This is a genomic window from Streptomyces sp. NPDC047028, assembly GCF_040644095.1.
Lineage (GTDB): Bacteria > Actinomycetota > Actinomycetes > Streptomycetales > Streptomycetaceae > Streptomyces.
The window spans coordinates 55,399-111,008 of record NZ_JBEYVS010000014.1 but is presented as its reverse complement, the minus strand read 5'-3'; the positions used below and the strand labels follow the sequence as shown (position 1 = coordinate 111,008).

The 55,610-nt window shown below is 73.5% G+C and carries 53 protein-coding genes (2 of these 53 only partly in view); 30 read left to right on the top strand and 23 right to left on the bottom strand.

Going from position 1 to position 55,610, the window contains the following annotated elements:
• The 7 genes from ABZ854_RS15255 to ABZ854_RS15225 form a co-directional block, all read left to right on the top strand.
• Positions 1–145, top strand: partial view of an aromatic ring-hydroxylating dioxygenase subunit alpha gene (locus ABZ854_RS15255; RefSeq protein WP_361209896.1) — the 3' end only. The gene continues 1,076 nt to the left of window position 1, outside the view; only the last 145 of its 1,221 coding nucleotides appear in the window; the start codon falls outside the window, past its left edge; it ends in the stop codon at positions 143–145.
• Positions 146–366: 221 nt separating this feature from the next.
• On the top strand, positions 367–1,491 hold the full coding sequence (locus tag ABZ854_RS15250; RefSeq protein WP_361209893.1) for a spermidine/putrescine ABC transporter substrate-binding protein: 1,125 nt from the start codon (positions 367–369) through the stop codon (positions 1,489–1,491).
• A 3-nt stretch (positions 1,492–1,494) separates the two neighbouring features.
• Complete coding sequence (locus tag ABZ854_RS15245; protein ID WP_361209891.1) at positions 1,495–2,394, top strand: ABC transporter permease; 900 nt, start codon at positions 1,495–1,497, stop codon at positions 2,392–2,394.
• Positions 2,391–3,278 carry an ABC transporter permease gene (locus tag ABZ854_RS15240; protein ID WP_361209888.1) on the top strand — a complete coding sequence of 296 codons (888 nt, stop codon included), beginning with the start codon at positions 2,391–2,393 and terminating at the stop codon, positions 3,276–3,278. Before ABZ854_RS15245 ends, ABZ854_RS15240 begins: the two co-directional genes overlap by 4 nt.
• Before the next feature lie 5 nt (positions 3,279–3,283).
• Entirely contained in the window at positions 3,284–4,354 is a 1,071-nt protein-coding gene (locus tag ABZ854_RS15235; RefSeq protein ID WP_361209885.1) for an ABC transporter ATP-binding protein, read from the top strand.
• Positions 4,355–4,381: 27 nt separating this feature from the next.
• On the top strand, positions 4,382–5,701 hold the full coding sequence (locus tag ABZ854_RS15230) for an NAD(P)/FAD-dependent oxidoreductase (protein ID WP_361209882.1): 1,320 nt from the start codon (positions 4,382–4,384) through the stop codon (positions 5,699–5,701).
• A complete protein-coding gene (locus ABZ854_RS15225) occupies positions 5,694–7,151 on the top strand; it encodes an aminobutyraldehyde dehydrogenase (RefSeq protein WP_361209881.1) in 1,458 nt (485 codons plus the stop codon). The genes ABZ854_RS15230 and ABZ854_RS15225 overlap by 8 nt, the downstream gene beginning before the upstream one ends.
• 50 nt (positions 7,152–7,201) lie before the next feature.
• Here the strand turns inward: ABZ854_RS15225 and ABZ854_RS15220 are convergent, their stop codons facing one another.
• Complete coding sequence (locus tag ABZ854_RS15220) at positions 7,202–8,875, bottom strand: sigma-70 family RNA polymerase sigma factor (RefSeq protein ID WP_361209878.1); 1,674 nt, start codon at positions 8,873–8,875, stop codon at positions 7,202–7,204.
• Positions 8,876–9,144: 269 nt separating this feature from the next.
• On the opposite strand from ABZ854_RS15220, the gene ABZ854_RS15215 reads away from it, so the two are divergent.
• Entirely contained in the window at positions 9,145–9,945 is an 801-nt protein-coding gene (locus tag ABZ854_RS15215) for a DeoR/GlpR family DNA-binding transcription regulator (RefSeq protein ID WP_361209875.1), read from the top strand.
• A gap of 66 nt (positions 9,946–10,011) precedes the next feature.
• Here ABZ854_RS15215 and ABZ854_RS15210 read toward each other — a convergent pair whose 3' ends face one another.
• Both ABZ854_RS15210 and lnt read right to left on the bottom strand, forming a co-directional pair.
• Positions 10,012–10,497, bottom strand: a complete 486-nt coding sequence (locus tag ABZ854_RS15210; protein ID WP_361209872.1) for an NUDIX domain-containing protein — start codon at positions 10,495–10,497, stop codon at positions 10,012–10,014.
• Between the two features lie 81 nt (positions 10,498–10,578).
• Positions 10,579–12,189 carry an apolipoprotein N-acyltransferase gene (gene lnt / locus ABZ854_RS15205; RefSeq protein ID WP_361209870.1) on the bottom strand — a complete coding sequence of 537 codons (1,611 nt, stop codon included), beginning with the start codon at positions 12,187–12,189 and terminating at the stop codon, positions 10,579–10,581.
• A gap of 338 nt (positions 12,190–12,527) precedes the next feature.
• Here lnt and ABZ854_RS15200 point away from each other — a divergent pair, with 338 nt between their 5' ends.
• Positions 12,528–13,499, top strand: a complete 972-nt coding sequence (locus ABZ854_RS15200; RefSeq protein WP_361209868.1) for an O-antigen polymerase — start codon at positions 12,528–12,530, stop codon at positions 13,497–13,499.
• A gap of 202 nt (positions 13,500–13,701) precedes the next feature.
• Here ABZ854_RS15200 and ABZ854_RS15195 read toward each other — a convergent pair whose 3' ends face one another.
• Together ABZ854_RS15195 and ABZ854_RS15190 are read right to left on the bottom strand one after the other, a co-directional pair.
• Positions 13,702–14,247, bottom strand: a complete 546-nt coding sequence (locus ABZ854_RS15195; protein WP_361209865.1) for a hypothetical protein — start codon at positions 14,245–14,247, stop codon at positions 13,702–13,704.
• Between the two features lie 83 nt (positions 14,248–14,330).
• On the bottom strand, positions 14,331–15,125 hold the full coding sequence (locus ABZ854_RS15190; protein ID WP_361209862.1) for an aspartate/glutamate racemase family protein: 795 nt from the start codon (positions 15,123–15,125) through the stop codon (positions 14,331–14,333).
• A gap of 57 nt (positions 15,126–15,182) precedes the next feature.
• Between ABZ854_RS15190 and ABZ854_RS15185 the strand changes: the two genes are divergently transcribed.
• Positions 15,183–16,358, top strand: a complete 1,176-nt coding sequence (locus tag ABZ854_RS15185) for a glycosyltransferase (protein ID WP_361209859.1) — start codon at positions 15,183–15,185, stop codon at positions 16,356–16,358.
• Positions 16,359–16,405: 47 nt separating this feature from the next.
• On the opposite strand, the gene ABZ854_RS15180 is transcribed toward ABZ854_RS15185, so the two are convergent.
• Entirely contained in the window at positions 16,406–17,782 is a 1,377-nt protein-coding gene (locus ABZ854_RS15180; protein WP_361209856.1) for a TerD family protein, read from the bottom strand.
• Between the two features lie 285 nt (positions 17,783–18,067).
• Between ABZ854_RS15180 and ABZ854_RS15175 the strand changes: the two genes are divergently transcribed.
• The 5 genes from ABZ854_RS15175 (at position 18,068) to ABZ854_RS15155 (ending at position 23,198) form a co-directional block, all read left to right on the top strand.
• A complete protein-coding gene (locus ABZ854_RS15175; RefSeq protein ID WP_361209853.1) occupies positions 18,068–18,493 on the top strand; it encodes a DUF6643 family protein in 426 nt (141 codons plus the stop codon).
• 44 nt (positions 18,494–18,537) lie between these two features.
• A complete protein-coding gene (locus ABZ854_RS15170; protein ID WP_361209850.1) occupies positions 18,538–19,362 on the top strand; it encodes an MOSC N-terminal beta barrel domain-containing protein in 825 nt (274 codons plus the stop codon).
• 225 nt (positions 19,363–19,587) lie between these two features.
• Positions 19,588–20,193, top strand: a complete 606-nt coding sequence (locus ABZ854_RS15165; RefSeq protein WP_361209847.1) for a hypothetical protein — start codon at positions 19,588–19,590, stop codon at positions 20,191–20,193.
• Between the two features lie 166 nt (positions 20,194–20,359).
• Entirely contained in the window at positions 20,360–22,795 is a 2,436-nt protein-coding gene (locus ABZ854_RS15160; protein WP_361210056.1) for a right-handed parallel beta-helix repeat-containing protein, read from the top strand.
• Between the two features lie 52 nt (positions 22,796–22,847).
• A complete protein-coding gene (locus ABZ854_RS15155; protein WP_361209844.1) occupies positions 22,848–23,198 on the top strand; it encodes a hypothetical protein in 351 nt (116 codons plus the stop codon).
• A gap of 6 nt (positions 23,199–23,204) precedes the next feature.
• On the opposite strand, the gene ABZ854_RS15150 is transcribed toward ABZ854_RS15155, so the two are convergent.
• Positions 23,205–25,490: a hypothetical protein gene (locus ABZ854_RS15150; RefSeq protein ID WP_361210053.1), complete on the bottom strand. Its 2,286-nt coding sequence runs from the start codon at positions 25,488–25,490 to the stop codon at positions 23,205–23,207.
• A 368-nt stretch (positions 25,491–25,858) separates the two neighbouring features.
• Between ABZ854_RS15150 and ABZ854_RS15145 the strand changes: the two genes are divergently transcribed.
• Both ABZ854_RS15145 and ABZ854_RS15140 read left to right on the top strand, forming a co-directional pair.
• Positions 25,859–26,683: a DeoR/GlpR family DNA-binding transcription regulator gene (locus ABZ854_RS15145; RefSeq protein WP_361209841.1), complete on the top strand. Its 825-nt coding sequence runs from the start codon at positions 25,859–25,861 to the stop codon at positions 26,681–26,683.
• Between the two features lie 91 nt (positions 26,684–26,774).
• A complete protein-coding gene (locus tag ABZ854_RS15140; RefSeq protein ID WP_361209838.1) occupies positions 26,775–27,239 on the top strand; it encodes an SRPBCC family protein in 465 nt (154 codons plus the stop codon).
• Between the two features lie 14 nt (positions 27,240–27,253).
• Here ABZ854_RS15140 and ABZ854_RS15135 read toward each other — a convergent pair whose 3' ends face one another.
• A complete protein-coding gene (locus ABZ854_RS15135; RefSeq protein WP_361209835.1) occupies positions 27,254–28,378 on the bottom strand; it encodes a PLP-dependent cysteine synthase family protein in 1,125 nt (374 codons plus the stop codon).
• A 306-nt stretch (positions 28,379–28,684) separates the two neighbouring features.
• On the opposite strand from ABZ854_RS15135, the gene ABZ854_RS15130 reads away from it, so the two are divergent.
• Both ABZ854_RS15130 and ABZ854_RS15125 read left to right on the top strand, forming a co-directional pair.
• Positions 28,685–29,008, top strand: coding sequence for a hypothetical protein (locus tag ABZ854_RS15130; RefSeq protein ID WP_129311036.1), 324 nt, complete (start codon positions 28,685–28,687; stop codon positions 29,006–29,008).
• A gap of 205 nt (positions 29,009–29,213) precedes the next feature.
• On the top strand, positions 29,214–29,798 hold the full coding sequence (locus ABZ854_RS15125; protein ID WP_361209832.1) for an ATP-binding protein: 585 nt from the start codon (positions 29,214–29,216) through the stop codon (positions 29,796–29,798).
• Between the two features lie 126 nt (positions 29,799–29,924).
• On the opposite strand, the gene ABZ854_RS15120 is transcribed toward ABZ854_RS15125, so the two are convergent.
• Genes ABZ854_RS15120 through ABZ854_RS15110 form a run of 3 tightly spaced genes read right to left on the bottom strand, consistent with a single transcriptional unit; the run spans position 29,925 to position 33,519 of the window.
• Complete coding sequence (locus ABZ854_RS15120; RefSeq protein WP_361209829.1) at positions 29,925–32,486, bottom strand: FtsX-like permease family protein; 2,562 nt, start codon at positions 32,484–32,486, stop codon at positions 29,925–29,927.
• Positions 32,483–33,232 carry an ABC transporter ATP-binding protein gene (locus tag ABZ854_RS15115; protein ID WP_361209826.1) on the bottom strand — a complete coding sequence of 250 codons (750 nt, stop codon included), beginning with the start codon at positions 33,230–33,232 and terminating at the stop codon, positions 32,483–32,485. Before ABZ854_RS15115 ends, ABZ854_RS15120 begins: the two co-directional genes overlap by 4 nt.
• The gene (locus tag ABZ854_RS15110; RefSeq protein ID WP_361209823.1) at positions 33,229–33,519 is read right to left on the bottom strand and encodes an SHOCT domain-containing protein; all 291 of its coding nucleotides are present in this window, start codon (positions 33,517–33,519) and stop codon (positions 33,229–33,231) included. Before ABZ854_RS15110 ends, ABZ854_RS15115 begins: the two co-directional genes overlap by 4 nt.
• Before the next feature lie 180 nt (positions 33,520–33,699).
• Between ABZ854_RS15110 and ABZ854_RS15105 the strand changes: the two genes are divergently transcribed.
• The 3 genes from ABZ854_RS15105 to ABZ854_RS15095 are packed head-to-tail and all read left to right on the top strand — an operon-like array spanning position 33,700 to position 35,797.
• Positions 33,700–34,275 (top strand): TetR/AcrR family transcriptional regulator, encoded by a 576-nt coding sequence (locus ABZ854_RS15105; protein WP_361209820.1) that lies wholly within the window; start codon positions 33,700–33,702, stop codon positions 34,273–34,275.
• A 32-nt stretch (positions 34,276–34,307) separates the two neighbouring features.
• Complete coding sequence (locus tag ABZ854_RS15100) at positions 34,308–34,892, top strand: DUF4865 family protein (RefSeq protein ID WP_361209818.1); 585 nt, start codon at positions 34,308–34,310, stop codon at positions 34,890–34,892.
• Complete coding sequence (locus ABZ854_RS15095; protein WP_361209815.1) at positions 34,889–35,797, top strand: phosphotriesterase; 909 nt, start codon at positions 34,889–34,891, stop codon at positions 35,795–35,797. Before ABZ854_RS15100 ends, ABZ854_RS15095 begins: the two co-directional genes overlap by 4 nt.
• Positions 35,798–35,945: 148 nt before the next feature.
• Here ABZ854_RS15095 and ABZ854_RS15090 read toward each other — a convergent pair whose 3' ends face one another.
• Together ABZ854_RS15090 and ABZ854_RS15085 are read right to left on the bottom strand one after the other, a co-directional pair.
• Positions 35,946–37,184: an ROK family protein gene (locus tag ABZ854_RS15090; RefSeq protein ID WP_361209812.1), complete on the bottom strand. Its 1,239-nt coding sequence runs from the start codon at positions 37,182–37,184 to the stop codon at positions 35,946–35,948.
• A gap of 46 nt (positions 37,185–37,230) precedes the next feature.
• Complete coding sequence (locus tag ABZ854_RS15085; RefSeq protein WP_361209809.1) at positions 37,231–37,884, bottom strand: alpha-ketoglutarate-dependent dioxygenase AlkB; 654 nt, start codon at positions 37,882–37,884, stop codon at positions 37,231–37,233.
• 82 nt (positions 37,885–37,966) lie between these two features.
• On the opposite strand from ABZ854_RS15085, the gene ABZ854_RS15080 reads away from it, so the two are divergent.
• Entirely contained in the window at positions 37,967–39,103 is a 1,137-nt protein-coding gene (locus ABZ854_RS15080) for a methyltransferase (protein ID WP_361210050.1), read from the top strand.
• On the opposite strand, the gene ABZ854_RS15075 is transcribed toward ABZ854_RS15080, so the two are convergent.
• Both ABZ854_RS15075 and ABZ854_RS15070 read right to left on the bottom strand, forming a co-directional pair.
• Entirely contained in the window at positions 39,090–39,947 is an 858-nt protein-coding gene (locus ABZ854_RS15075) for a class II fructose-bisphosphate aldolase (RefSeq protein WP_361209806.1), read from the bottom strand. The two genes, ABZ854_RS15080 and ABZ854_RS15075, sit on opposite strands and share 14 nt — an antisense overlap.
• A gap of 22 nt (positions 39,948–39,969) precedes the next feature.
• Positions 39,970–40,851, bottom strand: coding sequence for a sugar isomerase (locus tag ABZ854_RS15070; RefSeq protein WP_361209803.1), 882 nt, complete (start codon positions 40,849–40,851; stop codon positions 39,970–39,972).
• A 119-nt stretch (positions 40,852–40,970) separates the two neighbouring features.
• On the opposite strand from ABZ854_RS15070, the gene ABZ854_RS15065 reads away from it, so the two are divergent.
• Entirely contained in the window at positions 40,971–41,777 is an 807-nt protein-coding gene (locus tag ABZ854_RS15065) for a DeoR/GlpR family DNA-binding transcription regulator (RefSeq protein WP_361209800.1), read from the top strand.
• A gap of 39 nt (positions 41,778–41,816) precedes the next feature.
• Here the strand turns inward: ABZ854_RS15065 and ABZ854_RS15060 are convergent, their stop codons facing one another.
• Complete coding sequence (locus ABZ854_RS15060; protein WP_164992450.1) at positions 41,817–42,212, bottom strand: luciferase family protein; 396 nt, start codon at positions 42,210–42,212, stop codon at positions 41,817–41,819.
• Positions 42,213–42,436: 224 nt separating this feature from the next.
• On the opposite strand from ABZ854_RS15060, the gene ABZ854_RS15055 reads away from it, so the two are divergent.
• Together ABZ854_RS15055 and ABZ854_RS15050 are read left to right on the top strand one after the other, a co-directional pair.
• A complete protein-coding gene (locus ABZ854_RS15055) occupies positions 42,437–43,627 on the top strand; it encodes an MFS transporter (protein ID WP_361210048.1) in 1,191 nt (396 codons plus the stop codon).
• Between the two features lie 455 nt (positions 43,628–44,082).
• Positions 44,083–44,823 (top strand): maleylpyruvate isomerase family mycothiol-dependent enzyme, encoded by a 741-nt coding sequence (locus ABZ854_RS15050; protein ID WP_361209796.1) that lies wholly within the window; start codon positions 44,083–44,085, stop codon positions 44,821–44,823.
• Between the two features lie 19 nt (positions 44,824–44,842).
• On the opposite strand, the gene ABZ854_RS15045 is transcribed toward ABZ854_RS15050, so the two are convergent.
• From ABZ854_RS15045 to ABZ854_RS15030, 4 genes are read right to left on the bottom strand one after another with little or no spacing between them, the layout of a single operon-like run.
• Positions 44,843–45,844, bottom strand: a complete 1,002-nt coding sequence (locus tag ABZ854_RS15045; protein WP_361209793.1) for a GNAT family N-acetyltransferase — start codon at positions 45,842–45,844, stop codon at positions 44,843–44,845.
• Entirely contained in the window at positions 45,841–47,220 is a 1,380-nt protein-coding gene (locus tag ABZ854_RS15040) for an MFS transporter (protein ID WP_361209790.1), read from the bottom strand. Before ABZ854_RS15040 ends, ABZ854_RS15045 begins: the two co-directional genes overlap by 4 nt.
• Entirely contained in the window at positions 47,217–48,473 is a 1,257-nt protein-coding gene (locus ABZ854_RS15035; RefSeq protein ID WP_361209787.1) for an ATP-grasp domain-containing protein, read from the bottom strand. Before ABZ854_RS15035 ends, ABZ854_RS15040 begins: the two co-directional genes overlap by 4 nt.
• Position 48,474: 1 nt before the next feature.
• Positions 48,475–49,707 (bottom strand): ATP-grasp domain-containing protein, encoded by a 1,233-nt coding sequence (locus ABZ854_RS15030; RefSeq protein ID WP_361209784.1) that lies wholly within the window; start codon positions 49,705–49,707, stop codon positions 48,475–48,477.
• A 292-nt stretch (positions 49,708–49,999) separates the two neighbouring features.
• Here ABZ854_RS15030 and ABZ854_RS15025 point away from each other — a divergent pair, with 292 nt between their 5' ends.
• The gene (locus tag ABZ854_RS15025) at positions 50,000–51,433 is read left to right on the top strand and encodes a radical SAM protein (RefSeq protein ID WP_361209782.1); all 1,434 of its coding nucleotides are present in this window, start codon (positions 50,000–50,002) and stop codon (positions 51,431–51,433) included.
• On the top strand, positions 51,430–52,566 hold the full coding sequence (locus ABZ854_RS15020) for a DUF1152 domain-containing protein (protein ID WP_361209779.1): 1,137 nt from the start codon (positions 51,430–51,432) through the stop codon (positions 52,564–52,566). Before ABZ854_RS15025 ends, ABZ854_RS15020 begins: the two co-directional genes overlap by 4 nt.
• Here ABZ854_RS15020 and ABZ854_RS15015 read toward each other — a convergent pair.
• Positions 52,563–52,961, bottom strand: a complete 399-nt coding sequence (locus ABZ854_RS15015; RefSeq protein WP_361209776.1) for a MarR family transcriptional regulator — start codon at positions 52,959–52,961, stop codon at positions 52,563–52,565. The genes ABZ854_RS15020 and ABZ854_RS15015 overlap by 4 nt on opposite strands.
• Before the next feature lie 85 nt (positions 52,962–53,046).
• Here ABZ854_RS15015 and ABZ854_RS15010 point away from each other — a divergent pair, with 85 nt between their 5' ends.
• Together ABZ854_RS15010 and ABZ854_RS15005 are read left to right on the top strand one after the other, a co-directional pair.
• A complete protein-coding gene (locus tag ABZ854_RS15010; RefSeq protein WP_361209773.1) occupies positions 53,047–54,537 on the top strand; it encodes an MFS transporter in 1,491 nt (496 codons plus the stop codon).
• A 73-nt stretch (positions 54,538–54,610) separates the two neighbouring features.
• Positions 54,611–54,880, top strand: coding sequence for a DUF6332 family protein (locus ABZ854_RS15005; protein WP_361209770.1), 270 nt, complete (start codon positions 54,611–54,613; stop codon positions 54,878–54,880).
• A 46-nt stretch (positions 54,881–54,926) separates the two neighbouring features.
• Here the strand turns inward: ABZ854_RS15005 and ABZ854_RS15000 are convergent, their stop codons facing one another.
• Together ABZ854_RS15000 and ABZ854_RS14995 are read right to left on the bottom strand one after the other, a co-directional pair.
• On the bottom strand, positions 54,927–55,592 hold the full coding sequence (locus tag ABZ854_RS15000) for a response regulator transcription factor (RefSeq protein ID WP_129310991.1): 666 nt from the start codon (positions 55,590–55,592) through the stop codon (positions 54,927–54,929).
• Positions 55,589–55,610: the end of a sensor histidine kinase gene (locus ABZ854_RS14995; protein WP_361209767.1), read on the bottom strand. 1,199 nt of this gene lie beyond the right edge of the window; the window shows 22 of its 1,221 coding nt (coding positions 1,200–1,221); its start codon lies beyond the right edge, outside the window; it ends in the stop codon at positions 55,589–55,591. The genes ABZ854_RS15000 and ABZ854_RS14995 overlap by 4 nt, the downstream gene beginning before the upstream one ends.

The window sequence follows — 55,610 nt, the reverse complement described above, 5'->3', positions numbered from 1 at the left end:
CACGCCCGGGTTCGAACCGGGCCCGCTGTCCCGGCGCGAGGCCGCCGTCGGCTGGTTCGCCCGCCGGATCCGGGCCGACCTGGACGGGGCCGGTCTGGACAGGGCCGGACCCGACCGGGACCGCCTGGGCGGGGACCGCCGGTGACGCCGCACCGCCTGGTGGCCCGGCCGCACCGGCACGTGGCGGCCCCGCCGCACCAGCCCGCCGCGTCCCTGAGCTGCCCCCCGTCGGGCTTATCCCTCCCCCGCTGACGCACACCCCGCGCCTCCCCAGACCGGTCTCCACCACGCACTCAGGGCCTGTGGTGATCCGACCAGCCGGTACCGCCCTGGAGTTGTGCCGTTCCTCGACGAAAGAGGACGTTCATGTCCCCCGAGGTACCTCCACCGACCCGACGCGCGCTGCTGCGGGCAGGCGCCTGCGGCCTGCTGGGCGCCGCGGCCGGCGGCTGCGGGTTCATGCCCGCGAAAACCCCCGACGCCAAGGACCTCGCCCCGGTCCGGCCCCGCGTCGACGGCGATCTCGTCTATTTCAACTGGGCCGACTACGTCGACCCGTCCGTCTTCAAGGGCTTCGAGAAGGAGTACGGCGTCAAGGTCGTCCAGTCGAACTTCGACTCGATGGAAGGCATGGTCGCCAAGCTCAACGCGGGCAACCGCTACGACATCATCTTCCCCACCGCCAAATGGGCCCAGCGTCTGGCCCGCGGCGGCCGGCTCCGCCGTATCGACCACTCCGCGCTCACCAACACCCACGCGATCTTCGGCACGTACACCTACTTCGCCGACCCCTGGTACGACCCCGGATCCGCGCACACCGTGCCCTTCACCATGTACAAGACAGGCATCGGCTGGCGCCGCGACCGGATCGGCGACCTGAGCGGCTCCTGGCGGGACCTCTGGAACGATTCCGTCCGGGGCAAGGTGTTCCTGCTCGACGACCGGGACGAGGTGCTCGGCATGGGCGCCCTCGAACTCGGCCTGGACGTCAGCACGGGCGACACCCACGACCTCGACCGCATCACCGGCCTGCTCGCCACCCTGCGCCCGAGGCTGCGCGGCTTCTCCAGCGACAGCTACAACAACCTCCTCAACGGCAACGCGCTGATGACCCAGGCCTGGAGCGGCGACATGGCCGCCATGCTCAACCAGGCCAAGGACCCCTCGGTCTTCGGCTTCGAGGCGCCCGGGGAAGGCACCCCGATCAACTCGGACTGCTACGCCATCCCCTGGAACGCCGCCCACCCCGGCACCGCGATGCTCTTCCTCGACTACATGCTCCGGCCGGAGAACGTGAAGAAGAACATCGAGTACATCGGCTACCCGATGCCCGTCGCCGGCACCGAGAAGACCTACGCCGACCTTGTCAAGCCGTTCCCGCAGTGCCTGGTCCGCGCCGACGACCTCAAGGCGGACCTGTACTTCCGCAACGGCGGCCGGGCGGCGGAGGACGCCCGCGACACCGCCTGGACCCATGTGAAGGCGGGCTGACCCATGGCACTGCTCCCCCGCTCCGCCCGCCCCCGCCGGCGCGGCCGCGACACCACCGGCGCCCGGCTGTGGACCTGGCTGATGCTGCCCGGCACCCTGTGGATGACCGCATTCCTGATCGCCTCGCTGCTGCTGGTCGCCGTCCTCGCCGTCGGCACCACCGACGCGCTCGGCAACCCCCGGTTCGGCTTCGACCTCGGCAGCGTCCGCGCCCTCGCCGACCCCGCCTACACCGAGGTGCTGGCCCGCTCCCTCGGCTACGCCGTGCTGACCTGCGTCATCTGCCTGCTGATCGCCTACCCGGTGGCGTACACCATCGCGCTGCACGGCGGACGCTACAAACACGCGCTGATCGCCGCGATCGTGGTGCCGTTCTTCGCCAACTACCTGGTCCGCATGTACGGCTGGTCGGTGGTCCTCTCCGACGACGGGCCGCTGCTGCGCGCCCTGCGCGCGGTGGGGCTGGCCGACGACCACACGAAGATCCTCAACACCGGCGTCGGCGTGGTCGCCGGCCTGGTCTACGGCTTCGTCGTCTTCATGATCATCCCCTTGTACGCGGCCCTGGAACGCCTCGACGTCTCCCTCATCGAGGCGGGCCGCGACCTGTACGGCGGCCCCGTCCGCACCTTCTTCTTCGTCACCCTGCCCGCCACCCGGCAGGGCGCGGCGGCCGGGCTCGTCCTGGTCTTCCTGCCCGCCATGGGCGACTTCGTCAGCGCACAGCTCATGGGAGGCCCGGACCAGATCATGATCGGCAACCTCATCCAGGACAAGTTCTTCCAGGGCCAGAACTGGCCGCTGGGCTCCGCGCTCACCATGCTGCTGATGCTCGTCCTGCTGGTCGGGATGTTCGGCTACCTGCGGCGCACCCGCAAGGACGAGGCGGAGGCGGCCCGATGACCCTGCTCCGCCCCACCTCCGCCGCCGCCCCCGCCCGTCCGGCCGTCCGCGGCCGCTCCCGGTCCCGTCGTGGCCGCGCCGAGCGCAGGCCGCGTCTGCTGATCGCCGTCACGGCGGTGTTCTTCGCGCTGCTCTACCTGCCGATCGCCGTGGTGACGCTGTTCTCCTTCAACTCCAAGAAGTCCCTGACCGTGTTCGGCGGATTCAGCCTGCGCTGGTACCGGGCGTTCGTGCACGACGACGTGCTCCTGTCGTCCCTCGGCACCAGCCTGCGCATCTCCCTGGTGGCGATGGCCGGTTCCGTCCTCCTCGGCGTGGCCCTCGCCCTCGGCCTGGTGCGCTCGCGCACCAGGCTCGGCTCCCTGGCCGGCCTGGTCATGCTGGTGCCGCTGATCACCCCGGAGATCGTCACCGGGGTCGCCTCGATGCTGTTGTTCAAGGGTCTCGGCATCACGCTGTCCACCGGCACGGTGATGCTCGCGGAGATCACCTTCTCCATCTCCTACGTCACCGTGATCCTGCGCTCCCGGGTCGCCGCGCTCAATCCCGAGGTGGAGGAGGCCGCGATGGACCTCGGCGCCACCCGGTGGCAGGCGGTCCGCCTGGTCACGCTGCCGGCGCTGCTGCCCGCCGTGCTGGCCAGTGCCGTGCTGATCTTCGCGCTCGTCTTCGACGACTTCGTCCTCGCCTACTTCACCACCGGCGTCGACCCCCAGCCGCTCTCGGTCCGGATCTACTCGGCGATCCGCTTCGGGGTGCAGCCCACCATCAACGCCGTCGGCACGCTGATGCTCGCCGGATCCATCGGCCTGATCGCCCTCGCCCTGTTCATCCCGCGCCTCTTCGGCCGCCGCGGCGGCCTCGACATCCTCTCCGGGGAGTGACTTCCATGGACGCGACCCCCGCCGTCCGCCTCGACGGCGTCTCCAAGCGGTTCGGCGACTCCTACGCCGTGCGCGACCTCGACCTCGACATCGAGGCCGGGCACTTCTACTCCCTGCTGGGCCCCTCGGGGTGCGGCAAGACCACCTCGCTGCGCATGATCGGCGGGTTCAGCGACCCCACCGAGGGCTCGGTGCTGCTCGCCGGCGAGGACGTGACCGCGCTGCCGCCCAACCGGCGCAACGTCAACACCGTCTTCCAGAGCTACGCCCTCTTCGACCACCTCGGCGTCGCCGACAACGTGGCCTTCGGACTCAAGCGCCACGGGGTCGCCAAGGCGGAGATCCGGCAGCGCGTCGGCGAGATGCTGGAGCTGGTGCAGCTCGACGGTCTGGCCGGCCGCAAGCCCCGTACTCTCTCCGGCGGCCAGCGCCAGCGCGTCGCCCTGGCCCGCGCCCTGGTCAACCGGCCCGCCGTGCTGCTCCTCGACGAGCCGCTGGCCGCGCTCGACCTGAAGCTGCGCCGGCAGATGCAGGTGGAGCTGAAGCAGATCCAGCGCGAGGTCGGCATCACCTTCGTGTTCGTCACCCACGACCAGGACGAGGCGCTGACCATGTCCGACCGGATCGCCGTGATGAACGACGGCCGCATCGAGCAGTGCGGCACCCCCGAGGACGTCTACGAGCATCCTGCCACCCGCTTCGTCGCCTCCTTCATGGGCACCTCCAACCTGATGACCGGCACCTACCGGGGCGGCAAGGTCGCCCTGGAGCAGGGCCCGGCGCTGCCGGTCGGCGCCCGCGCCGGCATCACGGACGGCGCCCCGGTGAGCGTGTCCGTGCGCCCGGAGAAGATCTGGCTGTCCGACTTCGAGCCGGGCATGTCGGTGCTGTCCGGGGTGCTCCGCGAGACGGTCTACAGCGGCCCCACCACCACCTACCTCATCGAACTCACCCCCGGCGTCACGCTGTCGGTACTGGAGCAGAACACGGCCCGGGCCCGCATGGAGGACCGCTGGAGCGGCGGCGAGACGGTGGAGTTCGGCTGGCGGCCCGAACACTGCCTGGTCCTGGCCTGACCCCGCCCCACGACGAAAGCGAAGCTGATGCATCACGACGTGATCGTGCTCGGCGCCGGGCTCGCCGGGCTCGCCGCCGCCCGGGACCTGGCCACCGCCGGCACCGACGTGCTCGTCCTGGAAGCCCGGGACCGGGTCGGCGGCCGGGTCGAGCAGACCCGCACGCCCGACGGCCGTACCGTCCAGCTGGGCGGCGAGGTGGTCGGGCACGGCCACACCGCCTATCTGCGGCTCGCGAAGGAGCTGGGCCTCGACCTGGTCCCCAGCTATGTCGACGAGCCGGGGCGGATCACCCGGCTGACCCCCGAGGGACGGTCGGCCGGTGAGCCCCCGCACTGGTTCGGTCCCGGCGACGCCGGCGGGCACGAGCGGCTCGGCGCCGAGTTCAGCGCGCTGGCCGCCACCGTCGACCCCGACGACCCCTGGTCCCACCCCGACGCGGAAGCCCTGGACCGGCTGTCCGTGGCCGGCTGGCTGCGCTCCCGGCACGCCTCACTCGCCGTGGTCCGGCTGTGGGACATCGGCCAACTGGCCCTGGCGGGAGGGTCGTACGAGCGGATCTCGCTGCTGGCCGCCCTGCGCAAGAGCGCGGCCGTCCCCGCGTCCGGGCCGGGTGACTACGACTACGACGACTGGGAAGGACTGCGGCTCGCCGCCGGCTCGGCCACGCTCGCCGAGGTGATGGGCCGGGACCTCGGGCCGCGCGTCCGGCTCGGCTCGCCGGTCGCCGCCCTCGACGTCCGGCCGGGCCACTGCACGGTGCACCTGGTCACCGGCGAGGTCCTCACCGCGGAAGCCGTGGTGAGCGCCCTGCCGGTGGGACCGCTGCGCTCCGTCCGGATCAGCGGCGTGAGCGACGCCCGGCTCGGCTCCCTGCACCGCCAGCGGCAGGCCTGCGCGGCCAAGTTCGCCGCCGTGTACGAGCGGCCGTTCTGGCGCGAGGCCGGCCTCAGCGGACTGTCCGAGTCCGAGGGGGTGCTCGGCAGCACCTGGCCGCAGAACGAGGGCGTCCTGTCCGCCCTGGTCCCGCCCGAGCGCTACGGCGTCCTTCTGGGCACACCGCCCCAGCTCCGCACTCCCGAGCTGCTGGCCGAGGCGGCCGCCATGTTCGGCGACGAGGCACTCCGGCCGGCCGCCTGCCACCTGCGGCTGTGGGGCAGCGACCCGTGGACGCAGGGCTACGTCACCCAGTGGCCGCCGGGCGAGGTCATGGCCGTGGGACCGCTGCACGGCACCCATGAACCGCCGTTCTACGTGTGCGGATCGGACCAGTGGGTCGCCGGGTACATGGAGGGCGCCGTCCGCACCGGCCGCGCCGCCGCCGAGGAGGCGTTGCGCCGTGGCTGACCAGGCATCCCTCACGACCGTCCGGCCGGCACCGCCCACCACCGTCCTCAACCACATCGGGGGCGAGGACGCGCCGGCCGCCTCCGGAGCCACCTTGCCCCTGGTCGACCCGGCCACCGGACAGGTGCACGGCACGGCGCCCCTCTCCGGCGCCGAGGACGTCGAAGCCGCGTGCCGGGCGGCGCACAACGCGTTCCCCGGCTGGGCGGCCACCACCCCGGCGCAGCGGCAGACCGCACTGCTGCACCTCGCCGACGCGCTGGAGCGGCAGGCCGACACGGTCGCGCGGGCCGAGGTCACCGACACCGGCAAGCCGCGTGCGCTGTTCCTGGCGGACGAACTGCCCGCGATCGTGGACGTGTTGCGGTACTTCGCCGGGGCGGCCCGGAACCTGCCGGGTGCCGCCGCGGCCGAGTACACGCCGGGCCGCACCTCCGTGCTGCGCCGGGAGCCGGTCGGGGTCTGCGCGCAGATCACTCCGTGGAACTACCCGCTGATGATGGCCGTGTGGAAGGTCGCCCCGGCGCTCGCCGCCGGCAACACCGTCGTCCTGAAGCCGTCGGAGACCACGCCGACGTCGGCCGCGCTGCTGGCCCGGCTGGCCGCCGCACACGTGCCGCCCGGTGTGCTGAACGTGGTGTGCGGCGACCGGGACACCGGGCGCCGGCTGGTCGCCCACCCGGACGTCCGGATGGTCGCCGTCACCGGCAGTGTGCGGGCCGGGCAGGAGATCGCCGCGGCGGCGGCGGCGGACCTCAAGCGGACCCACCTGGAACTGGGCGGCAACGCACCGGTGGTGATCCACGAGGACGCCGATCTCGAGGACGCAGTCGCGCAGTTGGCGCCCCTTGCCTTCTACAACGCGGGCCAGGACTGCACGGCCGCCACCCGAATCCTCGTCCACCACCGGGTCCACGACGCGTTCCTGCGGGCCTTCGCCGACCGGGCGGGCGCGCTGCGGCCGGGCGGCCCCGACGACCCGGACACCGACTTCGGGCCGCTCGCGAGCGCGGCCCACCTCGCCTCGGTGCGGGGCGTGCTGGAGCGCCTGCCGGGCCACGCGGAGGTGGTCACCGGCGGCACCGCCGTGGACGGCCCCGGCTACTTCCACCGGGCGACGGTGGTCGCCGGGGTCCGGCAGGACGACGAGGTCGTGCGCGGGGAGGTGTTCGGCCCGGTCGTCACCGTGCAGCCGTTCCGCGACGAGGCCGAGGCCCTCCGCCTGGCGAACGCCGTCCCGCAGGGCCTCGCGGCGAGCGTGTGGACCCGCGACCACGACCGGGCGATGCGGGCGAGCCGCGCCCTGGCGACGGGCATCGTCTGGGTCAACACGCACGGCACGACGGTCTCGGAGATGCCGCACGGGGGCGTACGGCACTCCGGTTACGGCAGCGACCTCTCGCTCACCGGGCTGCTGGACTACACGCAGGTCAAGCACGTCATGCTGTGATCCGCCCGCGGGCCGGCAGGCACGTCATGCTGGGACGGACCCGCGGCCGGTCACAGCTTGGCGCCGAAGTCCTGGGTCCACCAGGGGCCGCCCGAGCCCCGGTGCACGCCCACGCCGATGTCCTTGAACGAGCAGTTGAGGATGTTGGCGCGATGGCCGGGGCTGTTCATCCAGGCGTCCATCACCGCCTGCGGGGTCTGCTGGCCCATGGCAATGTTCTCGCCGTACGTGGACCAGCGGTACCCGGCGGCGGTGATGCGCTGCCCGGGGTCGGCGCCGTCCGGGTTGGTGTGGTCGAAGAAGTTGCGGGCGGCCATGTCGTCGGAGTGGCCCTGGGCCGCCTTCTCCAGCTGCGCGTTCTCCGTGACCGGCCCGCAGCCGGCGGTCGCACGCTCCTTGTTCACCAGGGCGACGACCTGCGAAACGGTGTCGGAGGGGGCCGACTGGGCCGGCGGCGGGGCGACCGGTGTCCGGGTCCGCCGGGGGGTCGGGGTGGGAGTGGCGGTGTGCTTCTTCTTGACCGGGCGGGGGCTCTTGGACGGTGTCGCCTTCTTGGACTTCGACGCGGACGGCGACGGAGAGGCGGAGGCCGAGGCCGAGGCCGACGCCGAGGGTGAGATCGCGTCGGCGCTCGGTGCCGAGAGGTCGACGACGGGGTCGCCCGCGGTGCGGTCCGCGGCATCGCGCCCGGTCCCGGAGTACGTGCCGGCGTACCAGAGGCCGCCGCCCGCCAGGCAGGCCGCCACGAAGGCGGCGCCCGCGACGCGGCGACGGTTGCGCCGCCGTCGGCGGGCCTCGCCACGGGCGCCGGTCCGGCCGCCTCCGCCCGCACGGTGCCCGGCGCCCGGACCGGCGTCTGCATCCAGTGCGGTGTGCTCGGCGGTCGCGTCGAACGGGGACGTGGAGCCGGCCAGGGCCATCCCACCGCCCGCGACGGCGGATCGTATCTTCGCGAGCAGCACGGCCGACACCGGGACCAGCGCCAGGCCCGCCAGCAGCCCCTCCGCGGGCATCAGCCCGCTCCACAGCCCGGAGCAGCGCACGCAGCCGCGGGCGTGCCGGGCTATTCGCTTGCGCCACAGCGCGGAGGGCCGGCCGTCCCAGGCGGCGAGCACGCCCCGCAGTTCCCCGCACGGCGGCTGCGCGTCGAGCGCCCGCACCACCACACGGGCCGCCTCCAGCTGCGCCTTCATCCGCTGCACCCGGACCGCCGTGTGCTCCGGGGTCAGTTCCAGGGCCGTGGCGACCTCGGCCCGGGTCAGCTCACCGGCGCACTCCAGCCACCACAGGGACAGCAGCCCCCGGTCGTCGGGCTCCAGCCAGCGGGTCGCCCGCGCGGTCTCCTGACGCTGGCCGGTGAGCTGCAGCCGCACCATGGTCAGGTCCACGAAATCGGCGCCCGGGTCCACGACGTCCCCGGCTTCCTCCACGGCGCCCGGGGCGACCTGCCGGTCCTGCCAGTGGGCCCGGACCTGGTTCATGGCGATGGCCACCAGCCAGGACCGGAAACTCTCGGGAGTACGCAGCCCGCCCAGCGCGTCCAGGGCACGCAGCATCGTCTCCTGGACGACGTCGTCCACATCGACCGAGCCGTCCAGAGCCCGCCCCACGATGTTGTAGACCAGCGGAAGGTACGCGCTGACCAGGGCGTCCTGGGCCGCCGGGTCTCCCGACCGGGCCGCGCTCACCAGTGCCGCCGACGCCACCGGGTGCTGTGTACTCATCAAAAAGCTTCCCTGTCCTCGATGCCGAACGATGCTGTCCGATATCTGGGAGACCGCTCGGTGAGCCCGGCATAACAGTTCTTCCGGAACTCGTTCACGAGAGGTTCACCGCACCCGCCGGGGACCGCAATGGGAGAGGTCACATCCGGGGAAACTGATGCCGCGAACGGAGCAAGGGGTCGCGGGGCGGAGCAAGAGGGTGCCCGCGCACCGTACGCGCTTACTACTGAGCGGTACACTCTCTGCTCACGCGGAAGGGAGCCCGGGGGATGTCCAAACACGAGCGGTGGAACGCGCTTCTCGAACTCCTCGCCGCCGACGGCAGGCTGGACGTCGAGGAGGCCGCGTCGACGGTGGGTGTCTCCGCCGCGACGATCCGCCGCGACCTCGACGAACTCGCCGAACAGCAGATGCTCGTCCGGACCCGGGGCGGGGCCGTCGCGCACGGCGTCTCCTTCGAGCTGCCGCTGCGCTACAAGTCCTCCCGGAACGCCTCCGAGAAGCAGCGGATCGCCGCCGCGGTCGCCGATCTGATCGACGAGGGGGCCGTGGTCGGGCTCAACGGCGGGACGACGACCACCGAGGTCGGGCGGGCCCTGGCGCTGCGCGTGGCCGGCGGCCGGCAGCCGGAGCGCTCGTCGGGCGACGCGCCCCGGCTGACCGTGGTCACCAACGCGCTCAACATCGCCGGCGAGCTGACGGTGCGGCAGCAGATCAAGATCGTGCTGACCGGGGGCGTGGCCCGTCCGCAGACGTACGAGCTGGTCGGGCCGCTGACGGCCGGGGTGCTCCACCAGATCGCGCTGGACGTGGCCGTGCTCGGAGTCGACGGGATCGACCCCCGGCTGGGCGTCATGACGCACCAGGAGGACGAGGCGAGCATCAGCCGGCTGTTCGCCGAGCGTGCCCAGCGGGTGGTGGTCGCCGCCGACTCCTCGAAGATCGGCAGGCGGGCCTTCGCCCGGATCTGCGACCTCTCTGCCCTCGATGTGCTAGTGACGGACAAGGGGATTCCCGCCGACACGGTCGACCGTCTCACGGACGCCGGCGTCAAGGTGATCACCGTCTGAGGGGAGCGACGTGCGGCCTGCCGGCGCACGCGCGCGGGCAGGCCGTAGGACGTGGGTCCGGCCTTCTCAGACGGGGGTGGCCGGGTCGAACCAGGTGGGGGCCTCGGCCGGGGACAGGGCCTGCTTGATCCGGAAGCGGCCGAACTCGTTCAGGTCGGGCAGCGCGTCGACGGCGAACCAGCCGACCTCCAGCGACTCGTCGTCGTTGACCCGGGCCTCGCCGCCGACGGCCCGGCAGCGCAGGGTGATGTCCATGTACTGGCAGACGTCGCCGTTGGTGTAGGTGACCGGCTTCAGGGCCTGGACCAGGACGACCCGTTCGGCGACGCAGTGCACGGCCGTCTCCTCGAAGACCTCCCGCACGGCGCAGGCCGCCGGCTGCTCCCCCGGCTCCGGGATGCCGCCGATCACCGACCACCTGCGGGTGTCCGTCCGGCGGCCGAGGAGCACTCTGCCGTCGTCGTCGAAGACGATCGCGGTGACCCCGGGAAGCCACAGCAACTGCCGGCCGGCCGTCGACCGCAGCGTGCGGATGAAGTCAGGAGTAGCCATGGACCGACCCTAACGGGCGGGTCCACGGCCTCCGCATGAGATCAGGGGCGCACGCGCGGCAGCGGGCCCGGTGCCGTACGGCTACTTCGCGGCCGTGCGCCGCCCGCGCAGTCCCGCGCCGATCGCCCAGCCGAGTCCGCCCGCGGCGATCAGCACGAGGGCCATCTCGGGCAGGATGCCGAGCTGGGTGGCGGGCGTCTTCGAGGTCCGCAGTGGCACGTCCTGCACCAGGTAAGCGGGGACGAACATGCCGGTCTTCTTGGTGATCCTCCCGTCCGGCATGATGACCGCGCTGACGCCGCTGGTCACCGGCACGGTCACGGTGCGACTGTGCTCGACGGCCCGGACGCGGGACATGGCGAGCTGCTGGTAGGTCATCTCGCTGCGGTCGAAGGTGGCGTTGTTGCTGGGTACGGAGATCATCTCCGCCCCGTGGGTGACGGTGTCCCGGACGGCCCAGTCGAACGCGGCCTCATAGCAGGTGGCGAGGCCGACCTTGGCGCCGTCGATGTCGAACACGCCGGGCTTGCTGCCCCGGCTGAAGTCCTGGCGGACCATGCTGGTCCAGTTCTTGTTGACGGCGCCGATCAGCGGGCGCAGCGGAAGGTACTCGCCGAAGGGCTGCACCTGCCGCTTGTCGTAGGTCTGGGTCGGGCCCTTGACCGGGTCCCAGAGGATCTGCTCGTTGAGCAGCTTGCCGTCCTTCTCGACCACGGCGCCGACGGAGATGGGCGCGCCGATCGCCTTGGCCGTGTTGTCGATCACGGCGGCCGCGTCGGGATTGGCGAAGGGGTCGATGTCGGAGGAGTTCTCGGGCCACAGCACGAAGTCGGGCCTGGCGACCTTCCCGGCCTTGACGTCGGCGGCGAGCTTGAGCGTCTCGCGCGCGTGGTAGTCGAGCACGGCGCGGCGCTGGGCGTTGAACTCCAGTCCGGAGCGGGGCACGTTGCCCTGGATGACGGCGACCCTGGCGGTGCCGTCCTCGGCCTTGTCGCTCACCAGGGAACGGGCGGCGACGGCGCCCGCGACGGGCACCGCGACGCTCAGTACGGCGGCGGCCGCGGCCCCGCGCCGCACGGCCCGGGTCCGCCGGCCCTCGACGAGCACGCGCCCGGCCTCGTACAGCCCGAACCCGCACAGGACGACCGCGAAGCCGAGCACGGGAGTGCCTCCCACCGCGGCGAGCGGCAGGAACACACCGTCCGCCTGACCGAACGCGATCTTGCCCCAGGGGAAGCCCCGGAACGGCACGCGCGCGCGTACGGCCTCGCCGGCGATCCAGACGGCCGCCGCCCACAGTGGCCAGGCCGGCAGCTTGGACACCGCGGCGACGCCGACCGCGACGAGGGCGATGAACAGCGCCTCGACGGCGACCAGCGCCAGCCAGGGACCTGGGCCGACCTCGACGCCGGTCCACACCAGCAGGGGGAGCAGGAACCCGAGCCCGAAGACGTAGCCGAGACCGAAGGCCGCCTTCCAGGTCCGGCCGCGCAGCACCCAGGCGAAGCCGGCGAAGGCGGGCAGCGCCAGCCACCACAGGTGGCGCGGCGGGAAGCTGACGTAGAGCAGCACTCCGCACAGGGCGGAGGCGGCGGCCGGGGCCAGACGCAGCAGCAGGCGCCGGCCGCGCCCGGCGGGCGAGGGCGGCGGCTCGAGTCGGTCCTGGTCCACGGGAGGGGCGGTGACGGTCACCCCGGGAGTGTACGGCGGGTGGCCTTGCCGCCGACAGCGCGGACCGTGCGGCGGCACCCGGCCCGGGATCCGTGCGGGAACCGTCATCTTCCTGCTCAACTCGTCCACAAACCGGTCATCAGCCGCTACGGTGTGGCCCAGCCTCAGCGGTGCGGCCGGGTCCCGGTGTGCACAGCGGGGGCCGCGACGGGTCGGGGGACCCGGCGGTGGACCGAGCGGTCGGGGCAAACGGTCGGGGGACCGGGTACGAGAGGCGACGGGTGGGGTCGACGGGGATGACGTCCGCGGCCGGTGCGGACGCGGACAGCGCCAGACGAAACGTTTCCGACGGGGCGGGGATGATCCTGCTGGGGATCTGCGCCGCCTGGTCCCTGATCACGGCGGCGGTCCACGACGGGCGGCCCGAGGGCATGCTCCTCGCGGTGCTCGCCGTGGCCGCCGGATACGCGGCGGGCCGGATCTCCGGCGCGCTGCTTCCGGTGGCCGCGCCCTGTGCCGGATCGCTCGCCGGATTCGCGCTCGCCGTCACGGTGCCCGACCTCTCTCCCGGCCCCCGGTTCGCCGCGCCGCTCGGGCACGCCGGTGCCACGGCGGCGCTGCTGGCGCTGGCCACCGGCGCCGCCTGCTGCGCCGCCTGGGCCGCGCGGTCGCCTGCCCTGCGACTGGGCCTGCGCCTGCTCGCCGCCGGGATCGCGCTGTCCGGTGCCGCCCTGGGTTCGGCCGGCGGCTGCGCGGCCGGGGCCGCCGTGCTGCTCTGCTCCCTCGCCGCGGGGTCGATGCGGCACCGGGGCCCCGGGATCGCGGGCCTGGGGCTGGCGTCGGCCCTGGTGGCGGCGGTGACCTGGGCCGTCGCCGGCGGCATCCTGCCCGAGGGCCTCGGCTCGGCCCTCGAAGGACGGCTCACCCCGCAGCGGGTCCAGCTGTGGCAGGACGCCCTCCGGCTGGCCCACCGCAACGCCGGCCTCGGCGTCGGTCCGGGCCGCTTCGGCGAGCTGAGCCCCGGCGTGCCGCAGTTCCTCCAGCCCGACGGCAAGCCGCACTCGGCCCCGCTCCAGCAGGCGGCGGAGCAGGGCGTGCCGGGGGTCCTCCTGCTCGCCGCCGCGTTCGCCTGGATCCTCTACGCCCTGTGGCGCACCCCGCGCTCCACCCCGATCGCCCTCACCGCGGGCGCGGCCCTCACGGCCGTCGCCGCCCTCGCCATGCTGGGCGACGCCCTGAGCTTCACAGCGGTCACCGCCGGCGCGGGCCTCCTGGCAGGCTGGTCAACATCCCGCCCGTGGACCGCACCGGACACCCCGGAAACGCCCTAGGTGCGGGCATACGTGGCTAGCCCCCCAGCTGCGGGCATGCGTGGCTCCCCCAGTGCCTTAAGGGCCTGGGGGCCCCAGGGCGGCACGGGTGGGCGCAGCGGCACCCTGGCAACGCCGGCAAGTGACACCCCTTACCCCCGCGACATCGAGCGGCCCCTCCCAGCGCCGCTACGGAAACCCCACCCCCGGCCCGCGCGAAACCTCAGCGCGCCGTGCCCGGTGTGATCGTGCGCAGTCGGGCCCTGATCACCCGCACCGCGGACTCCGCGTTGTCCACGGTGATCGTGAACGTGTGTCCGTCCCACAGGCTCAGCACGATGCCCTCGCCGCGCCGGACGACGACCGCCGTGCCCTTCTCGGGACGCCAGCGGTACCCCCAGCCGCCCCAGTGCCGCGGCGTGACGTGGGCGGTGAAGTCCGCGCCGACCACCTGGGACAGCGGAATGCGGCGGCGCGGCAGCCCGATGTGGCCGCAGCGCACTTCGAGGGACTCCCGGTCGAGCCGGAGGTCGACGTGTACGAAGGCGAGGGTGCCGAAGAGGACCAGCAGTCCGGCCGCGATGCAGCCCACCACGGACATCACCAGCGGGGCGACCCCCGAGGTCCACGCCGAGTCGACGGCCAGCTCGACGCCGAGCGCCATGCAGGCCGCGCCGACCAGCGCGAGCAGCCACTGGACCCGGTTGGTGGCGCGTCCGGTCCAGACGTCGGGGTGCGGGGCGTCCTCGGTACGCGAGTGGTCCCTCATGTCTACGAGGTTACTCAGCTTTCACCGCGCGGGAGCCGTTCCGCAGCGTGACTGCTCCGGGCGGCCCAGCGGCCGTACGTCTCTCAGCGCCGGTCGGCGAGGGGGCCGACGGCGGCCAGCAGCCGCCCCTCCGCGTAGCTCAGCGCGGTGTCGGGCAGCTCCGCCTCACGTCCGCTGAGCAGCACGGTGAGCGCGGTCTCCGCGGGGGCGTCCGGTGCCGGCTCCGCTCCGATACGGCGCAGCGCCTGGGCAGCGACGGCACCGGCGGACCCGTGCAGGATGAGCGGCGGGCGGCCGGGCCGCTGGACGGCGGCGCGGATGCGGTCGGCGACCAGTTCGTAGTTGGTGCAGCCCATGACGACGGTGGTCACGTCGTCGGGGGTGCGGGCGGCCGCGGCGGCGACGGCGGCGGCGACGGCCGCCTCGTCGGCGTGGTGCACGGCGTCCGCGAGCCCGGGGCAGGGCACCTCGGTGACGGCCACGCGGTCGGCGAACCGGTCGATCAGGTCACGCTGGTAGGCGCTCCCGGTGGTGGCGGGGGTCGCCCAGATGGCCACGGGCCCGCCGCCCGCCGCGGCCGGCTTGATCGCCGGGACGGTGCCGATGATGGGCAGCTGTGGTTCGAACCGCGCGCGCATCTGCGGCAAAGAGTGTACGGAGGCGGTGTTGCAGGCGACGATCAGCACGTCGGGCCGGTGCGCGGCTGCGGCCTCGGCCACGGCGATGGCGCGCTCGGTGATGTCCTCGGGGGTGCGCGGGCCCCACGGCATGCCGTCCGGGTCCCAGGACAGCACCAGCTCCGCGTCGGGCCGCAGCCGGCGTACCGCGGCGGCGGCGGGGAGGAGGCCGAGTCCGGAGTCCATGAGCGCGATCTTCACCCGGCCACGATAGTCGATGAGCCGGTTCGGGCCGGTGGCGTGGGGCAGACTGCGCCCGTGAGCGCCATCGTGTGGATCGCCGTCGTGTCCCTCCTCTCCTGGTTGTGGCTGTCGCTCTGTCAGGGCTTCTTCTGGCGGACCGATGTGCGGCTGCCGCCCCAGGGCGATCCGGGGGTGTGGCCGTCGGTGGCCGTCGTGGTCCCGGCGCGGGACGAGGCCGAGGTGCTGCCGCTGAGCCTGCCCTCGCTGCTGGTACAGGACTATCCGGGGCGGGCCGAAGTCTTCCTCGTCGACGACGGCAGCACGGACGGCACCGGTGAACTGGCCCGCGAGCTGGCCGCGCGCACCGGGGGGCTGCCGCTCACGGTGGGCTCCCCCGGTGAGCCGCCGGCGGGCTGGACCGGCAAGCTGTGGGCGGTGCGGTACGGCATCGGTCTGGCACGCGCGCGTGGACCCGAGTTCCTGCTGCTGACGGACGCGGACATCGCGCACGCGCCGGACAGCCTGCGCACCCTGGTGGCGGCAGCCCGCACCGGAGGCTTCGACCTGGTGTCGCAGATGGCCCGGCTGCGGGTGGAGAGCCTGTGGGAGCGGCTCGTGGTGCCGGCGTTCGTCTACTTCTTCGCGCAGCTGTATCCGTTCCGGTGGATCGGCCGGCGGGGGTCGCGGACGGCGGCCGCGGCGGGCGGCTGTGTGCTGCTGCGCGCCGACACGGCCGAGCGGGCGCGCATCCCGGACGCCATCCGGCACGCCGTCATCGACGACGTGGCGCTCGCGCGCGCGGTGAAGGGCGGCGGCGGGCACATCTGGCTGGGGCTGGCCGAGCGGGTGGACAGCGTGCGGCCCTACCCGCGGCTGCACGACCTGTGGCGGATGGTCTCACGCAGCGCGTACGCGCAGCTGCGGCACAACCCGCTGCTGCTCCTCGGCACGGTCGCCGGACTGGCGCTGGTGTACCTGGTGCCGCCGGCGGCGGTCGTGGCGGGCGCGGTCGCGGGCAGTACGGCGACGGCGACGGCCGGTGCGCTGGCGTGGGCGGTGATGACGGCGACGTACGTGCCGATGCTCCGCTACTACGGGCAGCCGCTGTGGCTCGCCCCACTGCTGCCGTTCACCGCGTTCCTCTATCTCCTCATGACGGTCGATTCGGCCGTGCAGCACTACCGGGGGCGCGGGGCGGCCTGGAAGGGCCGGACGTACGCGCGTCCGGGTGCGGTGCCGGACGAGGGCTGACCCGGCGCCCGCACACCGCAGGGCACCGGGCCGCCGTCGCCCGGCGGCTACTTGCGGCCGGGGGTCCAGTTCATGCCCCACCCGTAGGAGCGGTCTATGGTCCGCTGCGGGCTCACCCCGCGCTCCGGCACCAGGTACCGCGCCTCCCGCTGGACGACGAGGTCGCCGCCGGTGTTGGTGAGGAGGGCGAGCGCGCACACCGTGGAGGGGACGGTGCACTCGTCCAGGGAGAAGTCGACGGGTGCGCCGTGCTGCGGCTGGAGGGTGACCGTGGCATGCAGCTCGGCGAAGGAGGTGGCTCCTTCGTAGATGGTGACGAAGACCAGGATGCGCCGGAAGTCGCCGCGGTGGTCGAGGTTGATGGTGAGGTTCTCGCCGCTCGCCACGGCGCCGGTGCGGTCGTCGCCGTCGAGGTGGATGTACGGCGGCCGGTGCAGCGATCCGAACGCGTTGCCGAGGGCCTGGACGACCCCCTTGCGGCCGTCGGCGAGTTCGTACAGGGCGCACAGGTCCAGGTCGAGGTCACCGCCCCCGGCACCCCACCGGCCGCCGAAGCGTTTGCGGGTCTGCCAGTTGAGGTTGACCCGCATGGTGCCGGAAGTTCCGCCCTGTTTCGCCAGCGAGACCGAGGGGGCGGCTTTGGTGAGGGTGACTTTGGACAGCCGGACCGGAGCCGCGGACGCGGCCGGGGGCGGCGGGGGCACGGGAGAGGGCCGGGTGTTCGGTGGCGGCGGCAGCGGGGCGGGGGTCGCACCGGCCGGGGGCGGAGGCAGCGGGACAGGCGTCGCACCGGGCAGGGGCGGAGGCAGCGTGACGGGAGCCGGGGCCGGGGTGGTCGGCGCCTGCGTCGTCAGGGGTGGCGGGACGGAAGGGGCGGCCGGGGCGGTGGTCGGTGCGGTGTGCTGCGGCTCGTCGACGGTGATGCCGAAGTCCGTCGCGAGGCCCTCGAGTCCGCTGCTGTAGCCCTGGCCGACGGCCCGGAACTTCCAGCCGCCCTGACGGCGGTAGAACTCGCCGAGGACGAACGCGGTTTCCGCCGTGGCGCCGGGGCTGTCGAAGCGGGCGACGACACCGCCGCCGGCCGCGTCGCTCACCTCGATGTAGAGGTCCGGGACCTGGCCGAAGGTGCCCCCGTCCGCGGAGGCGGCGAGGACGACGCGCTCGATGGCGCCCTCCACGCGCGCGAGGTCCACGAAAAGGGTGTCGGTGACGCGGCCGCCGGTCGTCCGCTTGCCTTCGTGACGGACCGCTCCGGAGGTGTGCGCGGGCTGGTTGTAGAAGACGAAGTCGCCGTCGGAGCGCACCTTTCCGGCGGCCAGCAGCAGCGCCGAGGCGTCCGCGTCGGGTACGCCGGCACCGGAGCGCCAGCCCAATTCGACGCGCAGGGCCGTGGTCGGCACCGGCGCATTCGATCCTTTCGGCATTGACATGTCCGCCCCCATCAGGTGTCGGCGCCCGGCCGTCCCGGCCATCCCTACCCGCTCAACCTATTCCCGTCAGCCGCGGAACGCGTGCGAACGGCACACGAAGATCACCGGCCAACCGCCGGTAACCCGCCAGGAGCTTGGGCTTTACACGAATCAAACCGTGTTCGACGTCCATTTTTGCCAAGTTCGCTCGGATTGGGGATCCCAACTCACTGGCGACACGGAAAACAACCCTCTTATCGGTCTCCCCAACCAGCACATCGTGGGCTTAACTTATGTGCCATGACCTCCCCCCGCTCCACTTATGGTGGCGGCTACTACTCCGCCTCCTTCCCGGACACCCCGATCTACGACTCGCTCGTCGCCGAGCGGGGCACCCCGCAGATCGCCCCGATCCGGGTCCCGGCCGCCTACGACACGGGCAGCAGCCTGCCCGCTCTGCCGTCGGCGCTGCCCGCCCTCCCCGCGGGCCCGTCGCAGGCTCCGGCCTACGGCTATCCGCAGATGACGCCCCAGCCGCTGCAGCAGGCGCCCACGGCGTACATCCCGCAGCAGGCGAGCGCGCCGCGCGGCTATCCGGGACCGCAGGCCCCGCAGCAGCGCCCGATGGCTCCGGGGACGGGGTACGAGGCGATGCGTCCGGCGGCACCGCGACCGCAGGCCCCGTACCAGGACCCGTACAACAACCAGCAGTACCGCGGCTACTGACCGTCGCGCCCCCGGCTGTCGGTGCCGCCTGGCACGATGGCCGTATGGGGTACGCCGAGCTGCAGTCGATCCACGTCCATCCGGTCAAGGCGCTCCGGGGCTTCTCGCCCCGGGAGGCCGTGGTGGAGCCTTGGGGCCTGGCCGGTGACCGCCGCTGGGTGCTGATCGACGACGGGGGGAAGGTCGTCACCCAGCGGGAGCAGCCGCGCCTCGCACTGGCCGCCGCCGAGCCGATGCCCGGCGGCGGCATCCGTCTGTCCGCGCCCGGACACGAGCCGCTGACGGTGGCCGTGCCGGAGCCTACCGTGACCGTGCCGGTGGACATCTTCGGCACGAAGGTCGAGGCGGTTTTGGCGGCGGAGGCCGCCCATGCCTGGTGCTCCGCCTATCTGGGGGCCGGGGCGCGTCTGGTCCACATGGACGACCCGGCCGCCCGCCGCCCGCTCGACCCCGACTACGCCCGGCCCGGCGAGACCGTGAGCTTCGCCGACGGATACCCCCTGATGGTGACCACCGTCGCCTCCCTGGACTCGCTGAACTCCCTGATCGCCGCGGGCGATCGGGCGGCCGAGGGCCCCCTGCCCATGAACCGTTTCCGGCCGAGCGTCGTCGTGGCCGGCACCGAGCCGTGGGCCGAGGACGACTGGTCGCGCCTCGCGATCGGCGAGGTCGAGTTCCGGGTGACCAAGCCGTGCGCGCGCTGCGTCGTGACGACGACCGGGCAGGACACGGGCGTCCGCGGCCGGGAACCGCTGCGGACGCTTGGGCGCTACCGCCGGTTCGGGCAGAGCCTCCTCTTCGGCCAGAACCTGGTGCCCCTCTCCCCCGGCGTCATCCGTGTCGGGGACCCGGTGCGGATCCTCGCGTAGCCGGCCGCCGGACTCCGCACTGTGGACGAGGCCCCCGCGACAGCCGCGCGAAGACACCCCGAACGAGTGCCGCGACCGGGAACCCGAAGACGGGGCCCGGTCGTTGCGGAATTGTGAGAAGTTCATGAGAGGTCCCGGTCGGAGGGGATGCCGCGTACTGCTCGACGCGTCGGCGGCGGGCGGCTGAGACAGGGGCCTTCACGAGCGGGAAGGGGGTGCGGGAGCGTGCGGGTGATCACCGGCCTGTGGCGCTGGCGGCACAATCCGCTGCGCCGCGCGACCGATCTGACCGAGGCATGGGTGGCCCTCGTGGCTCTGCTGCTGATCGCCGTGGCCGCACCACTGACCGGATCCCTGGTCGGCGCCGCCGCCCAGGGATCCCTGCAACGGTCCGTGCGGGAGCAGCGGCACGCCCGCCACCTCGTGACGGCCACGGTGGTGCGCCGGATGGGCGGAGCTCCGGTGGCGAACGATCCGGACTCCGCCACCGCACGCCGCATCCGCAGCCGCGTGCTCGCCGACTGGACCGCGCCGGACGGCGGCGAACGGCGCGGCCCGGTCCTGGCCGCCCTCAAGTCCCCGCACCAGGGCGACCATTTCCAGGTCTGGACGGACGGGCGCGGCCGCATAGCGACCCGCCCGCTGGATCCCGCCACGGCGACGACCCACGCCGTGCTCGCCGGGCTCGGCGCGGCGCTGGCGGTCGGCGGGCTGGTCGAGAGCGTCCGCCGGCTGATCGTCTGGCGCATGGTCCGCCGGCGGTACGCGGGCTGGGACCGGGCCTGGGACCGGGCGGGCCCGGACTGGGGCAAGGCAGGCACCGGCAGCTGACGGCCCGAAGCCTCTGGTCAACCCGTGGTCCGCGCGCACGCTACGGTGGACCGGCCGAGACGCTTTCGGCGACGACCCGCGCGTGAACAAACCCGCCGCGGCGCGTTCCTGGCGCCCCGGCGGCGAACGAGTCATCGGTACGACGAGGTGGGGACACAGCAGCGCCATGGCACAGGGCACGGTCCAGGTGACGCACACCGGCACATCGCGGTGGCGGCGCCGCACGGGTGAGTACGCGTCGCTCGCCGCCGCCCTGGAGGCCGCCGCCGACGGCGACGTCCTCACCGTCGCTCCCGGCACCTACCGGGAGAACCTCGTCGTCCAGCGGGCGGTGACGCTGCGCGGCCCGGAGGGCTCCCCGGGCTCGGTGCGGATCGCGCCGGCCGACGGGGTGCCGCTGACGGTGTGCGCCTCGGCCGTGGTGCGGGACCTGCATGTCGAGGGCCAGGACGCGGCGGCGCCCGCGCTGCTCGTCGAGGAGGGCACGCCCGAGCTGCACGACCTGAGGATCGTCACCCGGTCCGCGGCCGGCCTCGAGGTGCGCGGCGGGGCCCGGCCGACCGTGCGCCGCTGCACCGTCGACAACCCGGCCGGCATCGGCATCGCCGTCCTGGACGGCGCGGGCGGGGTGTTCGAGGAGTGCGAGGTCGTCGCGGCCGGGCAGGCGGGCGTCGCCGTCCGCGGCGGGGCCCGGCCCCGGCTGGAGCGCTGCCGGGTGCACCACGCCTCGGGCACCGGGCTGACGGTGACCGGCGAGAACTCCGCGCTGGAGGCGTTCGGTTGCGAGGTGTACGAGGTCCGGGGCGCCGGGCTTCAGGTCACCCAGGCGGCCATGGCGCAGCTGACGGACTGCGACGTGCACCGCACCACCGCCGACGGGGTCACGCTGGACACCGACGCGGTGCTCACGCTGGCCGACTGCCGGATCCACGACATCCCGGAGAACGCGGTCGACCTGCGCTCCCGCTCGGTGCTGACCCTGACCCGGACGACGGTCCGTCAGTTCGGGCGCAACGGCCTGTCGGTGTGGGACCCGGGCACCCGGGTGGACGCCAACCAGTGCGAGATCTTCGACAGCACCGGCGACTACCCGGCGGTGTGGGTGAGCGACGGGGCCACGGTGGTGCTCGACTCGTGCCGGGTGCACGACGTGCCGGACGCCCTGTTCGTGCTGGACCGCGGCTCGCGCGCGGACGTCGTCGACAGCGATCTGTCGCAGGTGCGCAACACGGCGGTGTCGGTGAGCGACGGCGCGACCGCGCAGCTCGACGACTGCCGGATCCGGGAGGCGGCCACCGGCGCCTGGTTCCGTGACCACGGCAGCGGCGGCACGCTCAACAACTGCACCGTGGACGGCACGCAGACCGGGGTGATCGTCACCAAGGGCGCGGACCCGGTCATCGAGCGGTGCACGGTGGACTCCCCCGCCGAGGCGGGCTTCTACGTCTCGGCGGGCGGCCGGGGCAGCTTCCTGGGCTGCCGCGTCACGGGCAGCGGGGGCTACGGCTTCCATGTGATCGACGGCTGCCGCACGACGCTCAGGAAGTGCCGCACGGAGCGGTGCGCGCGCGGGGGCTACGAGTTCGCCGACGGCGGCGCCGACGGGGTGGCCGGGTCGGGCCCGGTGGTGGAGGAGTGCACGAGCGACGAGAGCGGCGGCCCGCGGCCCCCGGCCGCCCGCGAGACGGCGGTGGAGACGGCGTCCCGGCCGGCCGGGCTGCTCGGCGCGATCCCGGGGCAGCGCAGCACGGAACAGGAGCCGCTCGTGACGGCTCCCGAGCCGGAGCCGGCCCGGACGTCCAAGGCCGTGCTCGGTGAACTCGACGCGCTGGTCGGTCTGGAGAGCGTCAAGCGGGAGGTGCGGGCGCTGACCGACATGATCGAGGTGGGCCGGCGCCGGCAGCGGGCCGGTCTGAAAGCGGCCTCGGTCAAGCGGCACCTGGTGTTCACCGGTTCCCCCGGCACCGGCAAGACGACGGTCGCCCGGCTCTACGGCGAGATCCTCACCTCCCTGGGTGTGCTCGAGAAGGGACACCTGGTGGAGGTGTCCCGGGTGGACCTGGTCGGGGAGCACATCGGCTCGACCGCGATTCGCACCCAGGAGGCATTCCAGCGGGCGCACGGCGGCGTGCTGTTCATCGACGAGGCGTACGCGCTGTCCCCCGAGGACGCCGGCCGGGACTTCGGCAAGGAGGCCATCGACACGCTGGTGAAGCTGATGGAGGACCACCGGGACGCGGTCGTGGTGATCGTCGCCGGGTACACGGCGGAGATGGAGCGCTTCCTGTCCGTCAACCCCGGTGTGGCCTCCCGGTTCTCCCGGACCATCACCTTCGGCGACTACGGCCCCGGGGAACTGCTGAGGATCGTGGAACAGCAGGCCGACGAGCACGAGTACCGGATCGCGCCGGACGCGTCCGAGGCACTGCTGACGTATTTCACGGCGCTCCCCAAGGGGCCCGCGTTCGGCAACGGCCGTACGGCACGGCAGACGTTCGAGGCGATGGTCGAGCGGCACGCGAGCCGGGTCGCCCAGCTCGACGACCCGAGCACGGACGACCTGACCCTGCTGTACGCCGACGACCTGCCGGATCTGCCCTAGGGCCGGCTGCCCTGGGCACCCGACGACCGCACACTCTCCTGGAGGAGCCCCTATGAAGGTGCTGGCCACGCTCGCCCGGCTCTACGTCGACGACCTCGACGCCGCGCTGCCGGCGCTGCGCGCCCTGACGGGTGAGGACGCCCGCACCCGTTTCCACCACCGGGGCGTGGAGGTGGCCGGCATCGGCGGCTTCCTGGTCGTCGCGGGGAGCGAGGAGGCGCTCGCCCCGTTCCGGGCCACGCAGAGCACGGTCCTCGTGGACGACCTGGACGGGCTGCCGGCGCTGCTGCGGGAACACGGCGGGGAGATCGTCGACGGCCCGAACCAGGTCCCCACCGGCCGCAACGCCACCGTCAGGCACACCGGTGGCGTCGTCCTGGAGTACGTCGAGCACTTCGGCTGACCGGAGTCAGCCCGGCGGTTCCGGTTCGGGACGCTGGGCGGGCAGCTCCGGGTGCAGCCGGGCCAGGAGCCGGCCGCGTACGCGCGCGAAGACGGGGTCGGCCTGGTAGTCGGAGTGGCCCAGGACCGGGGCCGGGAGCGGGTGCTCGGCGGTGCGGCCGTAGGCGAGAGGGTCCTTCAGCGGGGCGTGGTCCACGTCGGGCCCGTGGTCGTCGGGGAGCCGGACCGGGCCGCCGATGGGGTCGGTGCGCCGGTACAGGTTGCGCCAGCAGGCGATCTCCCGGTGCAGGGCGCTGAGCGCGGGCGGCCCGAAATGGGCGGGGAACCAGCGGCCGTAGAGCCGTTCCAGCGGGGAGCCGTAGGTGAGCAGGGCGACCCGGCGGTGCACGGACGGGGTCAGCTGCCAGGCGGCCGCCGCGGCGAGGACGCTGCCCTGGGAGTGGCCGGAGAGGACCAGACGGCCGCCGGTCCGCTCGGTCCAGGTCGCCATCCGCCAGGTCAGGTCGGGGACCGCGCGTTCGGCGTAGCAGGGCGGGGCGAACGGGTGGGCGGCCCGCGGCCAGAACGTGCCGACGTCCCACAGGATGCCGATGGTGCGCCGGGCGGAGGCGTCCTTGTAGGCGCGCCGGCCCCAGGTGACGAAGGTCAGGAAGCCGATGCCGACCAGCCAGGAGCCGAGCCCCTGTGAGGTATCGGCGACGCCCTGGACGACGGTGTACGTCCTGCGGGCCGCGCCGTCGGGTGTGCGCCCGGTGGCCAGGGCGCCGGACAGGGCGGCGGCGCCCAGCAGCAGGGTGGCGGCGGACAGGAGGGTGACGACGAGCGGGGCGCGGTCGGTGAGGGCAGCCATGGCCCGCGCGTGGGCGATGGCGCGGGTGCGGGCCGGGTACTCCGGCTCCCCCGGGTGCTCCTGACGCACCCGGGCGCGTTCGGCGCGGCTGCGGCGGGCGGTGCGTACGGCCAGCACGGCGGCCAGGATCAGCAGCACCGCCAGCACGGGCGGGATGGTGGACGCCTGCCAGGTGAGCAGCAGCGCCGGCCCGTCGAGGCCGGCCCGGGTGCCGTCCAGCCAGTCGGCGACCCGCTGGGCGAGTCCGCCGGAGATGACACCGCCGAGCGCGCACGCGAGCAGGGCGACGGCCGGTCCGCCGAGACCACGCATCCCGGCGCGCGGGTCGGGGTCGCGGCGGTACAGCCCGTGGGCGACGGCGCCGAGGACGACGACCAGCAGTCCTTGGACCAGCATGAGCGTGCCGAACGCCGCGTCCCCGGGCAGCCGGCCGGCGGACCGCCAGCCCGGCCGGGACCAGCCGCCGTAGAGCAGGGCGAGCAGGAGCACGGCGAGGGCGCCGAGCGGCAGCAGGCGGACGAGTCGGCGGTCCAGGGTGCGGTCGGGACTGCGCTCGCTGCGGCCGCGTCGGCAGACCACGCCGGTCACGGCGAGCGCCCCTGCGGCGAGGGCGGCGGTGAGCGCCCAGCTCAGCGCGTCCAGTGCCGCCGGGCCGCCGGGCCGGTGGTCGAAGCGGGCGGCGGGCTCGGTGACGGCGGCGGCGACGGTCAGCAGCCCGGCCGCGGTGTGCGCGGCGCGCAGCCGGGCCACCAGGCGGCGCCCGTACCAGAAGCCGGGCCGGGCGAGGGCGCTGCCGTCCGGGTCGGGTTCGGGGTCCCGGGCCATCGGCTGGTGGGACTCGTACGCGCTCCAGGTGCGGTGGGAGAGGTACCACAGCAGCGCGGTGAGGGCCGCCGGGGCCAGGGCGGCGAGGGCGAGCCGGCGGCCGGGCGCGCTCCACCAGGGGCCGCCGGTGGCGCCGGGCGTGAGGAAGGCCGGCCAGGAGTGGCGGGCGGCGCAGGCAGCCGTGCCCGCGCACTGCCAGGCCACCAGGTCCAGGGCGACCTCGCAGGCGGCGGCGACGAGCAGGACGGTCAGGGTGAGGGCGGTGAGCCGCACGAGGAGGCCGTAGAACCGCACGGCGCGCGGGCGGCCGGGGGCCGCGGGGCGCATCCAGTGGGCGAGGTTGACCACCATGAACGGCAGCAGCAACAGCCACAGGGCGCGGCTGGAGTCGCCGGAGGTGAGGTTGCACCAGACGTACGCCTCCCGCACCGGCCCGTCGCGTTGCCCGGCGGACCGGGTCCCGGCGTGGACGTCCTCGGCGTGGACGTCTTCGGCGTGGACGTCTTCGGCGCGCCGGAAGATCGCGGCCGTGTCGTCGCCGGTGATCCGGACGGTGCGCGGGTCGCCGAGCATCTTCTGCGGGGTGGTGCCGCCGACTCCGTGGACGAGGAGTTCCAGGTCGGGCTCCGGGGCGGGCCGCCCGGCCGGTCCGCTCGTCCGCCGCCCCGCGCCGCGTTCCTGCGCACGCTCCACTGTCCGCACTTCCCCCGTGACGCTCCTCGAGGCCTCCGGCCCGTGCGGGCCCCAGGATCCTCCGGTTGTGGGGCGGAACGCAGCTGCCGGCGCGGAATCTCCCCGATCCGGGTGACACCGGCCGGGCGCGTCGCGGGGCGACTGGCACGATCACCTCGTGCCGAGTAATGGCGCAACCGGGTCCCCCACGTGAAAAGATGGGACGCCCCCACACCGGGGACGGCCGAACACCCTGGTCGCGGCAGGTGTGACGGGTGTGTCGGACGGCTGGCGGCGAAAGGACCGGAGCGTACGTGAGCGAGAATCAGAACCTCCTCGCGGAGCAGCGCCGCGCCCTGATCCTGGACGAGGTCCGGCGCCGGGGCGGTGTGCGGGTCAACGAACTGACCCGCAAGCTCGGTGTGTCGGACATGACCGTGCGCCGCGATCTGGACGCGCTCGCCCGCCAGGGTGTGCTGGAGAAGGTGCACGGCGGCGCGGTGCCGGTGGTCGAGGCGAGCACGCACGAGCCGGGGTTCGAGGCCAAGTCGGGTCTGGAGCTGACCGCCAAGGAGGACATCGCGCGCTCCGCCGCCCGGCTGGTCGGCCCGGGGACGGCGATCGCCCTGTCCGGCGGTACGACGACGTACGCGCTGGCGCAGCACCTGCTGGAGGTGCCCGAGCTGACCGTGGTGACGAACTCGGTGCGGGTGGCGGACGTCTTCCACGCGGCGCAGCGCACCTCGGGGCAGCGGCAGGGCGCGGCGACGGTGGTGCTGACCGGCGGGGTGCGCACGCCGTCCGACTCGCTGGTGGGACCGGTCGCCGACCAGGCGATCGGCTCTCTCCACTTCGATCTGCTCTTCCTCGGCGTGCACGGCATATCGCTGGAGGCGGGCCTGTCCACGCCGAACCTCGCGGAGGCCGAGACCAACCGGCGGCTGGTGCAGTCGGCGCGGCGGGTCGTGGTGGTCGCCGACCACACCAAGTGGGGCACGGTGGGCCTGAGTTCGTTCGCCGCCCTGGAGCAGGTGGACACGCTGGTCACCGACGCCGGGCTGCCGGGCGAGGCGCGGGCGGAGATCTCCGAGCACCTGCGGCTCGTGGTGGCGGGCGAGACCGAGGACGACGACATCTGACGGTCTGTCAGCTACCCTGAGGCGCGTCGTTTCCCGTTCCTGCCGAGGGACTCGGGCGGTTCAAGGGACTTCACAGGGGGTGTCGTCGTTCATGGCTCGTCGTCTGCGTCCGGTGGGGATCGGCTTCGTCGGGACCGCGCCGGTACGGCTCGTGTTCACCCGAAACGTCGCCGCCGCCCCCGAGGTGGTGTTCCGCGCGCTCGCCGAGGACGTGTCCGGCTGGCCGGAGTGGTTCTCGGCGGTCACCTCGGCCCGTCCGACCGAGGGCGGACGCGAGGTCCGGCTGCGGGGCGGCACCCGCTTCGAGGAGTCGGTGCTGGTGGCGAAGGCACCGGAGGTGTACGCGTACCGCGTCGACGTGACCAACGCGCCGGGGGCCCGAGCGTGGGTCGAGGAGTGGCACCTCACCCCGGCCGCCGGCGGGACCCGGATCCGGATGACCTTCGCCCTGGACGGGACCGCCGCGTTCCGTCTCCTGTGGCGCCTGGTCCGTCCGGGCGTCGGCCGCGCCTTCCAGGACGCCGCCCGCGCCCTGGAGCGCCGGCTCGCCGGTTAGGTTCCGGCCGGTCGTCAGTCCGGCCAGCTGCCCGTGGCCAGCAGGGTGTCGATGGCGGTGGTGTACGGCGTGATGTCGAGGCCCTGTTCGGCCAGCCACGCGTCCGAGTAGTACTTGTCGAGGTAGCGGTCGCCGGGGTCGCACAGCAGGGTGACCACGCTGCCGGGGCGGCCCTGGGCGACCATCTCGGAGACGATCTTCAGCGCGCTCCACAGGCCGGTGCCGGTGGATCCGCCCGCCTTGCGGCCGATGGCCCGCTCCAGGGCGCGCACGGCGGCGACGCTGGCCGCGTCCGGCACCTTCATCATGCGGTCGATGGCGCCGGGCACGAAGCTCGGCTCCATGCGCGGGCGGCCGATGCCCTCGATGCGCGAGCCGCAGTCGCAGCCGACGTCCGGATCGCCGGTGGTCCAGCCCTCGAAGAAGCAGGAGTTCTCCGGGTCGGCGACGCAGACGAGCGTGTCGTACTGCATGTAGTGGACGTAGCGGGCGAGGGTCGCGGAGGTGCCGCCGGTGCCCGCTGTGGCGACGATCCAGGCGGGCTCGGGATACCGCTCCAGCTCCAGCTGCCGGAAGATCGACTCGGCGATGTTGTTGTTGCCGCGCCAGTCGGTCGCCCGTTCGGCGTAGGTGAACTGGTCCATGTAGTGGCCGCCGGTCTCCACCGCGAGGCGGGCGGACTCCTCGTACATCTTCCGGGAGTCGTCCACGAAGTGGCACCGGCCGCCGTGGAACTCGATCAGACGGCACTTCTCGGCGCTCGTCGTGCGCGGCATCACCGCGATGAACGGCACGCCGATCAGCTTGGCGAAGTAGGCCTCGGAGACGGCCGTGGAACCGCTGGACGCCTCGATCACCGGCCGGTCCGGCCGGATCCAGCCATTGCAGAGGCCGTAGAGGAACAGCGAGCGGGCGAGGCGGTGCTTGAGGCTTCCGGTCGGGTGCGTCGACTCGTCCTTCAGGTACAGGTCGATGCCCCACTGCTCGGGCAGGGGGAAGCGCAGCAGGTGGGTGTCCGCCGAGCGGTTGGCGTCGGCCTGAACCTTGCGGACGGCTTCTTTCAGCCAGGCGCGGTAGGCGACGTCGCTGCGGTCGACGTCGAGGGTGTCGCCGGTGCGGATCTGGGGGACGGTGCTCACGGCGGTGCTCCTTAGGGTGGTCGCCGACGGCGCTGCGCGCGGCCGACACCTCGATCATAAGCACCCTTCGCACCACTTCCCACCTGCATAAACGCATCTTTGAGCCACCCCAAGGCCCGCCTGGGGCACTGGCGTACGAAAGATTCGGGGGCGCATTCGGCCAAGTGCTCCGGGCGCTCGTCGCACCTGCCCCGCGCGTACTGGTGCAGCACGCCGCATCGGAGCAGACTGCTCCGGGCGGGACGGTCGTCCCGTACGGGGCGCACACTGGATCACGCAGGGAGACGCGCGAGGGGGCGGCGAGGAATGGCGGAGCCGGAGTTCACGGCCATGGGCGTGCGGATCGGCAAACGGCTGCGTTCGCTCACCCGGGCCGGACAGGTCCGGATCAACGACGGCAGGCTGGAGTTGCTCACCAGCTACGGCAGCGAGATCGACAGCGCGCCCGTACAGGCGGTGCGCGCGTCCAAACCGTGGTTCGCGGCGGACGACCGCGCACTGGCCGACCTCAACGGCAAGCGGTACCTGCTGACCCTGGGCGATCACGACCCCGCTCCGGGCGAGCCGGGGCCGCCCGCCGCGCGGCGGTTCATCGAGGCGGTGCGCCGGGCCGCCGGACGCGGCGGCTGAGCGGCCGCCGTCGTGGCGAGTTGCGGGAGAGCGTGCGCTACGTCACGCTGGTCTCACGTCACTCTGGGTTTACCGGCGATAACGCTGCGAACCAGCCCGCCGGCCATGACAGCAGGCGGACGTTTGGACGCAAGCACCCTGCTGGATCCGTTGTTCTCCGTGTTCCTCCGGTTCGTCCGGACCTCTGCATCGGGGAGTCGCAGCCGTGATCAGTCACCCAAGCAGGCACTGCACGGTGGAGCTCCAAGCCCTGCCGTCGCGGATCGGCCAGGTCCGCAGAATCGTATCTGCGCAGTTGCGCTACTGGCATATGGACCCGTTGATAGACCGCGCCGCACTCGGTGTGACCGAGTTGCTCAGCAACGTGCACCGGCACGCCCAGCCGGACAAGTCGTGCACGGTGGAGCTGGAGCTGCGCCCCGACCGGCTCACGGTCTCGGTGCGCGACCACGATCCGCGCCTTCCGGTGGTGGCCGAGGTGTCCGACGCGGCCGACATCGCGCCGATGGCCACCTGCGGGCGGGGGCTGGCGATGGTCGCCGCGATGAGCGAGAGCTGGGGCGCGCGCCCGGACGGCGACAGCGGCAAGACCGTCTGGTTCACCCTGCCGGCCGCACCCGTGGCCCGCAGGCAGCCGGCCGGCGCCCCGCGCCGCACCGACGAGCGGCAGCCCGCCCCGCGCTTCGTCGAGGTCCAGCCGACCCCGGCCCCCGTACCGGCCGCGGCCCCGGCCGTCGCCCACGCCGAGGCCGCGGCCCCCGCGCCCGCCGGGTCGGCCGTTCCGGGCTGAGACCGCCTGCGGGGCTCGGGCGGGTGGCGAGAGGCGCGCCCGACGGGCCGGGCGTCGAGTCCGCCCCACGCCACCCGCCACCCACGCGGTGTTCGCGCGTGTCGTGCGCTGCGGCGCCCGGCGACCTCAGTCCGTGGCGATCGCCCGGAGTACGTCCAACCGGGCCGCCCTGCGGGACGGGCGGAGGGCTGCCAGGGCGCCGGACAGGAGACCGATGAGGGCTACGACGGCGAGGCGCGCCGGGGGCAGTGCGAAGGCGAACGCGGTGTCGCTCGCACCGTCGGAGGCCTGTACCAGCACCCAGCCGAGGAAGGCGCCGAGACCGAGCCCGCCGGCCGTGCCGAACGCGGCGACCAGGACCGACTCCCAGCGGACCATGGCACGGAGCTGGGCGCGGGTCTGGCCGACGGCCCGCAGCAGCCCCAGTTCCCGGGTGCGCTCGTGGACCGCGAGGGTCAGGGTGTTGGCGATGCCGAGCAGGGCGATGACGACCGCGAGGGCGAGCAGCGCGTACACCAGCGTCAGCATCATGTCGATCCCGCCGGCCGAGGACTGCGCGTACTCCTCGCGGGTCTGCACCTCGGGGCTGCCGTAGCGGTCGGCCACCGTGCGTACCGCGGCCTTGCCCGCGTCGGTGCTCACCCCCGGCTTGAAGGTGACGGCGACCAGCCTGTCGGAGTCCTGGGTGCGGTGCGGGGCCCACGCGGCCCGGGTGATGACGTAGTCGCCGGCGAGTTCCGACTGGCCGTAGACCGCCCGGACCGTGAACGCCTCGGTGGTGCCGTCGGTGAAGGTCAGGCGTGCGGTGTCCCCGGTGCGCAGGCCCTGCTTGCCGGCCTCGGCCCGGGTGAGCGCGATGCCGTCGGTGCCGAGGTCGCGCAGGGAGCCGGTGACGGTGCCGAGGTCGAAGGCGCGGGCGAGCGCGGCCGGGTCGGTGACGGTCAGCGCCCTGCCCCGGCCGTCGACCTCCGCGACCCCACGGCCGAGTCCGACGGCGGTACTGACCTGGGGCAGCCGTTGCAGGGCGGGGGCCAGCTCGGGGCTGAGCCCGCTGCCGCCCGCGCCGAAGGACGGGGCGCTGACGGCGACGTCACCCGCGAAGGAGCGGGACACCGTCTGGTCCATGGTGGCCTTCAGCGAGGCACCGAACACGGTGAACAGGGACACGACGGCCACGCCGATCATCAGCGCGCTCGCGGTGGCGGCGGTCCGCCGGGGGCTGCGCAGCGCGTTGCGGCGGGCGAGTCGGCCGGTGACCCCGCGCAGCCGGCCCAGCGGGCTGCCGAGGAGTCGTACGGCGGTGGAGGCGGCGACCGGGCCGAGGACCACGAAGGACGCCAGGGCGAGCAGCGCGCCGAGCGCCGCGAGCCATACCGACGGGGTGACCAGGACGCCGGTGAGAGTCGTCAGCAGGGCTGCCGCCCCGAGGGCCGTGCCGGTGACCGTGCGCCCGCGCGAGGCACCGGAGGAGTCGACGGCCGTCTCACGCAGGGCCGCCAGCGGGGCGGTGCGTCCGGCGCGTACGGCGGGCAGCAGGGCGGAGCCCAGGCAGACGGCCACGCCGACGGCGAGCGGCAGGGTCATGGACATGGCGGTGACGACCAGGGTGCCGTCGGGGAAGGGGAATCCGATCGCGGGGAAGAGCGCCTGGAGGCCGGCGGCGATGCCGATGCCGCCCGCGAGTCCGGCCAGTGAGGCGGCGACGGCCACGACGGCCGCCTCGGCGAGAGCCGCTGCGGACACCTGTCGGCGGGAGGCGCCGAGCGCGCGCAACAGGGCGTTCTCCCGCGCGCGTTGGGCGACGACGATGGCGAACGTGTTGTGGATGGAGAAGGTCGCCACGAGCAGGGCGATGCCGGAGAAGACGAGCAGGAGGGTCGTGAAGAGGGTCAGGAACTGGCTGGAGATCATGTCGGTGTTCTCCTGGGCCGCCTGCTGACCGGTGATCGCCTCGACTCCCCCGGGCAGCACCGGAGTCAGCCGCTTCACCAGGTCCCGCGGGCCGACGCCGGGAACGGCCCGCACCTCGATGCTCGCCGCCTGCCCCGGCCGCGCGGTGAGGTACTTCTCTGCGTCGGCCCGGGTCATGCCGGTGTAGGTCACCTGGGCCATGCCGTCCTGCCCGCCGAAGGTGGCGAGACCGACGATCCTCACCCGTACGGGGTCCGGGGTGCGCAGGGTGGTGGTGTCCCCGATCTTCAGGCCGCCCTTCGCTGCGGCACCCCGGTTGACCACCACTTCGCCGGACCGGGCGGGGGCGCGGCCCTCGGCGAGCCGGTACGGGTTGAGCTGCTTGTCGGTGATCCAGTTGCCCGCGACGGTGGGCGGGCCCTGGCCGCCGACCGGCTTGCCGTCGGAGCCGACGAGTTGGCCCGCGCCCTGGATGTCCGGTGCGACGGCGGCCACGCCCGGGACACCCTCGATGGTCTTCACCAGCGACGTGTCGACGGGCCGTCGTACGCCCTGGGCCTCTCCCGGAGTCGTGATGGCGTCGGCGCCGCGCACGACGACGTCCGTGCCGCTGGTGGCCTCACCGAACATGGTGTCGAAACTGGCGAGCAGCGTGTCGCCCATGACGAGGGTGCCGGCCAGAAAGGCGACGCCCAGGAAGACGGCGAAGAAGGTGCCGGCGAAGCGCCGCCGGTGGGTGCGCAGCGAGGTGAGGCCGATGCGGAGCGAGGAGTTCATGACCGCACCTCGAAGGCTTTCATCCGGTCCAGGACCGTGTCGGCGGTCGGCGACGGCATCCGGTCGACCAGCCGCCCGTCGGCGAGGAAGAGCACCTCGTCCGCGTGCGCGGCGGCTACCGGGTCGTGGGTGACCATGACGACGGTGCGGCCGGTCCGCCGTACGGCCCGGCCGAGGAGGCCGAGGACCTCCTGGCCGGAGCGCGAGTCGAGGTTGCCGGTCGGCTCGTCGGCGAAGACGACGTCGGGGCGGCCGGCGAACGCGCGGGCGACGGCGACGCGTTGCTGCTGGCCGCCCGAGAGTTCGGTGGGCCGGTGGTGCAGCCGGTCGCGCAGCCCGACGACGTCGACGAGCGCGTCGATCCACTCGCGGTCGCCACGCCGGCCGGCCAGGTCCAGCGGCAGGGTGATGTTCTCCTCGACCGTCAGTGTCGGCACCAGGTTGAACGCCTGGAAGACGAAGCCGACCCGGTCGCGGCGCAGCAGGGTCAGCCGGCGGTCGTCGAGCGCGCCCAGTTCGGTGTCACCGATGTAGGCGGCACCCGAGGTGAGCGTGTCGAGGCCGGCGGCGCAGTGCATGAGGGTGGACTTGCCCGAGCCCGAGGGGCCCATGATCGCGGTGAAGCGGCCGGCGGGAAAGTCCACGTCCACGCCGTCCAGGGCGCGTACGGCGGTGTCGCCACCGCCGTACACCTTCACCGCGCCGGCCACGCGGGCGGCCGTCCGCAGCGCGGTCTCCGTGGTCATGCCGCACCGCCCTTGCCGGTGCGGCCGAACTGCTCCTCCAGGACGGACAGCCGGCGCCAGTACTCGTCCTCGTCGATCTCGCCGGAGGCGAACCGGCGGCCGAGGACCGCCAGCGGCGAGTCGCCGGCCGGGCGGCCGCCGTCCACGGTCCGCCAGGGGCCGCCCCGGCCGCGCCGGCCGGTGCGGCGCAGGAGGGTGACGGCGCCGATCACGACGGCCGCCCAGATCAGCGGGAAGAACAGGATCCACGGGCCGGGTCCGCCGTCCCAGTTCGCCAGGGTCTGCATGCCGGTTCATCTCCGTCGTCCGCAGGGTCTTCGGGTATGTCCAGAGGCTCCCTCCGGCAGGGGGTCCGGGTCGTCGTGCGGCCGGCGGCACCGTGCGTACCTCCCGGGGAGTACATGGCTTTGTCCTGGCTGCTCCCAGGGGACTGGCGGATTGTAACTACTAGTATGTACAGTGACGGCATGAGCACCCCGGAACGACTCATCGAGTCCACGCGCGAGCTGCTGTGGGAGCGGGGCTACGTCGGCACGAGCCCCAAGGCCATCCTGGAGCGCGCGGAGGCCGGCCAGGGCAGCATGTACCACCACTTCAAGGGCAAGCCGGATCTGGCGCTGGCGGCGATCCGCCGGACCGCGGAAGAGCTCCGGGCCACGGCGGAGGGAGTTCTGGACGGGCCCGGGACGCCGTACGAGCGGATCGAGGCGTATCTGCTGCGCGAGCGCGACGTGCTGCGCGGCTGCCCGATCGGCCGGCTGACCATGGACCCGGACGTCATCGCCAGCGAAGAGCTGCGGGCACCGGTCGACGAGACGATCGCGGCGATCCGCGAACGGATCGCCGCGATCGTCGAAGAGGGCAAGCGGGAGGGGCAGTTCGCGCCCGATCTGGACGGCGCCCAGATCGGCGCGGCCGTCCTCGCGACCGTCCAGGGCGGCTACGTCCTGGCCCGCGCCGCCGGCTCCCCTGCCGCGTTCGACGCGGGCGTCCGGGGCCTGCTCTCCCTGCTGGCGCCCCGAACCTCCCCGCAGGCGAACTGAGTTGACCGCCCGCCCCGGAGAAAGGCTTCTTCATGCACGCCATGCAGTACGAGTTGACCCTCCCCGCCGACTACGACATGGACATCATCCGGGGCCGGGTCGCCCGGGTCGGGCATCTGCTCGACGACTGGGACGGTCTCGGCTTCAAGACCTACCTGATGCGGGAGCGCGGCAGGCACGGCTCACCGGTGAACCAGTACGCGCCGTTCTACCTGTGGAACACCGTGGAGGGCATGAACCGCTTCCTGTGGGGCGGTGCCTTCCAGGGGCCGGTCGGCGACTTCGGACGGCCCGCGGTGCGGCAGTGGACCGGGCTCGCCCACGAGGAGGGCCGCGGCGCACCCGGCCGCGCGGCGTCCGCCGTACGACGGCGGCAACCGGTGCCGGACGGCGTCGAGTTGGCCGTGCTGATGGAGGAGGCCGTCGCCGAGACACGCCGGCTGGCCGGCGAGGACGGTGCCGTGCTCGCCGCGGCGGCGGTGGATCCGCACCGCTGGGAACTGGTGCACTTCTCCCTCTGGGAGCACGACACTCCCAAGGCCGAGGGTGACCTCTTCGAGGTCCTGCACGTCTCCGCCCCCGGCCGGGACCGCCTGCCGCGCGGCCGGCAGTGGTGACACGCGTCCGTACGGTCCTCGGTGACGTACGGCCCGGGGAGCTGGGCCTGTGCGACGCCCATGATCATCTCTTCCTCAGCAGCGCGCAGTTGCCCGGGCAGGAGCTGAACGACGCCTCGGCCGCGCGGGGCGAGCTGGACGCGTTCCGGAGGGCGGGCGGCGGTGCCGTCGTGCAGTGGACGCCGTACGGGATGGGACGCCGGGCGGCGGACCTGCCGCGGCTGTCCCGGGCCGCCGGGGTGCACGTGGTCTGCGCGACGGGGCTGCACCAGGCAGGTCACTATCCGCCGGAGGTGGTGGAGGGGCTGCGCGGGCGGTTGGCCGGGGTGTTCGTCGCCGAACTGACCGAGGGCATCGGCACGTCCGGCGTACGGGCCGGGCTGATCAAGGTGGCGGGCGGCTTCCACGGCCTCGACGCGCACGCCCGCTGGACGATGGGCGCGGCGGCCGAGGCGCACCGCGCCACCGGCGCTCCGATCGCCGTCCACCTGGAGCTGGGGACCGGCGCCCTGGACGTCCTCGACCTGCTGTGCGGCGAGTTGGGGGTACCGGCGCACCGGGTGATCCTCGGTCACCTCAACCGCTCCCCCGACCTCGTCGTCCAGCGACAGGCAGCCGAGTCGGGCTGCTGGCTGGCGTTCGACGGCCCGTCCCGGGCGAACCACGCCACCGACTGGCGCATGCCGGACGCCGTACGGGCCCTGGCGGAGGCCGGGTTCGGCGACCGGCTCCTGCTCGGCGGGGACACGGTGACCGCCGGTGCCCGCTCGGTCGACGGCGGCCCCGGAATGCCGTACCTGCTGCGCCGGGTGCGACCCAGGCTGGCGGACGCGGTGGGCGCGGAACTGGTGGACCGGATCCTCGGGGTGCATCCGGGGCAGGCGCTCGGGGTGGACTGGGCCTGACGGACCCGAGCCCTCCTCAGGCCGGCGTGCGGACCGGCGCGGCCGACGCCCGGATCTGCTCGGCCGACCTACGATCAGCTCGGCCGACGCGCGGACCAGCGCGCCCCGTCCGCGCTCGGGGGCACGCCCCCAACTTCCACCGGCGCCCTCACCGCAGCGCTCCCAGGGGGTCGTCCAGGACCGGTTGCCAGGCCAGTTCGGCGGCGCCGACCAGGCTGTTGTGGTCCAGGGTGCAGGGCAGGATCGGGACGCCGCCGCTCTGGCCCCAGAGGCTGCGGTCGGCGACGACGGCGCGGAGCCGTTCGGGGTCGGCGTCCAGCAGGGTGCGGTGCAGGCCGCCGAGGATGATGCGGTCGGGGTTGAGGATGTTCACCAGCCCGGCCAGGCCCAGGCCCAGGCGGTCGATGAGGGCCTCGGCGGCGCGCCGGACGGCCGGGTCGGCGTACTGGGTGCGCAGCAGGTCGTTGGCCTGCTGGAGCAGGGACACCTCGGGCCCCGGCGCGCGGCCGGCCTCGATGAGCAGGGCGAGGGGATCGGCTTCGACGTCCAGGCAGCCGCGGCCGCCGCAGTGGCAGGGGCGGCCCTCGGGGTTGACCGTGAGGTGCCCGACCTCCAGGGCGAGGCCCGAACTGCCGGTGTGCAGGCGGCCGTCGAGGACCAGGGCGCCGCCGACGCCGCGGTGCCCGGTGGCCACGCACAGCAGGTCCCTGGCGCCCCGGCCGGCGCCGTGCCGGTGTTCGGCGAGCGCGGCGAGGTTGACGTCGTTGCCCGCGAACGCCGGACCGGCGATCCCGGCGGCGCGCACGCACTCGGCGAAGAGCCGGCGGACCGGGGCGCCCACCGGCCAGGCCAGGTGGAGGGGGTTGAGGGCCAGTCCATCGGGTTCGGCGACGGCGGACGGCACGGCGAGTCCGGCGCCCACGCAGCGCCGGCCGGTCGTGCGCAGCAGGTCGGCGCCCGCCTCGACGACGGAGCCGAGCACCTTCGCCGGGTCGGGTTCGATCGTCTCGGAGCCGGGCGCGGTGGCGACGATCCGGCCGCCGAGACCGACGAGCGCGGCCCGGAACCCGTCGGCGTGGACCTGGGCGGCGAGCGCGACCGGACCGTCCTCGGCGACCTCCAGCCGGTGCGAGGGGCGGCCCTGCGAGCCGGCCGCGGCGCCCGGCCGGGCGTCCACGCGGATCAGGCCGAGCGCCTCGAGTTCGGCGGCGACCGCCCCGGCCGTCGCCCGGGTCACTCCGAGTTCGGCGGTGAGCACGGCCCGGGTCGGCGCCCGCCCGGTGTGCACCAGCTCCAGCGCGGGTCCGAGTGCCCCGCGCCCGCGGTCCAGCCGCCCCCTCGACGTGGTCCCTTCCCCCGCCGTCCGGGGGTCCGCCTTGCCGCTCATGGAGGCGAGTCTGTCATGATCCGCAAACCCCGGTGGCCGTGCGGGGCTACAACCCGCTCACCCGGAGGGTGATGTTCAGCCGTCCCGTGAGGCCCAGCGCGGGCGGTGCGGTGCCCGGGAGCACGCGCGGCACCCCGTGGTACGCGAGCCGGGCCGGGCCGCCGAAGACGAACAGGTCGCCGCTGCGCAGCTCCACGTCCCTGTACGGCCTCGTCCGCGTGCGTGTGTTGCCGAAGCGGAACACGCAGGTGTCGCCGAGGCTGACGGACACCACGGGGGCGTCGGACTCCTCGTCGCTGTCGCGGTGCATGCCCATGCGGGCGTCGCCGTCGTAGAAGTTGATCAGCGCGATGTCGTACGGCTCCGACGGCAGCGCCTCGGGGCCGAGCGCGTCGGCCACCGCGCGGCGGCCGAGTTCGCCGAGCCAGGCCGGGAAGGGCTTGACGGGGGCGCCGTCGCCGTCGACGGCCGTGCGCGCGTAGCCGTACGGGTACCAGTGCCGGCCGAGGCAGACCTGGCGGGCGGTCATGGTGCCACCACCGGGTGTGCGGACCGTGCGCAGGCCGGCCGGGGGCCGTGCCCACTCCCGGCACGCGCCGAGCAGGTCGGTCTGTCGCTCCGCGGCAAGCCAGTCCGGGACGTGCACGGCACCGGCCGCGACCCTGATCCGCGTCCGGGGGAACAGCTCACCGTCGTCCATGCCTCCATCGTCCCCGACGCCGGGGCGGCCGGGCGGGGCTGAGCTGCGGCTCGGCTAGCCTGGACGCACGATGAACGACCGTATGACGACGCCCTGGGGCGAGTACGAGCTGGCCCGGTTTCCCGCGGATCCGAAGGACCGGCTGCGCGCCTGGGATGCCTCCGACGCGTATCTGCTGGGGCACCTCGCCGAGGAGGGCGTGCCGCTGTCGGGGGCGGTCGTGGTGGTCGGCGACCGCTGGGGTGCGCTGGTCACGGCGCTCGCGGCGCACCGGCCGTACCAGGTCACCGACTCCTTCCTGGGCCAGGAGGCGACGCGGGCGAACCTGGCGCGGGCCGGTGCCGAGCCCGGTACGGTGCGGCTGCTGACCACGCAGGATCCGCCGCCGGAGCGGGTGGACGTCCTGCTGGTGCGGGTGCCGAAGAGCCTGGCGCTGCTGGAGGACCAGTTGCTGCGGCTGGCGCCCGCCGTGCACGCGGGAACGGTGGTGATCGGCACCGGGATGGTGAAGGAGATCCACACCTCCACGCTCCAGCTGTTCGAGCGGATCCTCGGTCCGACCCGCACCTCCCTGGCCCGGCAGAAGGCCCGGCTGATCTTCTGCACCCCGGATCCGTCGCCGGAGCGGCCCGCGAATCCGTGGCCGTACACGTACCGTCTCCCGGAGGGGATCGGACCGGCGTCCGGGCGTACGGTCGTGAACCACGCGGGGGTGTTCTGTGCCGACCGGCTCGACATCGGCACCCGGTTCTTCCTCCAGCACCTGCCGGCCGGCCCGGGTGCCGGCCGGGTGGTGGACCTGGGGTGCGGGAACGGGGTCGTGGGTACGGCGATGGCGCTGGCCGACCCGGGCGCCGAGGTGCTGTTCGTCGACGAGTCCTTCCAGGCGGTGGCTTCGGCGGAGGCGACGTACAAGGCGAACGGGGTGCCGGGGCACGCCGAGTTCCGGGTCGGGGACGGGCTGGCCGGCGTGGCGCCGGGCAGTGCGGACCTGGTGCTGAACAACCCGCCGTTCCACTCCCACCAGGCGACGACGGACGCGGCGGCGTGGCGGATGTTCACGGGCGCGCGGCGCGCGCTGCGGCCCGGCGGCGAGCTGTGGGTGATCGGCAACCGGCACCTGGGCTACCACGTCAAGCTGAGGCGGCTGTTCGGCAACAGCGAACTGGTCGCGAGCGACCGGAAGTTCGTCGTACTGCGGGCGGTCAAGGGGCGGTAGTCAGGACGCCGATGATCCGGGTCACCTCCTGGGCCATCGCCTCGCGGCCCACGCTGAGGTACTTGCGGGAGTCGACGGCCTGGGGGTGGGCGGCGAGGAACGTGCGGATGGCGCTGGTCATGGCCACGTTCAGGGCGGTGCCGACGTTGACCTTGGCGATGCCGTCGGCGACGGCGGCGACCAGGCCGTCGTCCGGTACCCCGGAGGAGCCGTGCAGGACGAGCGGGACGCCCAGGGCGGCGGAGAGCCGCCTCAGGAGCACGTGGTCGAGGGCCGCGCTGCGGGTGGTCATGGCGTGCACGCTGCCGATGGCCACGGCCAGGGCGTCGACGCCGGTGCGGGCGACGAAGTCCCGCCCCTGGTCGGGGTCGGTACGGGCGCCGGGCGCGTGGGCGTCGAGCGGGGGGCTGCCGTCCTTGCCGCCGACCTGCCCCAACTCGGCCTCGATCCACAGGCCTTGGCTGTGCGCCCAGTCGGTGGCCGCCCGGGTGGCGGCGAGGTTCTCGGCGTACGGCAGGCGGGCCGCGTCGTACATGACCGAGCTGAACCCGGCGCCGGGCGCCTGGCGCAGCAGGTCGTCGCTCTGCACATGGTCGAGGTGCAGCGCGACGGCCACGTCGGCCCGTTCGGCGGCGGCGACGGCGGCACGGGCCAGGGGCGCCAGCCGGCCGTAGCGGAACTTGACGGCGTTCTCGCTGACCTGGAGGACCACGGGGGCGCCGGCGGCCTCCGCGCCGGCGATGACGGCCTCGACGTGTTCCAGGGTGATGATGTTGAAGGCGGCGACGGCGGAGCGGGCCTCGGCGGCCCGGGTGATCAGCTCGCCGGTGGTCGCTAGGGGCACGGCTGGTTCCCTTCGGGGCGGGTCACGGGGCGAGGATCACCGAGCGGGTGAGGTGGCGGGGGCGGTCCGGGTCGAGGCCGCGGGCGGCGGCCACCGCGACCGCGAGCCGCTGGACGCGGACGAGTTCGGCGAGCGGGTCGAGCGTGCCCTCGACCCACAGCGCGCCGGTGTCGCGGACCTGCTGGGCGAGTCCGTCGGGTGCCTCGCCGAGCATCCAGGTCGCGGTGGACCGGGTGGTGACGCTGATCGGGCCGTGCCGGTACTCCATGGCCGGGTACGCCTCGGTCCAGGACAGCGAGGCCTCACGCATCTTCAGGCCGGCCTCGCTGGCCAGCCCGACCGTCCATCCGCGGCCGAGGAAGCTGAACTGCGTGCGGCCGACGAGCCCTTCGGGCAGCGGCTTCGACAGGGCCGTACGGCAGTCGGCGACGACGGAGTCGGTGTGCAGGCCGAGGTGCGCGCGGAGCAGGGTGAGGGCGGTGGTGGCGAACCGGGTCTGCACGACGGAGCGTTCGTCGGCGAAGTCCAGCACGACGAGGTCGTCGGCGGCGGCCCGGACGGGGGTGTCCGGGTCCGCGGTGACCGCCGTGGTCCGGGTGGTGCCCTGCAACCGGCCGAGCAGGTCCAGGACTTCGGTGGTGGTGCCGGAGCGGGTGAGGGCGACGACCCGGTCGTAGCGCCGTCCGCAGGGGAACTCGGAGGCGGCGAACGCGTCGGTCTCGCCCTGCCCGGCGGTCTCGCGCAGGACGGCCGCGGACTGCGCCATGAAGTAGGACGTACCGCACCCGACGATCGCGACCCGCTCCCCCGCGGCGGGCAGCGCGCCGGCGTGGCCTGCCGCCTCCTGGGCGGCACGCGTCCAGCACTCGGGCTGGCTGTTCAGTTCGTCCTCGACGTACGTCATCCCACTCTCCCCATGTTGATTATTCCTGCAAGATATAGCGAACTTTCGAGCATAATCAAGCAAGCGGCTCCGGGGGTGTGGTGCGCTAGGGTCGCCGCACGGGGAGACGGAGGTGGCGGATGTCCCGGGACGCGCGGTGGAAGGCGCTGCTGGAACTGCTCGTCGAGCGCGGCCGGCTGGACGTCGAGGAGGCGGCGGCCGGGCTGTCGGTGTCGGCGGCGACCATCCGCCGGGACCTCGACCGGCTGGCCGAGCAGCAGATGCTGGTGCGCACGCGGGGCGGCGCGGTGGTGCACGGGGTGTCGTACGAACTGCCCCTGCGCTACAAGACGGCCCGCCGGGCATCCGAGAAGCAGCGGATCGCCGAGGCGGTGGCGGACCTCGTCGCGCCGGGCGAGACCGTGGGGCTGACCGGGGGCACGACCACCACGGAGGTGGCCCGCGCCCTCGCCGTGCGCGGGGATCTGGGCACCGGCACGGCTCGCGGCGACCTCGGGACCGGTGCGCCCGCGCTGACGATCGTCACCAACGCGCTCAACATCGCCAACGAGCTGGCCGTACGCCCCCAGTTCAAGATCGTGCTCACGGGCGGGGTCGCGCGTCCGCAGTCCTACGAGCTGATCGGTCCGCTCGCGGACGGGGTGCTCGGCCAGATCACGCTCGACGTGGCGGTGCTCGGCGTCGTCGGCTTCGACGCGATCCACGGCGCGGCGGCACACGACGAGGCGGAGGCGGCGATCAACCGACTGCTGTGCGACCGTGCCGCGCGCGTGGTGGTCGCGGCCGACTCCAGCAAGCTGGGGCAGCGCGCGTTCGCCCGGATCTGCGCGACGGACGCCGTGGACACGCTCGTCACGGACGCGGCGGTGCGGCCGGAGACGGTCCGCGCCTTCGAGGAGGCGGGCCTCCGGGTCCTCACGGTGTGAGCGGTCCTCTACGACGGCGCGCCACATCCCGACGGGGTGTCAGAACCCGCTGTGCTCCGCCGTCACGAAGCCCGCGCCGCGCTGGTCGTTGCAGCCGGCGGCCGGTCCGCCGGCCGGGTCGGGCCAGCTCAGCCGGGCCTGGAGCGCCACGCTCATCAGGGTCAGCAGCAGATCGACGTCGCTCGCGGCGTCGAGCCGCAGCGTCACCCACTGCGACCCCGGCACGATCCGGATCGCGCCCGCGCCCCTGAGATCCTCGGCGAACCGCCGGATGGCCCGGTGCGTCAGCCGCAGATCGACATCGCGGCCGGAGTGGAAATGCACTATCTCACCGTCGGCCGAGCGCAGCGCCTGTCCCAGGCCACAGCTCGGGACGGCCTGTCGCAGGTCCGGCCAGGTCGCCAGTTGCGCGAACGCGCGCGAGGCCAACGTCATGCGCCCATCATGGACCGCTCATCCGCCCGCAACCAGCAGGTGAGCAAGGATTAACCGAGCTTTGCACGCGGTGGACCGCTAAGCCGCCGCACGCTGCCACGCACCGTGCGGCCGCGGTCACCGGGTGCCTACCGGGGACCCGTGGGAACCCCCTTGCCTCACCTTCCGGCGCCGCCTACGCTCCTTTTGTGCCGCAAATAAACAAAACCCGATCGCACAGCGTCGTGCCGGGCAACGGCCTCACCCGGCTACGGGCGGCGATCACCGCCTTCTTCGCCCTGGACGGCTTCGTCTTCGCGGGCTGGGTCGTCCGCATCCCCGACATCAAACAGCAGACGCACGCATCCGCCGGCACGCTCGGGCTCGCCCTGCTGGGCGTCTCGGCGGGCGCCGTGCTCACCATGACGCTGACCGGACGGCTGTGCCGCCGCTACGGCAGCCATCCGGTCACCGTGGCGTGGATGACCGTCCTCGCGCTCAGCGTGGCGCTGCCTCCGCTCACCCGCTCCGCACCGGCGCTCGGCGGTGTGCTGCTGCTCTTCGGAGCGGCCTACGGCGGCGTCAACGTGGCGTTCAACAGCGCCGCCGTGGATCTGATCGCCGCGCTGCGCAGGCCCGTCATGCCGAGCTTCCACGCGGCGTTCAGCCTCGGCGGGATGCTCGGCGCGGGCGTCGGCGGGCTCGTCGCGGGAACCCTCTCCCCGGCCCGGCACCTGCTGGCCTTGACGGTCGTCGCCCTGCTGGTCACAGCCGTCGCCGGCCGCACGCTGCTACGGCAGGAGGCCCCGGCCGCGCCGGACCGGCGGGCCCCGTCGAGCCGACCGGGCGGGCCGGCCCCTGTGAGCGGTCCGGGGCGCCCCGGGGGCAGTCGGACCCGCGGCGTGGTCGCCGTCCTCGGCCTGGTCGCCCTGTGCACGGCCTACGGCGAGGGCGCCATGGCCGACTGGGGCGCCCTGCACCTCCAGCAGGACCTGGGCGCGTCGCCGGGTCTCGCGGCGGCCGGGTACTCCTGCTTCGCGCTCGCCATGACGATCGGCCGGCTGAGCGGCACGAGCCTGCTGGAACGCCTGGGCCGGACCCGGACGGTGGTCGCCGGCGGCACCACGGCGACGGCGGGCATGCTGCTCGGCTCCCTCGCTCCCTCCGTGTGGGTGGCGCTGGCGGGCTTCGCCGTCACGGGACTCGGACTCGCGAACCTGTTCCCGGTCGCCGTGGAACGGGCCGGCGTGCTGGCCGGTCCGTCCGGCGTCGCGGTCGCGTCCACGTTCGGCTACGGGGGCATGCTCCTGGGACCCCCGGCGATCGGCTTCATGGCCGACTGGCTCTCCCTCCCCGCGGCGCTCACCAGCGTCGCCGCACTGGCCGGCACGGCCGCACTGATCGGGGCGTCGACGCGCAGGACGCTGGGTGCCTGAGGCACGGCCCGCCCAAGGCTTGGCCCGCCTGAGGCACGGCCCGGCGGATCCGGGACCGGGACTGTACGCCACGGCTGGGGGTGGTGCGGTTGTGCCTGACGTGCGACCCGTGCGGGGCTGGGCGCGCAGTTCCCCGCGCCCCTGGGGGGTGGTGCGGTTGTTTGTCAGGTGCGGGCTGTGGGTGACCGCTCGGACCGTTCACCGCGCCCATCGCGCCGTCGTTGGGGTGCGGCAGCACCGGCCCGCTGGGGGCGCCCCTTAGGGGCGCGGGGAACTGCGCGAGCAACCACGACGGGCCCGAGGGTCGTGCCGCGGGGGGGGGCACCGAACCGCGCTACCTGGCACGCGGATACGAACTGCGCCCCATCGTGAGCCGGCACGCGCCGCACCATGGCCGGCGGGGCTCCCTTACATCGAATCGTCCTCAGGCCCGCTCGTCCGGCAGACTCTGCTCCATGGAGACCGCTGAGTTCCTCAAGACGCTGGATCAGGAAGGGCGGTTGCTGGGCGGAGCCGCCGAGGAGGCGGGGACCGGGGCCGAGGTCCCGACGTGCCCGGGATGGCGGGTGCGGGATCTGCTCAGGCACACGGGCGCGGTGCACCGGTGGGCCACCGACCTCGTCGCCGAGGGGCACACGGCGCCCCGCCCGGCCGGTGACCTCCCGGACCTGGACGGCGCCGACCTGATCGGCTGGTACCGGGACGGTCACCGCCGGCTGGTCGACACGCTGGCCGCCGCACCGGCCGACCTGGACTGCTGGACCTTCCATCCGGCGCCCTGCCCCTCGCCGCTGACGTTCTGGACCCGGCGTCAGGCGCACGAGACCACCGTCCACCGGTACGACGCCGAGGCCGCGCGGGGCGACACACCGGCCCCTGTCGCTACCGACTTCGCGGCCGACGGCATCGACGAGTTGCTGCGCGGCTTCCACGCCCGCCCCAGGAGCCGGGTCCGGACAAAGACGCCGCGCGTGCTGCGCGTCCGCGCGACCGATGCGGGTCCGGACGCGGTGTGGACCGTACGCTTGTCGGCCGAGCCGCCGGTGACCTCGCGGGACGCGTCCGAGGAGGCAGAGGCCGAACTGTCCGGACCGGCGGACCAGTTGTACCTGGCTCTGTGGAACAGGGCGACGGTGCCCCAGGTGACCGGTGACCGCGCGCTGGCCGACCTGTGGCGGGAGACCTCGCAGATCTAGCGTCCCGCTCTCGCTGCCCTCAAGCCCCTTCCACCGCCCACAGCGGGGAAATCACCGCTCCCCGGAGGGCCTTGGCCCGGAGGGACTCCATGCCGACGTGGAGTGCGGTCGCGCCGTGGGCGTAGACGTGCTCGATGGGAAGGTAGTAGACCAGGTTGAAGTACTCGTGCGCGGCGCGCAGCCGGGCGTAGTCGTAGCCGGTGGCCCGGAGCCAGACGGTGTCCGCGTGGCGGTAGAAGAGGCTGAAGGCGACCATGTGCGTGTCGGCGTGGGCGGCGAGGACGATCCCGCTGTCGGCCATGCCGTCCGCCTGGTCGCGCAGCAGCCGGGCCATGGCGTCGGGGTCGGCCGCGTGGCCGTGACGCGCCTGGAGTCGGGCGAGGAGCGAGCCGGCCGCATCGGCGCACTCGGACAGTCGCAGGGTGCGCAGCTCGTACCCGGCTTCCTCGAAGGCCCGGCGTTCGCGGCGGACGGCGACGCGCCGCTTGGAGGGCAGGCCCGCGAGGTAGTCGTCGAACGTGGTGCCGGGCAGCGGGATGCGCGCGTCGTGGCCCACCTGTACGGGCTCGGTGCCGCACACGTCGGCGAGTTCGCTGGCGGCCGGGTCGGTGACGTACAGCCACCAGGGCCGCGCCCCGTGGGCGGCGGCGAGCGAACCGGCGGCTGCCACCAGCCGGTGCAGCGCCGCGCGCCGTCGGCCGGGACTGAGACCGGGATGCAGGAGCGGGCCGTTGAGGTAGCCGCGGCGGGCCCCCGCGAGCAGGGTCCTGGCCGGCGCGCGGTCGGCGACGAGTTCGTGCACCCGGTACAGGTCGTTGGGTTCCGTGTCCACGACGTACATCGGCGCCGCGGCGACCAGCCGGCCCTCGTCGCGGACGAGGGCGTAGCGGACCTGGGCGGTGGGATCCCGCTGCTGGGCGGCGAGCCACTGGTGGGAGAGGTAGAGACCGGCGGGGGTGTCCAGGGCTTCCCACTCCGCGGCGGGGACGTCTCCGATGTCGTGGACGCAGGTGAGGTTCACGGCTGGGGTTCCTCCGGGTCGGGTGGGGCGAGGGCGCGGGCGGCGGGGACCGCGAGCACGCTGAGGAGGGCGAGGAGCAGCCAGGGCAGGGCGGGCTGCCGGCTCAGCAGCGCGGTGAGGACGACGGGAGCGGCGGCGCCGCCGATGGACCAGGACAGCTGGAAGGCGGCCTGGTGCCGGCCGTTGCCCCGGGCGGGAGCGCAGGCGACGGAGAGTTCGTTGAGCGCGGGGGAGCTGAGGATCTCGGAGAGGGTGAACAGCAGCATCGCCGCCGCGAGGACGGCCGCCACGGCCCAGGCGGGCGCGCCCGTCCAGGCGAGGGGTGCGGCGAACAGGCCGAAGGAGCCGACGGCGACGAGGAACCCGCCGGCGATCGCGCGGTCCGGGCCGTGCCGTGCCGAGCGCCGGGTGATGGCCGGGGTGAGGACGGCGACGGCGACCGTGTTGACGACCAGGAGGGTGCCGGGGATCCAGGCGCCCGCGTGCAGGGTGTCGGTGACGTACACGGCGAGCAGGACCGGGGGGACCATCTGCGCGAGGACGAAGGCCAGGTTGGCCGCGACGAGCAGCAAGTAGCGGCCGTCCCGCGCCACGTCCTTCCAGGTCCCCCGCCGTACGGCCCCGCCCCCGTCGTCGGCGGGGCCGGTGGTGTCCGGCCTGGCTGAGCCCCTCGCGGGCTTCCAGGTGAGGTACAACAGCGCCGCGCACAGGAACGTCCCCGCGTTCACGGCGATGAGGGCGGACAGGCTGTCCGGTCCGAACACGGCGAGGGCGAGCGCGGACGCGGCCGCGCCGGCGCCGATGCCGAGGTTGCGGAGGGACGAGATGAACCCGAACCACAGGCGCTCCTCGCCGGGCACGCAGGCCAGGGGGACCAGATTACGGGCGGCGGTCCAGTACAGGTTGATACCGGCCTGCACCACGAAGTAGGCGAGGCTGATCTGCCACGCCGGGCGCACCGCGAGGAACGCCGCGAATCCGGCGGCGCAGACGAGGTTGGCGAGCGCGACGACCTTCTTCGGGCCGAGGCGGTCGAGGAGGACGCCGCCGAGTGCCGGGGCGGGCAGCGCGAGGAGGTTCCCCACGGTGAGGGCCGCCCCGATCCGGTCGAGGGGGAGGTGGGTGGTGTGGGTGAGGTAGACGACGGTGAAGGCGAAGACGAGCCCGGTGCCGAGGCTGTCGACCGCGTGGGCGGCGACGAGGCGGCCCGCTCCGGTGAGGTCGGGCAGCCCGGCCCGCGCCCGCCGTCCCCGGCGGCCGTCCGGGAGTGGGGCACGGCGACGGTCACGGCGGCCCTCCGGGCGTACGGCTCGGCGACGGCCACGGTCCGGTGGCTCGCTGTGGCGCGCCGGGCGCCTGCCCGCGGGGATGCTCACCGGGCCGCGCGGGTCAGGAGGCGGCGGATCTTGTCGAGCATGGGAGCCGGGATGAAGCCGGTCTGCGCGCACAGCTCGGTGAGTTCCTTGAGCACCCGGCGCTCGTCGCCCGGTTCCACGGTGAACGTGAGGATGCCGCCGTGGTCGTGGCCGTCGATGACCAGGTCGTGGCAGGTGACTAGGTCGACGCGGGCGCCGAGTTCGTCGAGGAGGGTGGGGGTGGGGTTCGCGGTCAGGCATTCGACGGCGAGGCGCTCGGCCGGCGCCTCGGTGCGGGTGGGCCAGGTGCCGTCGAGGATGGCGAGGAGGGCGACGAAGGTGTTGAGTCCGCTGGCGGCGATGGACAGCGTGGTGGCGCCACCGATCCTGGGGTTGATCTCCAGGACGTGGTACTCGCCGTCGGCGTGGATCATGTCGACGTTGACCGACCCCTCGACGCCGAGTTCCGTGCACAGGTCCACCAGGCGCCGGGCGGTGGGCGCGAAGTCGTCGCCCTGGGTGGGGTCGACGTATCGCAGGTCCTCGAAGGTGAAGGCGGGAGGGCCGCCCGCGGTGCCGGTCCAGACGAGGGGCATGACCGTGTACTGGCCTCCGGCGCCGACGATGTCGACCGAGCAGAGCCGTCCGGTGACGCACTTCTCCAGGACGGCGTGCGCCGCCGGACGGGCGGCCAGGTAGCGGTCGAGGGAGGCCGGATCGGGGAGGAACTCGATGCCCATGCTGGTGGAGTCCCACAGCGGCTTCGCCAGGAGGGGATGGCCCAGGTCGTGGGCGGCGAGGCGGACGGCGTCCGGGTAGGCCGGGACGGGCAGCGCCCGGCCGTTGAGGAGGTCACTGTCGACCAGGACGCCGGGCGGGGTGAGGAGGCCGTGCGCGTTCAGGACCCGTTTGGTCTCCCATTTGTCGCACAGGACGCGCGTCGCGGCGAGGGGCGTCATGACGGTGCGGACACCGTCGGCTTCCAGCTTGGCCTTGACGACCGCGTCGCGCAGGGCGTTCTCGTCCGGCAGCGAGATGGACACGGCGGCGTCCGCTCCCCAGGCGCGCACGCGCGCGACGAACTCGTCCGGGGCCGCGGCGGGGTCGAGCCGCTCGATCGTCCCCGGGAACAGCCGGGGATCGCAGTCGCAGTCGGCGTGGGTGTGGAAGAGGCGGGCCTCGGCGCCGAGCGCCGTCAGTACGGGGGCGATGCCATGGATGTACGGGTCGGCCCGCTTGATGTGGGCGGACCGGAGGAAGGCGATGCGCTGCATGTCAGCTCACTTCTATGCGGGTGTGGGCCAGTACGTGGGCGGCGTGCGCCTTGACCTGGGAGGGCGTGGGGGCGGTGAACACCAGATGGCCGAGGCGGGCCGAGTTGTCGTGGGCGCCGCCGACGGTGGCGCCGGGCTCGGTGGTGATGTGCCGGCCGATCAGGCCGTCGGGCCGGCCGGGGAGGGTCACGCCGCGGAAGGTGCCCGCCCGTGGCGGGGTGAGGAAGCGGATCGCGCACGCCCCTTCCCGGGGCTCGGGTACGTCCGGCTTCTCGTCGAGGACGGCCTGGAGGTAGGCCCGGGCCTCGTCGATGCCGGAGGCGTGGCGGACGACGTCCACGAGGTGGTCTCCCGGCAGGCGTGCGCCCACCTCGATGACGGTGGGGCCGGCCTCGGGCGGGATCTTGAGTTCGGTGTGCGCGACGCCGTTGCGGATGCCGAGCGCCCGCAGAGCACGTTCGGCCGCCGCCCGGACCGCGGTGAGGGTGGCGGGCGGAAGCGGCGCCGGGCAGGTGTGTCCGGTCTCGGCCCGGTAGGCGCCGTCCGTGGTGTGCTTCTCGACCAGGGGCAGGTGGAAGTACTCGTCGCGCCGGACCACGGTGTCGAGGCTGAACTCGGGCCCGGGGACGTACTCCTGGACGAGGACGCGCTGGTCCAGGGCCAGGCCGTGCGGGGCGGCGACCGGCCAGGACTGGGCGTGCCGTACGGCGGCGTCGAGCTGTTCGTGTCCGGTGACCACGCTGACGCCCCAGGAGCCGCCCTGCTCGGCGGGTTTGACGACGATCGGGAAGCCGATGCCGAGGCGGTCGAGGGCACGGGTCACCTCAGCGGTCGTGTACCCGCTGACGGTTCTCGGCGCGGGCACCCGGCCCGTCCGGAAGGCCCGCGCCATGTCCGCCTTGTTCCGGCACGCCTGGGCCCGCAGGGGGTCGTTGCCGGGCAGGTCCAGGCGGCTCGCCAGGTGGGCGACGAGCGGTGTGAAGAACTCCCAGCAGCCCGCCACCGCGTCGATCCGCGTCGTCCCGGCGAACGCGGTCAGATCCGACAGTGCCCGGTGCGGGTCCGTGAGGTCGGTGAACACGGTGCCGTGGATCTTCTCGCGCAGGGCGGCGGGGTAGCTCTCCCAGACGTCCTCGTGGGTGGCGACGAAGACGTGTGCGCCGAGTGAGCGGGCGGCGTCCAGCAGATAGGGGCCTGAGTTTGCGAGCGCTTCGATCAGCAGGATCCTTTTCACGCCGCGCAGTAGACCGCAGCCGGCGGGCCCGGGCCATGAACGTAACAACCAGATCGAGACGGCGATTTCACGACAACCGTTGTAGCAACCTCCAGCCCCGGCCGGGGCCCGGATCCTAGGGGCCCGGCTTTGCGGAAGCGACCACTCCACAGGAGTTCGGACCATCCCACAGGAGGGCGCGCTCCCACGGCCCCCCGGTTTCGTGGAAACCGGACCTGGATGAACGCCGCCGGTCGCGGATTGACTTTCGTGCGACCCAGCCGTCGTACGTGCACGAGAGGGGCCACTTCGCGTGACCGGCTACGCCGCACAGCTCACCGACTACATCCGACAGGGCGTCATCCCGCCGTACAACTACTCCTATCCGTCCCGTTCCGCCTACCGGCCGCTGGAGGGCCAGTGGACCGTCGAGGACGTCTGGGAGCAGGACCTGAGCCTGTATCAGGTCCCGGAGCTGAACCTGTATCTGCACGTGCCCTTCTGCCGCTACAAGTGCGGCTTCTGCAATCTGTACACCGTCATCAGCGAGGACGCGGACGTCTACACGGCGTACATGGACGCGCTCTGCACGCAGCTGCGCGACCACGCCGACATCATCCGCGCCCGCCGGCTGCGCACGGTCTACATCGGCGGCGGTACCCCGAGCCTGCTGTCCCTGCGCCACTTCGAGCAGTTGTTCAGCACGCTGGACGAGGTGTACCCCAACTGGCGTTCCACCGTGGAGGAAGTGGCGATCGAGGCCACCCCGGACTCGATCGTCAGCGATCCCGGCACCCTGGAGGGCCTGCTGCAACTCGGCCTGACCCGGGCCAACATCGGGATCCAGTCCCTCGTACCGAAGGAGATCCGTGAAGCCGGCCGGGGCCAGGCGGGAGAGCGGGTCATCCGCCGGGCCGTCGAGATCGTGCACGACAAGGGTCTGCCGGACCTGTCGACCGACCTCATCATGGGGTTCGCCGGCCAGACCGACGAGACGTGGCGGACGTCCGTCGACGAGCTCGCCAAGCTCGAACCGACCACGATCAGCACGTACTTCCTGACCGTCCGACCGGACGCCTGGTTCTCCCGGACCGGCGCCTACCAGTACGCGCAGTCGCCGAACCTGTACGAGCGCTACGACTACGCGCGCCAGGTCTTCACCGACCACGGCTACGTGCAGGAGGGCTCCGTCCGCTACAAGAAGCTCGGCCGCGGCGGCTACCGGCAGAAGGTGCTCACCTTCCACGGCGTGCCGCTGCTCGGCCTCGGTGTCGGTGCCCGCTCCTACACCGGTGTCCTCGACTACATGATGGGTTCCGTCAAACCGTCCATGTCCGAAGTGGCGGAATACATCCGCCGGGCCGGCGCCCACACCCTGCGGCCCGTCACCGGCTTCGTCCTCGACGACGAGGAACTGATCCGCAAGCGCCTCGTCCTGGACACCTTCGACCTCGACCTCGCCGAGCTGGACCGTTTCGGCTACCAAGAGAAGGCTCACCTGTGGGAGCCGGTCCTGGACGCGGCCGAGGAGACCGGACTCCTGCGCCGCCTGGGCCGTCGCGTCCAGCTCACCCCGCGGGGCTTCAAGTACCGCGACATCCTGTCCTGGATGTTCTTCTCCGACACGGTCGTCCAGCTCGACCGCGAGTACTACGAGCGCCTGCACGAGCAGAACAAGCGCGCCCGGAAGCACATGGGCACGACGCTCGGCATCTCGGGCATCCGTACCGCGCGAGCGGCTTCGTGACGGAGCTGTTCATCGCTGCGGGCGGCGGCGGTGACCCGGTCGGCACCGCACTCGTCCACGCGAGCCTGGGCGCCGGGGCCGACGCGGTCGTCCTCACCTACGGCTGGGAGCGTCCCAGCGTGGATCCGGTTCCGGGGCCGTTCGCCGCACACGACTTCACCGGCCTCGACCACGATTCCCTGCCGGTAGCGCTCGTCACCACCGGCACCAGGCCGGTGGCACCACGCGCCTCCACCCTGCCCCGGCTCGCGGGGCACCTGCCCACCCGCCTCGCGCTCCTCGACCCCCACGAAGGAGTCGAGGGCCTCGCCGATCGGATCGCGCGGACCGCGCGCGCACTCGGCACCGACCGCGTCCACGTCGTGGACGTGGGAGGCGACGTCCTCGCCCACGGCGACGAACCCACCCTCGCCAGCCCCCTGCTGGACGCGCTCGCGCTCGCGGCATGCCACCTGGCGGGTGTCCGCACCACCGTCCACGTCACCGGCCCCGGCCTCGACGGCGAAGTGCCCGAGGAAACCCTTCTGGGCCGCCTTCCCGGAGCCGGCAGCGGCCTCGGCCCCACCCTTCCCCCGTGGGCGGCGGACGTCCTGCGCTGGCACCCGTCGGAGGCAAGCACCCTGCTCGCCGCGGCCGCCGCCGGTCTGCGCGGCCCCTGTCTGACGAGGTCCGGCGCGCTCCCCCTCACCGACCGCAGCGGCCGGGTGTGGAGCCTGCCGTTGTCACGGGCCCTGGAGCACAACCGCCTCGCCCGGGGCCTGCTGAGCACGCGCCCGGCCACTTTGGCGGACGCGGAGGAGGTCAGCCTGGAGCTGTACGGATTCAACGAGGTCGCACGCGAGCGCCGGCGGACCGCCCGTGGGCACGTCACGCGGGATCACATCGACAGGGGGACCTTCCTGAGCGAACTGGACGCCTGGCTCCAGGTCCAGCGGGCCGGCAATCCCGGCGCCCGGTACGCGAGCGTGCGCTGCGCCATCGAGTCCCTGGGCTACGACTGGCGCGTGACCGAGCACGTCCGCGATCTGCTGGCCCGGCACCGTCCCGGCGTCGACACCTTCCCCCTGCTTTCCCTGCTGGACCGACTGGCTGACGGACCCGCAGAGCGGGGGCACGCGGGGGTGCCGTACTAGAAGGTCTCCGCCAGCATCCGGGCCAGCGCCGCGCGCTGTACCGGCAGGACCCTGCCGTGCAGCGTGCGGCCCTTCTCCGTGAGGGCCACCCGCACGCCCCGGCGGTCCTCGGGGCACATGGCACGCTCGACGAGGCCGTCCTTCTCCAGGCGGCCGACCAGCCGGGACAGCGCGCTCTGGCTGAGATGGATCCGCTCGGAGATCTCCTGGACGCGGTAGGCGCAGCCGCCGTCGGCGGCGACGCCCTCGGAGAGGAGGTCGAGCACCTCGAAGTCGCTGGCGCACAGGCCGTGTCCGTGCAGTACCCGGTCCAGCTCGCACTGGGTACGGGCGTGCAGCGCGAGGATGTCCCGCCACTGCTCCACGAGCGCCTGCTCGGCCCTGTTCGCCGCCATGAGCGCACCGTAGCAGAGAAAGCGCTTTGTTGCATCGTAATTAAATGCGTTTGCATTTCATGCATGCGCATGTAGTGTCTGCGGCATGACCTCTCCGCTCACCACTCCCGCCGCACCCTCCTCGGCCGGGCGCTGGACCCCCCGGCTCTGGGGCACGCTGCTGGTGCTCTGCGCCGCGATGTTCCTGGACGCGCTCGACGTGTCGATGGTCGGCGTCGCTCTGCCCTCCATCGGCTCCGACCTCCACCTGTCCACGTCGACGCTCCAGTGGATCGTCAGCGGCTACATCCTGGGATACGGCGGGCTGCTCCTCCTCGGCGGGCGCACCGCCGACCTGCTGGGCCGGCGCCAGGTGTTCCTGGTGGCCCTCGGTGTCTTCGCGCTCGCCTCGCTGCTGGGCGGGCTGGTCGACTCCGGTCCGCTGCTGATCGCCAGCCGCTTCATCAAGGGCCTCAGCGCGGCCTTCACGGCGCCGGCGGGCCTGTCGATCATCACGACGACGTTCCCGGAGGGTCCGCTGCGCAACCGCGCGCTCTCCATCTACACCACCTGCGCGGCCACCGGCTTCTCCATGGGCCTGGTGCTGTCCGGCCTGCTGACGGAGGCGAGTTGGCGCTTCACGATGCTGCTGCCCGCGCCCATCGCCCTCGTCGCCCTCGCCGCCGGCCTGAAGCTGCTGCCGCGCAGCGCCCGCGAGAAGAACCATGACGGGTACGACATCCCCGGCGCGATCCTCGGCACCGCCTCCATGCTGCTGCTGGTGTTCACCGTCGTCCGCGCACCCGAGGACGGCTGGGCGTCCGCCCGCACGCTGCTGTCGTTCCTGGCCGTCGCGGTCCTGCTGACCGCCTTCGTCCTCGTCGAGCGGCGTTCGCCGAGCCCGCTGGTCCGGCTCGGGGTGCTGCGTTCCGGCAGCCAGGTCCGCGCCCAGCTCGGCGCGGTGGCCTTCTTCGGGTCGTACGTCGGCTTCCAGTTCCTGACCACGCTGTACATGCAGTCCCTGCTCGGCTGGTCGGCGCTGCACACCGCGCTCGCGTTCCTGCCGGCGGGCGCGCTGGTGGCGGTGTCGTCGACGAAGGTCGGCGCGGTCGTCGACCGCTTCGGCACCCCGCGTCTCATCGGTGCGGGCTTCGCCCTGATGGTGCTCGGCTACGCCCTGTTCCTGCGCGTCGACCTCGACCCGGTCTACGCGGCGGTCATCCTGCCGTCGATGCTGCTGATCGGGGCGGCCTGCGCACTGGTCTTCCCCTCGCTCAACATCCAGGCCACCAACGGCGTCGAGGACCACGAACAGGGCATGGTCTCGGGGCTGCTCAACACCTCGGTGCAGGTCGGCGGCGCCGTCTTCCTGGCGGTGGTGACGGCCGTGGTCACCGCGGCGGCGCCCGCGCACGCCACCCCCCAGGGCGTCCTGGACAGCTACCGTCCCGGTTTCATGGTCGTCACCGGCATCGCCGTGGCCGGCCTGCTGATCACCCTCCCCGGCCTGCGCAGCCGCCCCGCCACACCGTCGGTCGTGGTCGCCCGGTCCGCCGCGGAGGAGACGCCTGTCGAGCGGGTGCCCGTCCACGACTGACGCCGGTCGCGCGGAACCCCCGCCCAGCGGCAGCCGGTTGCCCCGTCGGGCGCGCCCCTGTGACACTGGTCCGATGGACGAATACGGGGGACGGCGCCGCAAGGCCGAGCAGGACGCGGCGACGGTGGAGATCGGATACGCGCTGCTCAGCGCCGGTTTCGCGGCGGCCGTGGTGTTCGGGGCCGTCGCGGGGCCGGCGCTGCTGTTCGCGCTTCCGCACCTGCTGGAGGCGGTGCTGGTCCGCCTGGGACTCGCCCTCGGGGCCCTGCTGTTCGCGGCCCGGGTGGTCAGTGTGCTGGTGCGGTTCCGGCGGGCCGGTGGGCGAGCCGGGCCGGTCAGCTGACCCGGGCCCGCCGCCCGAGCCGCGCCACTCGGCCGAGCCCCGGAGCTCAGCCCAGCCAGCCGGGGCGCACGAGCCCCGACTCGTAGGCGAGGACGACGAGTTGGGCGCGGTCGCGGGCGCCCAGCTTCACCATCGTGCGGCTCACATGGGTCTTGGCGGTGAGGGGGCTGACCACCAGGCGGCGGGCGATCTCCTCGTTGGACAGGCCGATGCCGACCAGGGCCATCACCTCCCGCTCCCGCTCGGTGAGCCCGGCGAGGGCGTCCGCCGCCGCGGGCTCCTTGGAGCGGGCCGCGAACTCGGCGATGAGTCGGCGGGTGACGCCCGGCGACAGCAGCGCGTCACCCTGGACCACCGCCCGTACCGCGCGCAGCAGTTCGGCCGGCTCGGTGTCCTTCACCAGGAAGCCGGAGGCGCCGGAGCGGATCGCCTCGAAGACGTACTCGTCGAGTTCGAAGGTGGTGAGCATGACCACCTTCACGTCCGCCAGACCGGGCTCCCCGGTGATCTTCCGGGTGGCGGCCAGTCCGTCCAGCAGCGGCATGCGGATGTCCATCAGGACGACGTCGGGCCGCTGTTCACGCACCGCGCGCAGCGCCTCCTCGCCGTCCGCGGCCTCCCCGGCCACCTCGATGTCGGGCTGCGCGTCGAGCAGTGCCCTGAAGCCGGCCCGCACGAGCGACTGGTCGTCGGCGAGCAGTACGCGGATCACTGGTCCTCCCTGGTGTGC

What these genes read in the sequence shown, in the direction of transcription:
- ABZ854_RS15250 (WP_361209893.1), top strand. Translation starts at nt 367, where the DNA reads ATGTCCCCCGAGGTACCTCCACCGACCCGACGCGCGCTGCTGCGGGCA.
- ABZ854_RS15245 (WP_361209891.1), top strand. Translation starts at nt 1,495, where the DNA reads ATGGCACTGCTCCCCCGCTCCGCCCGCCCCCGCCGGCGCGGCCGCGAC.
- ABZ854_RS15240 (WP_361209888.1), top strand. Translation starts at nt 2,391, where the DNA reads ATGACCCTGCTCCGCCCCACCTCCGCCGCCGCCCCCGCCCGTCCGGCC.
- ABZ854_RS15235 (WP_361209885.1), top strand. Translation starts at nt 3,284, where the DNA reads ATGGACGCGACCCCCGCCGTCCGCCTCGACGGCGTCTCCAAGCGGTTC.
- ABZ854_RS15230 (WP_361209882.1), top strand. Translation starts at nt 4,382, where the DNA reads ATGCATCACGACGTGATCGTGCTCGGCGCCGGGCTCGCCGGGCTCGCC.
- ABZ854_RS15220 (WP_361209878.1), bottom strand. Translation starts at nt 8,875, where the DNA reads ATGAGTACACAGCACCCGGTGGCGTCGGCGGCACTGGTGAGCGCGGCC.
- ABZ854_RS15215 (WP_361209875.1), top strand. Translation starts at nt 9,145, where the DNA reads ATGTCCAAACACGAGCGGTGGAACGCGCTTCTCGAACTCCTCGCCGCC.
- ABZ854_RS15210 (WP_361209872.1), bottom strand. Translation starts at nt 10,497, where the DNA reads ATGGCTACTCCTGACTTCATCCGCACGCTGCGGTCGACGGCCGGCCGG.
- ABZ854_RS15200 (WP_361209868.1), top strand. Translation starts at nt 12,528, where the DNA reads ATGATCCTGCTGGGGATCTGCGCCGCCTGGTCCCTGATCACGGCGGCG.
- ABZ854_RS15195 (WP_361209865.1), bottom strand. Translation starts at nt 14,247, where the DNA reads ATGAGGGACCACTCGCGTACCGAGGACGCCCCGCACCCCGACGTCTGG.
- ABZ854_RS15180 (WP_361209856.1), bottom strand. Translation starts at nt 17,782, where the DNA reads ATGCCGAAAGGATCGAATGCGCCGGTGCCGACCACGGCCCTGCGCGTC.
- ABZ854_RS15175 (WP_361209853.1), top strand. Translation starts at nt 18,068, where the DNA reads ATGACCTCCCCCCGCTCCACTTATGGTGGCGGCTACTACTCCGCCTCC.
- ABZ854_RS15170 (WP_361209850.1), top strand. Translation starts at nt 18,538, where the DNA reads ATGGGGTACGCCGAGCTGCAGTCGATCCACGTCCATCCGGTCAAGGCG.
- ABZ854_RS15160 (WP_361210056.1), top strand. Translation starts at nt 20,360, where the DNA reads ATGGCACAGGGCACGGTCCAGGTGACGCACACCGGCACATCGCGGTGG.
- ABZ854_RS15155 (WP_361209844.1), top strand. Translation starts at nt 22,848, where the DNA reads ATGAAGGTGCTGGCCACGCTCGCCCGGCTCTACGTCGACGACCTCGAC.
- ABZ854_RS15140 (WP_361209838.1), top strand. Translation starts at nt 26,775, where the DNA reads ATGGCTCGTCGTCTGCGTCCGGTGGGGATCGGCTTCGTCGGGACCGCG.
- ABZ854_RS15130 (WP_129311036.1), top strand. Translation starts at nt 28,685, where the DNA reads ATGGCGGAGCCGGAGTTCACGGCCATGGGCGTGCGGATCGGCAAACGG.
- ABZ854_RS15120 (WP_361209829.1), bottom strand. Translation starts at nt 32,486, where the DNA reads ATGAACTCCTCGCTCCGCATCGGCCTCACCTCGCTGCGCACCCACCGG.
- ABZ854_RS15115 (WP_361209826.1), bottom strand. Translation starts at nt 33,232, where the DNA reads ATGACCACGGAGACCGCGCTGCGGACGGCCGCCCGCGTGGCCGGCGCG.
- ABZ854_RS15110 (WP_361209823.1), bottom strand. Translation starts at nt 33,519, where the DNA reads ATGCAGACCCTGGCGAACTGGGACGGCGGACCCGGCCCGTGGATCCTG.
- ABZ854_RS15105 (WP_361209820.1), top strand. Translation starts at nt 33,700, where the DNA reads ATGAGCACCCCGGAACGACTCATCGAGTCCACGCGCGAGCTGCTGTGG.
- ABZ854_RS15100 (WP_361209818.1), top strand. Translation starts at nt 34,308, where the DNA reads ATGCACGCCATGCAGTACGAGTTGACCCTCCCCGCCGACTACGACATG.
- ABZ854_RS15090 (WP_361209812.1), bottom strand. Translation starts at nt 37,184, where the DNA reads ATGAGCGGCAAGGCGGACCCCCGGACGGCGGGGGAAGGGACCACGTCG.
- ABZ854_RS15085 (WP_361209809.1), bottom strand. Translation starts at nt 37,884, where the DNA reads ATGGACGACGGTGAGCTGTTCCCCCGGACGCGGATCAGGGTCGCGGCC.
- ABZ854_RS15080 (WP_361210050.1), top strand. Translation starts at nt 37,967, where the DNA reads ATGACGACGCCCTGGGGCGAGTACGAGCTGGCCCGGTTTCCCGCGGAT.
- ABZ854_RS15070 (WP_361209803.1), bottom strand. Translation starts at nt 40,851, where the DNA reads ATGACGTACGTCGAGGACGAACTGAACAGCCAGCCCGAGTGCTGGACG.
- ABZ854_RS15065 (WP_361209800.1), top strand. Translation starts at nt 40,971, where the DNA reads ATGTCCCGGGACGCGCGGTGGAAGGCGCTGCTGGAACTGCTCGTCGAG.
- ABZ854_RS15060 (WP_164992450.1), bottom strand. Translation starts at nt 42,212, where the DNA reads ATGACGTTGGCCTCGCGCGCGTTCGCGCAACTGGCGACCTGGCCGGAC.
- ABZ854_RS15050 (WP_361209796.1), top strand. Translation starts at nt 44,083, where the DNA reads ATGGAGACCGCTGAGTTCCTCAAGACGCTGGATCAGGAAGGGCGGTTG.
- ABZ854_RS15035 (WP_361209787.1), bottom strand. Translation starts at nt 48,473, where the DNA reads ATGCAGCGCATCGCCTTCCTCCGGTCCGCCCACATCAAGCGGGCCGAC.
- ABZ854_RS15015 (WP_361209776.1), bottom strand. Translation starts at nt 52,961, where the DNA reads ATGGCGGCGAACAGGGCCGAGCAGGCGCTCGTGGAGCAGTGGCGGGAC.
- ABZ854_RS15010 (WP_361209773.1), top strand. Translation starts at nt 53,047, where the DNA reads ATGACCTCTCCGCTCACCACTCCCGCCGCACCCTCCTCGGCCGGGCGC.
- ABZ854_RS15005 (WP_361209770.1), top strand. Translation starts at nt 54,611, where the DNA reads ATGGACGAATACGGGGGACGGCGCCGCAAGGCCGAGCAGGACGCGGCG.